50 protein-coding genes and 4 pseudogenes are annotated in these 57089 nt (G+C 58.6%); 34 read left to right on the forward strand and 20 right to left on the reverse strand.

Features of this window, described 5'->3' with window-relative positions; all coding sequences use genetic code 11:
- Positions 1–164: 164 nt before the first annotated feature.
- From ABJ99_RS20955 to gap, 4 genes and pseudogenes are all read right to left on the reverse strand, one after another.
- Positions 165–521: a DUF5064 family protein gene (locus tag ABJ99_RS20955; RefSeq protein ID WP_054087436.1), complete on the reverse strand. Its 357-nt coding sequence runs from the start codon at positions 519–521 to the stop codon at positions 165–167.
- A gap of 102 nt (positions 522–623) precedes the next feature.
- Positions 624–1088, reverse strand: coding sequence for a YbaN family protein (locus tag ABJ99_RS20960; protein WP_007253009.1), 465 nt, complete (start codon positions 1086–1088; stop codon positions 624–626).
- Positions 1085–1192, reverse strand: a pseudogene (locus ABJ99_RS28425) (biliverdin-producing heme oxygenase); the annotation flags it as partial. The pseudogene ABJ99_RS28425 and the gene ABJ99_RS20960, both read right to left, overlap by 4 nt.
- 416 nt (positions 1193–1608) lie before the next feature.
- Positions 1609–2610 (reverse strand): type I glyceraldehyde-3-phosphate dehydrogenase, encoded by a 1002-nt coding sequence (gene gap / locus ABJ99_RS20965; protein WP_054087437.1) that lies wholly within the window; start codon positions 2608–2610, stop codon positions 1609–1611.
- A gap of 219 nt (positions 2611–2829) precedes the next feature.
- On the opposite strand from gap, the gene edd reads away from it, so the two are divergent.
- From edd to ABJ99_RS21015, 10 genes and pseudogenes are all read left to right on the forward strand, one after another.
- Positions 2830–4656, forward strand: coding sequence for a phosphogluconate dehydratase (gene edd / locus ABJ99_RS20970; protein ID WP_054087438.1), 1827 nt, complete (start codon positions 2830–2832; stop codon positions 4654–4656).
- Positions 4653–5618, forward strand: coding sequence for a glucokinase (locus ABJ99_RS20975; RefSeq protein ID WP_054087439.1), 966 nt, complete (start codon positions 4653–4655; stop codon positions 5616–5618). Before edd ends, ABJ99_RS20975 begins: the two co-directional genes overlap by 4 nt.
- A gap of 50 nt (positions 5619–5668) precedes the next feature.
- Entirely contained in the window at positions 5669–6406 is a 738-nt protein-coding gene (locus ABJ99_RS20980) for a response regulator (protein WP_054087440.1), read from the forward strand.
- A gap of 61 nt (positions 6407–6467) precedes the next feature.
- Positions 6468–7874 (forward strand): ATP-binding protein, encoded by a 1407-nt coding sequence (locus ABJ99_RS20985; RefSeq protein WP_054087527.1) that lies wholly within the window; start codon positions 6468–6470, stop codon positions 7872–7874.
- A gap of 170 nt (positions 7875–8044) precedes the next feature.
- The gene (locus tag ABJ99_RS20990) at positions 8045–9331 is read left to right on the forward strand and encodes an ABC transporter substrate-binding protein (RefSeq protein ID WP_054087441.1); all 1287 of its coding nucleotides are present in this window, start codon (positions 8045–8047) and stop codon (positions 9329–9331) included.
- A gap of 104 nt (positions 9332–9435) precedes the next feature.
- Positions 9436–10344 carry a carbohydrate ABC transporter permease gene (locus ABJ99_RS20995; RefSeq protein ID WP_054087442.1) on the forward strand — a complete coding sequence of 303 codons (909 nt, stop codon included), beginning with the start codon at positions 9436–9438 and terminating at the stop codon, positions 10342–10344.
- Complete coding sequence (locus ABJ99_RS21000) at positions 10337–11182, forward strand: carbohydrate ABC transporter permease (RefSeq protein ID WP_054087443.1); 846 nt, start codon at positions 10337–10339, stop codon at positions 11180–11182. Before ABJ99_RS20995 ends, ABJ99_RS21000 begins: the two co-directional genes overlap by 8 nt.
- 2 nt (positions 11183–11184) lie before the next feature.
- Entirely contained in the window at positions 11185–12345 is a 1161-nt protein-coding gene (locus ABJ99_RS21005; protein WP_054087444.1) for an ABC transporter ATP-binding protein, read from the forward strand.
- 125 nt (positions 12346–12470) lie between these two features.
- Complete coding sequence (locus ABJ99_RS21010) at positions 12471–13832, forward strand: carbohydrate porin (RefSeq protein WP_007253023.1); 1362 nt, start codon at positions 12471–12473, stop codon at positions 13830–13832.
- A gap of 110 nt (positions 13833–13942) precedes the next feature.
- Positions 13943–14816, forward strand: a pseudogene (locus ABJ99_RS21015) (D-hexose-6-phosphate mutarotase).
- 342 nt (positions 14817–15158) lie between these two features.
- Here ABJ99_RS21015 and ABJ99_RS21020 read toward each other — a convergent pair.
- Positions 15159–16025, reverse strand: a complete 867-nt coding sequence (locus ABJ99_RS21020) for a MurR/RpiR family transcriptional regulator (RefSeq protein WP_054079498.1) — start codon at positions 16023–16025, stop codon at positions 15159–15161.
- Positions 16026–16244: 219 nt separating this feature from the next.
- On the opposite strand from ABJ99_RS21020, the gene zwf reads away from it, so the two are divergent.
- The 3 genes from zwf to ABJ99_RS21035 are packed head-to-tail and all read left to right on the forward strand — an operon-like array spanning position 16245 to position 19106.
- The gene (zwf, locus tag ABJ99_RS21025) at positions 16245–17714 is read left to right on the forward strand and encodes a glucose-6-phosphate dehydrogenase (protein ID WP_054087445.1); all 1470 of its coding nucleotides are present in this window, start codon (positions 16245–16247) and stop codon (positions 17712–17714) included.
- On the forward strand, positions 17701–18414 hold the full coding sequence (pgl, locus tag ABJ99_RS21030) for a 6-phosphogluconolactonase (RefSeq protein ID WP_054087446.1): 714 nt from the start codon (positions 17701–17703) through the stop codon (positions 18412–18414). The genes zwf and pgl overlap by 14 nt, the downstream gene beginning before the upstream one ends.
- Before the next feature lie 17 nt (positions 18415–18431).
- The gene (locus tag ABJ99_RS21035; RefSeq protein WP_054087447.1) at positions 18432–19106 is read left to right on the forward strand and encodes a bifunctional 4-hydroxy-2-oxoglutarate aldolase/2-dehydro-3-deoxy-phosphogluconate aldolase; all 675 of its coding nucleotides are present in this window, start codon (positions 18432–18434) and stop codon (positions 19104–19106) included.
- Between the two features lie 130 nt (positions 19107–19236).
- Here the strand turns inward: ABJ99_RS21035 and ABJ99_RS21040 are convergent, their stop codons facing one another.
- Positions 19237–19476, reverse strand: a complete 240-nt coding sequence (locus ABJ99_RS21040) for a DUF3820 family protein (protein WP_080378245.1) — start codon at positions 19474–19476, stop codon at positions 19237–19239.
- Between the two features lie 219 nt (positions 19477–19695).
- Here ABJ99_RS21040 and ABJ99_RS21045 point away from each other — a divergent pair, with 219 nt between their 5' ends.
- Positions 19696–20166, forward strand: coding sequence for a PA2169 family four-helix-bundle protein (locus ABJ99_RS21045; protein ID WP_054087448.1), 471 nt, complete (start codon positions 19696–19698; stop codon positions 20164–20166).
- Between the two features lie 64 nt (positions 20167–20230).
- Here the strand turns inward: ABJ99_RS21045 and ABJ99_RS21050 are convergent, their stop codons facing one another.
- The 5 genes and pseudogenes from ABJ99_RS21050 to ABJ99_RS21070 form a co-directional block, all read right to left on the reverse strand.
- A complete protein-coding gene (locus tag ABJ99_RS21050) occupies positions 20231–21766 on the reverse strand; it encodes a sensor domain-containing diguanylate cyclase (RefSeq protein WP_054087449.1) in 1536 nt (511 codons plus the stop codon).
- 200 nt (positions 21767–21966) lie between these two features.
- Positions 21967–22359 (reverse strand): annotated as a pseudogene (locus tag ABJ99_RS21055) (ATP-binding protein); the annotation flags it as partial.
- Positions 22358–23006: pseudogene (locus ABJ99_RS21060) on the reverse strand (response regulator). The pseudogenes ABJ99_RS21060 and ABJ99_RS21055, both read right to left, overlap by 2 nt.
- Before the next feature lie 10 nt (positions 23007–23016).
- The gene (locus tag ABJ99_RS21065) at positions 23017–26124 is read right to left on the reverse strand and encodes a multidrug efflux RND transporter permease subunit (RefSeq protein WP_054087451.1); all 3108 of its coding nucleotides are present in this window, start codon (positions 26122–26124) and stop codon (positions 23017–23019) included.
- Positions 26121–27287, reverse strand: a complete 1167-nt coding sequence (locus ABJ99_RS21070; RefSeq protein WP_054087452.1) for an efflux RND transporter periplasmic adaptor subunit — start codon at positions 27285–27287, stop codon at positions 26121–26123. Before ABJ99_RS21070 ends, ABJ99_RS21065 begins: the two co-directional genes overlap by 4 nt.
- A gap of 369 nt (positions 27288–27656) precedes the next feature.
- Here ABJ99_RS21070 and ABJ99_RS21075 point away from each other — a divergent pair, with 369 nt between their 5' ends.
- The 7 genes from ABJ99_RS21075 to ABJ99_RS21105 all read left to right on the forward strand — a co-directional run bounded on the left by ABJ99_RS21075 (position 27657) and on the right by ABJ99_RS21105 (position 34473).
- Positions 27657–27956, forward strand: coding sequence for a hypothetical protein (locus ABJ99_RS21075; protein WP_080378246.1), 300 nt, complete (start codon positions 27657–27659; stop codon positions 27954–27956).
- Between the two features lie 351 nt (positions 27957–28307).
- Positions 28308–28886: a fimbrial protein gene (locus tag ABJ99_RS21080; RefSeq protein ID WP_054087454.1), complete on the forward strand. Its 579-nt coding sequence runs from the start codon at positions 28308–28310 to the stop codon at positions 28884–28886.
- Positions 28887–28951: 65 nt separating this feature from the next.
- Positions 28952–29701: a fimbrial biogenesis chaperone gene (locus ABJ99_RS21085; protein WP_054087455.1), complete on the forward strand. Its 750-nt coding sequence runs from the start codon at positions 28952–28954 to the stop codon at positions 29699–29701.
- Positions 29702–29826: 125 nt separating this feature from the next.
- On the forward strand, positions 29827–32376 hold the full coding sequence (locus ABJ99_RS21090) for a fimbria/pilus outer membrane usher protein (RefSeq protein WP_054087456.1): 2550 nt from the start codon (positions 29827–29829) through the stop codon (positions 32374–32376).
- On the forward strand, positions 32373–33155 hold the full coding sequence (locus tag ABJ99_RS21095) for a fimbrial biogenesis chaperone (RefSeq protein ID WP_054087457.1): 783 nt from the start codon (positions 32373–32375) through the stop codon (positions 33153–33155). The genes ABJ99_RS21090 and ABJ99_RS21095 overlap by 4 nt, the downstream gene beginning before the upstream one ends.
- A gap of 1 nt (position 33156) precedes the next feature.
- Entirely contained in the window at positions 33157–34155 is a 999-nt protein-coding gene (locus tag ABJ99_RS21100; protein ID WP_054087458.1) for a fimbrial protein, read from the forward strand.
- A gap of 93 nt (positions 34156–34248) precedes the next feature.
- Positions 34249–34473 carry a hypothetical protein gene (locus ABJ99_RS21105; RefSeq protein ID WP_007248407.1) on the forward strand — a complete coding sequence of 75 codons (225 nt, stop codon included), beginning with the start codon at positions 34249–34251 and terminating at the stop codon, positions 34471–34473.
- Positions 34474–34491: 18 nt separating this feature from the next.
- Here ABJ99_RS21105 and ABJ99_RS21110 read toward each other — a convergent pair whose 3' ends face one another.
- The 3 genes from ABJ99_RS21110 to ABJ99_RS21120 all read right to left on the reverse strand — a co-directional run bounded on the left by ABJ99_RS21110 (position 34492) and on the right by ABJ99_RS21120 (position 36848).
- The gene (locus ABJ99_RS21110) at positions 34492–35244 is read right to left on the reverse strand and encodes a YkgJ family cysteine cluster protein (RefSeq protein WP_054087459.1); all 753 of its coding nucleotides are present in this window, start codon (positions 35242–35244) and stop codon (positions 34492–34494) included.
- Positions 35245–35379: 135 nt separating this feature from the next.
- Entirely contained in the window at positions 35380–35841 is a 462-nt protein-coding gene (locus ABJ99_RS21115) for a GNAT family N-acetyltransferase (RefSeq protein ID WP_054087460.1), read from the reverse strand.
- Positions 35842–35951: 110 nt separating this feature from the next.
- A complete protein-coding gene (locus ABJ99_RS21120) occupies positions 35952–36848 on the reverse strand; it encodes a chemotaxis protein (protein ID WP_054087461.1) in 897 nt (298 codons plus the stop codon).
- A gap of 610 nt (positions 36849–37458) precedes the next feature.
- Here ABJ99_RS21120 and ABJ99_RS21125 point away from each other — a divergent pair.
- The 7 genes from ABJ99_RS21125 to ABJ99_RS21155 all read left to right on the forward strand — a co-directional run bounded on the left by ABJ99_RS21125 (position 37459) and on the right by ABJ99_RS21155 (position 44493).
- The gene (locus ABJ99_RS21125; protein ID WP_007248411.1) at positions 37459–37968 is read left to right on the forward strand and encodes a disulfide bond formation protein B; all 510 of its coding nucleotides are present in this window, start codon (positions 37459–37461) and stop codon (positions 37966–37968) included.
- Positions 37969–38432: 464 nt separating this feature from the next.
- Positions 38433–39374 carry a ubiquinol oxidase subunit II gene (gene cyoA / locus ABJ99_RS21130; protein ID WP_054087462.1) on the forward strand — a complete coding sequence of 314 codons (942 nt, stop codon included), beginning with the start codon at positions 38433–38435 and terminating at the stop codon, positions 39372–39374.
- A 3-nt stretch (positions 39375–39377) separates the two neighbouring features.
- Complete coding sequence (gene cyoB, locus ABJ99_RS21135; protein WP_007248413.1) at positions 39378–41390, forward strand: cytochrome o ubiquinol oxidase subunit I; 2013 nt, start codon at positions 39378–39380, stop codon at positions 41388–41390.
- Positions 41391–41392: 2 nt separating this feature from the next.
- Positions 41393–42025: a cytochrome o ubiquinol oxidase subunit III gene (locus ABJ99_RS21140; RefSeq protein WP_024675373.1), complete on the forward strand. Its 633-nt coding sequence runs from the start codon at positions 41393–41395 to the stop codon at positions 42023–42025.
- Positions 42025–42357 carry a cytochrome o ubiquinol oxidase subunit IV gene (cyoD, locus tag ABJ99_RS21145; RefSeq protein WP_003375849.1) on the forward strand — a complete coding sequence of 111 codons (333 nt, stop codon included), beginning with the start codon at positions 42025–42027 and terminating at the stop codon, positions 42355–42357. Before ABJ99_RS21140 ends, cyoD begins: the two co-directional genes overlap by 1 nt.
- Positions 42358–42367: 10 nt before the next feature.
- Positions 42368–43255 (forward strand): heme o synthase, encoded by an 888-nt coding sequence (cyoE, locus tag ABJ99_RS21150; RefSeq protein WP_007248415.1) that lies wholly within the window; start codon positions 42368–42370, stop codon positions 43253–43255.
- 218 nt (positions 43256–43473) lie between these two features.
- A complete protein-coding gene (locus tag ABJ99_RS21155) occupies positions 43474–44493 on the forward strand; it encodes a branched-chain amino acid aminotransferase (RefSeq protein WP_054087463.1) in 1020 nt (339 codons plus the stop codon).
- 58 nt (positions 44494–44551) lie between these two features.
- Here ABJ99_RS21155 and ABJ99_RS21160 read toward each other — a convergent pair whose 3' ends face one another.
- The 3 genes from ABJ99_RS21160 to ABJ99_RS21170 form a co-directional block, all read right to left on the reverse strand.
- Positions 44552–45559, reverse strand: coding sequence for a hypothetical protein (locus tag ABJ99_RS21160; RefSeq protein ID WP_054087464.1), 1008 nt, complete (start codon positions 45557–45559; stop codon positions 44552–44554).
- 156 nt (positions 45560–45715) lie between these two features.
- Positions 45716–47368, reverse strand: a complete 1653-nt coding sequence (locus ABJ99_RS21165) for a methyl-accepting chemotaxis protein (protein WP_080378247.1) — start codon at positions 47366–47368, stop codon at positions 45716–45718.
- Positions 47369–47475: 107 nt separating this feature from the next.
- A complete protein-coding gene (locus ABJ99_RS21170) occupies positions 47476–48279 on the reverse strand; it encodes a transporter substrate-binding domain-containing protein (protein WP_054087465.1) in 804 nt (267 codons plus the stop codon).
- A gap of 142 nt (positions 48280–48421) precedes the next feature.
- Here ABJ99_RS21170 and ABJ99_RS21175 point away from each other — a divergent pair, with 142 nt between their 5' ends.
- The 3 genes from ABJ99_RS21175 to sodC all read left to right on the forward strand — a co-directional run bounded on the left by ABJ99_RS21175 (position 48422) and on the right by sodC (position 50568).
- Positions 48422–48730, forward strand: a complete 309-nt coding sequence (locus ABJ99_RS21175; RefSeq protein WP_080378248.1) for an ArsR/SmtB family transcription factor — start codon at positions 48422–48424, stop codon at positions 48728–48730.
- Between the two features lie 56 nt (positions 48731–48786).
- The gene (locus tag ABJ99_RS21180) at positions 48787–49797 is read left to right on the forward strand and encodes a zinc-dependent alcohol dehydrogenase family protein (RefSeq protein WP_054087466.1); all 1011 of its coding nucleotides are present in this window, start codon (positions 48787–48789) and stop codon (positions 49795–49797) included.
- A gap of 246 nt (positions 49798–50043) precedes the next feature.
- The gene (gene sodC, locus ABJ99_RS21185; protein WP_007248422.1) at positions 50044–50568 is read left to right on the forward strand and encodes a superoxide dismutase family protein; all 525 of its coding nucleotides are present in this window, start codon (positions 50044–50046) and stop codon (positions 50566–50568) included.
- 162 nt (positions 50569–50730) lie between these two features.
- On the opposite strand, the gene ABJ99_RS21190 is transcribed toward sodC, so the two are convergent.
- Positions 50731–51456 carry a carbonic anhydrase gene (locus ABJ99_RS21190; protein ID WP_054087467.1) on the reverse strand — a complete coding sequence of 242 codons (726 nt, stop codon included), beginning with the start codon at positions 51454–51456 and terminating at the stop codon, positions 50731–50733.
- Positions 51457–51644: 188 nt separating this feature from the next.
- Complete coding sequence (locus ABJ99_RS21195; RefSeq protein WP_054087468.1) at positions 51645–51854, reverse strand: hypervirulence associated TUDOR domain-containing protein; 210 nt, start codon at positions 51852–51854, stop codon at positions 51645–51647.
- Between the two features lie 267 nt (positions 51855–52121).
- Between ABJ99_RS21195 and ABJ99_RS21200 the strand changes: the two genes are divergently transcribed.
- The 3 genes from ABJ99_RS21200 (at position 52122) to ABJ99_RS21210 (ending at position 55570) form a co-directional block, all read left to right on the forward strand.
- Positions 52122–53861 carry a dipeptidase gene (locus ABJ99_RS21200; RefSeq protein WP_054087469.1) on the forward strand — a complete coding sequence of 580 codons (1740 nt, stop codon included), beginning with the start codon at positions 52122–52124 and terminating at the stop codon, positions 53859–53861.
- A 107-nt stretch (positions 53862–53968) separates the two neighbouring features.
- Positions 53969–54538 carry a cupin domain-containing protein gene (locus ABJ99_RS21205; protein ID WP_054087470.1) on the forward strand — a complete coding sequence of 190 codons (570 nt, stop codon included), beginning with the start codon at positions 53969–53971 and terminating at the stop codon, positions 54536–54538.
- 81 nt (positions 54539–54619) lie between these two features.
- Positions 54620–55570 (forward strand): SMP-30/gluconolactonase/LRE family protein, encoded by a 951-nt coding sequence (locus tag ABJ99_RS21210; protein ID WP_162491527.1) that lies wholly within the window; start codon positions 54620–54622, stop codon positions 55568–55570.
- A gap of 50 nt (positions 55571–55620) precedes the next feature.
- On the opposite strand, the gene ABJ99_RS21215 is transcribed toward ABJ99_RS21210, so the two are convergent.
- On the reverse strand, positions 55621–56880 hold the full coding sequence (locus ABJ99_RS21215) for a sensor domain-containing diguanylate cyclase (RefSeq protein ID WP_054087472.1): 1260 nt from the start codon (positions 56878–56880) through the stop codon (positions 55621–55623).
- Positions 56881–57089 lie beyond the last annotated feature (209 nt).

Raw genomic sequence — 57089 nt, forward strand, 5'->3', positions numbered from 1 at the left:
TGTGCCAGACATAACCAAGGCAGCTGAATTCAGGGCCGCTTCGCAGCCCTTCGCGGACAAGTCCGCTCCCACGCCCTCCGGGCAGAAGCCCGATTTCCGGACTTATCGAGATGAGCGCTCCAGTGTGGGCAAGACAATCTCGGCTTGAAGCTTACCGCTCAAGCCTATTCCAGATGCTCCGGCTTGACCGGATCGCCCGACTTGACGTTCAGTTTGTCGCGAATGTCGTCGAACATCCGGTCGTAGTCTTTATGTTGCGCAATGGGCAAAGCGGCGGAGTTGTGCAGACCGTGTCTGATGGCGATGCGGCTGGCGTTACGAGCGAAGTTGAAAGCCAGATCGCGTGTCAGCTGGAACTGCTCTTCAAACGGTTTGCCACCGATTTCACCCTGCATGGTGAAATGCATGGAGGTGCCTTCCTTTGGGTCTTCGTTGACGTCGTAGCGCAAGTGAATGTCATAGCTGATATCCGACGGTTGCAGCGCTACGTAGGTGAGGTGCAGATGGCCTGGCTCGTACATGAAATGACTCCATCAGGTGATGAGTGTGCTCAGTCAGACACTAATCGTGTCCGGCCGGTTCAGCGTTATGCGTGTGGCGGCGCTCATGTGCTGCTGTCTCGGTCAATGCTCACGGTCAGCTTTGGCGGGCTCGGGTCTCGACCATATCCAGATATTGCCCAGTGCCATCCCGGTCAGTGCCAGATACAGCCACCAGGCATGACCGATCAGGCTCAGCATGACCACCGCGCACACCAGCATGCTGACGGTTGCGCTGATTTTGGCCTTACGGGCGACCAGTCGGCCATTACGCCAGTTGTACAGGATCGGCCCGAATACCCGATGGTTTTCCAGCCAGGCGTTCAGCCGCGGCGAACTGCGTGTCGCTGCCCAGGCCGCCAGCAGAATGAATTCGGTGGTCGGCAGGCCAGGAACGAAGATCGCAACGATGCCTATGCCAAGCGCGGTGTAGGCGAGGATGCCGTATAAAAGGCGTGAAAGTCGGGAGCCGGGTGGTTTGTACGTCATGGTCTCTACAGGCAGGTTCGGAAAGCCCGGCCAGCTTAACAGCACCGGGCGCTTTTTCATGCCTGAGCTACTTCGGCTACAGGTGCATCGATGTAGGCATGCTGCAGCAGTACATTGAATCGCTCGAAAGCTGCAATCGCTCCTTGATCAAGTTGCGCTTCCTGCCACGGTCAGGTGATCCGCTTGCAGGCGTAACGGCAGATTGCTGAAGCTGAACAGCCCCAGCAGCAGAACGGCGGCGGTTTCCAGTGCGGGCGGACACGCTGCCACACTGAAGGCTAACGCGGCTGCGCAAGGGTTTCAGTCGCAAGTTGAACGGGTTGAGCGTGCTCAGGCTGGCGAGCAGGCGCTTGGCGTGCGCAACAGCACGGTACGTTGGGCCAGAAAGACGTCATTGAAGCGAGACTGCGACACAAGGAGAGCCCGACCAAAGATTCAAGCAAATGATAATGCTTCTCATCTTCTGGTCGGGTCAAGCGTGGATCGGTAAATATTTGTTCCGGCAGTGTCTCGTTCCTGCGTTCCGGTAAGAGCTGCCTGCGGTGACACCAGCCATCACGTCCAGCTGCTCATGAAACGGTTACTGCGCGTTATGCAGCGCCAGGCAGTTGTCGAGCATGCGGTTGGAAAACGCCCACTCGTTGTCGTACCAGGACAGAACCTTGAGCAATTTGCCGCTGACTTTGGTGTGATTGGCGTCGAAGATCGACGACAGCGGGTTGTGATTGAAGTCGTGGGAGACCAGCGGCAGGGTGTTGTAACCCAGGACCTTCGAGTGCTGGCTGGCTTCTTTCATCAGCGCATTGACTTCTTCAGCCGTGGTTTCACGTTTCAGGGTTACGGTCAGGTCGACCAGCGAAACGTTGATCACCGGGACGCGAACGGCCATGCCGGTCAGTTTGCCTGCCAGTTCCGGCAGTACCAGGCCCACCGCTTCGGCAGCGCCGGTCTTGCTCGGGATCATCGACTGGGTGGCCGAACGTGCGCGGTACGGGTCTGTGTGATAGACGTCGATCAGGTTCTGGTCGTTGGTGTAGGCATGGATGGTGGTCATCAGGCCGCTTTCGATACCCAGTTCACGGTGCAGCACTTGCGCGACCGGTGCCAGGCAGTTGGTGGTGCATGATGCGCTGGAGATAATCTGGTGCGACTGGCGCAGCGTGTCGTGGTTGACACCATAGACGATGGTGGCATCGGCACCGCTGGCCGGGGCGGAGATAATCACCTTGCGCGCACCGGCAGTCAGGTGCGCCGCAGCCTTGTCGCGGCTGGTGAACAGGCCGGTGCATTCGAACACCACGTCGATGTTCTGCGCTTTCCACGGCAGTTCGGCCGGGTTGCGGATGGCGCTGACCGAAATACGGTCACCGTTGACGGTCAGACTTTCCTTGTCACACTCGACCGTGCCGCTGAACGGGCCGTGTACGGTGTCGAAACGCAGCAGGTGTGCGTTCATTTCGCTGTCGCCCAGATCGTTGATGGCGACGACCTGCAGGTCCTGACGGTAGCCTTGGGTATACAGTGCGCGTAGGACGTTGCGGCCGATTCGGCCAAAACCGTTGATTGCGATACGAAGAGTCATACAGCCGTCCTTCTAAATTTGTTGTTGGAATTACAAGATTATTCTCATAGAAATAGAAAACAAGCCTTTTTAGTGGCAATATTTTGTTTTATCTACAACTACAAGCCTGAAAGGCCCTCCCGGTTGATCGAGATCAGGGTTCTGCTCCCTGACCGCCACTGCTCGAAAACCGGAACCGTCTTTACGGGTGACCTTAGACGTTAGCCTGGAGTTCATCACATGCATCCCCGCATTCTTGAGGTAACCGAGCGGCTCATCGCTCGCAGCCGTGACACCCGTCAGCGTTATCTTGAATTGATTCGCGGTGCAGCGAGCGAAGGCCCGATGCGCGGCAAACTGCAATGTGCCAACTTTGCTCACGGGGTCGCTGCCTGCGGCCCGGAAGACAAGCAAAACCTGCGTCTGATGAATGCCGCCAACGTGGCGATCGTCTCTTCCTACAACGAAATGCTCTCGGCGCATCAGCCCTACGAACACTTTCCTGCGCAGATTAAACAGGCGTTACGTGACATTGGATCGGTCGGTCAGTTTGCCGGTGGCGTGCCCGCCATGTGCGATGGCGTGACCCAGGGCGAGCCGGGCATGGAACTGGCCATCGCCAGCCGCGAAGTGATCGCCATGTCTACCGCCGTGGCGTTGTCGCACAACATGTTCGATGCCGCGCTAATGCTGGGTATCTGCGACAAGATCGTCCCCGGCCTGATGATGGGCTCGCTGCGTTTTGGCCATCTGCCGACCGTTTTCGTGCCGGGCGGGCCGATGGTGTCGGGGATTTCCAACAAGCAAAAAGCCGACGTGCGGCAGCGTTACGCGGAAGGCAAGGCCACTCGCGAAGAGCTGCTGGACTCGGAAATGAAGTCCTACCACGGCCCCGGCACCTGCACCTTTTACGGCACGGCCAACACCAATCAGTTGCTGATGGAAGTCATGGGCATGCACCTTCCCGGTGCTTCGTTCGTCAATCCTTACACGCCATTGCGCGATGCGCTGACTGTCGAGGCGGCGCAGCAGGTCACCCGTCTGACCAAACAGAGCGGCAACTTCATGCCGATCGGCGAAATTGTCGACGAGCGCTCGCTGGTCAACTCCATTGTCGCGCTGCACGCGACGGGCGGCTCGACCAATCACACGCTGCACATGCCCGCCATCGCCCAGGCTGCCGGTATCCAGTTGACCTGGCAGGACATGGCCGATCTGTCGGAAGTGGTGCCGACCCTCAGCCACGTGTATCCGAACGGCAAGGCGGACATCAACCATTTCCAGGCCGCCGGCGGCATGTCGTTCCTGATTCGCGAGTTGCTCGCTGCAGGCCTGCTGCACGAAAACGTCAACACCGTGGCCGGTTACGGCCTAAGCCGCTACACCAAAGAACCCTTTCTGGAAGACGGCAAGCTGGTCTGGCGCGAAGGTCCGCTGGAAAGCCTGGATGAAAATATCCTGCGCCCGGTATCGCGTCCGTTTTCGCCGGAAGGTGGCCTGCGGGTCATGGAGGGCAATCTGGGCCGCGGCGTGATGAAGGTTTCTGCTGTTGCTCCCGAGCACCAGATCGTCGAGGCTCCGGCCAAGGTATTCGAGGATCAGCAGGACCTGGCTGATGCGTTCAAGGCCGGCGAGCTGGAGTGTGATTTCGTTGCCGTGATGCGTTTCCAGGGGCCACGCTCCAACGGCATGCCCGAGCTGCACAAGATGACGCCGTTTCTGGGCGTTCTGCAGGACCGGGGTTTCAAGGTTGCGCTGGTGACCGATGGACGGATGTCGGGCGCTTCGGGCAAGATCCCGGCAGCGATTCACGTCTGCCCTGAAGCGTTCGATGGTGGCCCGTTGGCACTGGTGCGCGATGGCGATGTGATCCGCGTCGATGGCGTAAAAGGCACGTTACAAGTGCTGGTCGAGGCGTCAGAATTGGCCGTCCGCGAACCGGCCGGCAATCAGCTCGACAACAGCGTTGGCTGCGGTCGCGAGCTGTTTGGATTCATGCGCATGGCCTTCAGCTCCGCAGAGCAAGGCGCCAGCGCCTTTACCTCTAGTCTGGAGAAGCTCAAGTGAAGTTGGCCCTGGTCGGTGACATAGGCGGTACCAATGCACGTTTTGCCATATGGGAAGACGACACGCTGCATTCTGTCCGGGTATTCCCGACCATTGACTACGCCGGCCCGGAAAAAGCCATCGAAGTCTATCTTCAGGACCTTGAGCTGCAGCGCGGTGATATCGGCTACGTCTGCCTGGCGGTCGCCGGGCCGGTCGACGGTGATCTGTTTCAGTTCACCAACAGTCATTGGCAACTCAGTCGCGAAGCGTTCTGCGCCGATCTCAAGGTCGATCACCTGCTGCTGATCAACGATTTCACCGCCATGGCGCTGGGCATGACCCGCCTCAAGGACGACGAGTACCTGACCGTCTGCCATGGTCAGGGCAAGCCGGATCGGCCGCGTGTCGTGGTTGGGCCGGGCACCGGTCTGGGCGTCGGTACGCTGATCAAGCTGGAGGGCGGTCGCTGGATGGCGTTGCCGGGCGAGGGCGGGCATGCCGACCTGCCGATTGGCAGCCCGCGCGAAGCGTTGCTGTGGGCGCGGCTGATGGCTGAACGCGAGCACGTCAGTGCCGAAGTGGTGCTCAGTGGTGCTGGCCTGTTGCTGCTGTATCAGGTCAGTTGCGCGCTGGACAACGTCGAGGCGGTGCTCAAGTCACCTGCCGCGATCACTGCCGCAGCGCTGGCGGGCGATCCGGTAGCGGCAGCGGTACTGGAACAGTTCTGTGTGTTTCTGGGCCGCGTGGTGGGCAATAACGTGCTTGTTCAGGGCGGCCTGGGCGGCGTTTACATCGTCGGGGGCGTGGTCCCGAGGTTCGTCGACTTCTTCATCAACAGCGGCTTCAAGCGCGCCATGGCTGAAAAAGGCGTGATGAGCGACTATTTCAAAGGCCTGCCGGTCTGGCTGGTCACCGCCGAATATCCCGGCCTGATGGGTTCAGGTGTAGCCTTGCAACAGGCTTTCGGTTCGCAGATCTGAGCAACATCCCATAACAACAAAGCTTTGCAGCCAAACAAGGACGCTCCATTTTGAGTTCAGTCAGTAAATCGATCCTGCTGGTGGATGACGATCAGGAGATTCGCGAGTTGCTGGACACCTACCTGAGCCGCGCCGGTTTTCAGGTACGCACCGTTGGCGATGGCGCCGGTTTTCGTCAGGCATTCAACGAGGCGTCGAGCGATTTGCTGATTCTCGATGTCATGCTGCCCGACGAAGACGGTTTCAGTCTGTGCAAATGGGTGCGCCAGCATCCGCGCCAGCCGCATGTGCCCATCATCATGCTGACCGCCAGCTCCGACGAGGCCGACCGCGTCATCGGCCTGGAACTGGGGGCTGACGATTACCTCGGCAAGCCCTTCAGCCCGCGCGAGCTGCAGGCCAGAATCAAGGCGCTGTTGCGCCGTGCCCAGTTCGGCCAGGAACGTGCGGGCGGCGATGTGATCGTGTTCGATGAATGGCGTCTGGACATGGTCAGCCATCGACTGTTTCACAACGATGGCGAAGAAGTGATTCTGTCCGGCGCCGACTTTGCGCTGCTCAAGCTGTTTCTCGACAACCCGCAGCAGATCCTCGACCGCGACACCATCGGCAACGCCACCCGTGGGCGCGAGCTGATGCCGCTGGAGCGCATCGTCGACATGGCGGTCAGCCGCCTGCGCCAGCGTTTGCGCGATACCGGCAAGTCGCCTCGTCTGATTCGCACCATACGCGGCAGCGGTTACTTGCTGGCGGCGAACGTCAACACGCAAGCAGGCGGCAATTATTAAGCCGCTTGCCACAGGCCGGAAAAAAGCCGGCCTGCCACTGCCGCGCTCATTGTTGGGCCGCATGCTGCTGCTCACCTTGCTGGCGGTGCTGATGGCTCAGGCGCTGTCCAGCGTGATCTGGCTGTCGCAACTGCGTGCCACACAGATGGAAGGGCTGGTCACCAGTGCGCGCAGCCTGGCGTATTCGATGGCTGCCAGTGTCAGCTACTTTCGCTCATTGCCGCTGGCTTACCGGCCGATGGTGCTGGATCAGTTGCGCAGCATGGGCGGCACACGCTTCGTGGTCTCGCTAAACGATCACCCGCTGGACATGCCGATCATGCAGCCCACGCCGCGCAAACAGGCGGTGCTTGACGTCGTCGGCGAAGTGTTGCGCCAGCGGATGGGCAACGATCCGGCCATCACCGTATGGTTTGCCCGCCCGGAAGAATTGCGGATTTTCAATAGCGGCCTGAAGCTCGACGAGCTGCCGCGCTCCTGGGCGCATTACGCGCTGACGCTCGAACCGGTGAACCCGCCGGTGCTGGTGACACAGATCGAAATGGCGCCGGGCGAATGGTTTTACATTGCCTCGTTGTTGCCCGAGCCTTACACCTCGCTCGAAGAGCAGGAGCTGCCTCTCCAGCAGGTCTCGTTCATCGTCCTGACCAGTCTTTTTCTGTTGCTGTTCATCGGCTTGCTGGTGCACTGGCAAAGCCGTCCGCTAAAACGGCTGTCGCGCGCTGCGAGGGACATGTCGCTAGGCGCGGACGTGGTGCCGGTGGATGAAGGCGGCGGCAGCGAAGTGGTCGAGGTCAGCCGCGCGTTCAATGCCATGCGCACCCGGATCAGCCGCTACCTGACCGAAAGGGGCCAACTGTTCAGCGCGATTTCTCACGATTTGCGCACGCCCATCACCCGTTTGCGGCTGCGGGTCGAACTGCTGGAAGACGAGCAGCTGCAACGCAAGTTCAGCCGCGATCTGGATGAACTGGAGATGTTGGTCAAAGGCGCGTTGCAATGCGTCAAGGACACCGACATTCACGAAAATATCGAGCCGGTCGACCTCAATGCGTTGCTGGACTGTCTGGTCGAACCCTGGCTGCTGGCTGATGGCAGCGGGCGGGTTACGCAACAGGGCGAGGCGCTGGCTGCGTACCCCGGCAAGCCGCTGGCGCTCAAGCGCTGTATTGGCAACCTGATCGACAACGCCCTTAAATACGGGCATCGAGCGCATTTGAAGGTCGAAGACGATGCGCAGGCGTTTGTCTTGCACGTGGACGACGAGGGCCCCGGCGTTCCCGAACAGCGTCTCGAACACGTCTTCGAGCCGCATTTTCGTCTGGCGGGCAATCAGCAGCAGGGTTACGGCCTGGGTCTGGGGATCGCCCGCAACATCGCCCACAGTCACGGCGGTGAAGTCAGTTTGCAGAACCTGCGCGGTGGCGGGCTGCGGGTGACGTTGTACCTACCGCGGACGGTTGAATGAGTGATCGCGTAGTGGCCTTTAGACCTTTGTGGCCGGGACTTTGCCAAATGTCACCATCCTGTGACATTTTCGCATCCCTTCGTTACTGTTGCGGCGTCCGGCTTGGTTAGACTCCCACGAAGCGCAAGCATCAGACTTGCTCAGGCATAACAACAAGAAAGGTCAATTCGATGAATTCCATGTCACGTCTCGCCGTTGTCATCTCTCTCGCTTCGTTGTTCCCTCTGAGCGCCACCGCCGCTGAATCCAAAGGCACTGTTGAAGTGGTGCACTGGTGGACATCGGGTGGCGAAAAAGCTGCGGTCGATGTCTTGAAAGCACAAGTTGAAAAAGACGGCTTTGTCTGGAAAGACGGCGCGGTCGCCGGTGGCGGCGGTGCCACGGCCATGACCGTGCTCAAAAGCCGCGCCGTAGCTGGCAACCCGCCAGGCGTTGCGCAGATCAAAGGCCCGGATATACAGGAATGGGCGTCTACCGGCCTGCTCGATACCGACGCGTTGAAAGACGTTGCCAAGGCCGAGAAGTGGGACTCCCTGCTGGACAAGAAAGTCTCCGATACCGTTAAGTACGACGGTGATTACGTGGCTGTACCGGTGAACATTCACCGCGTCAACTGGCTGTGGATCAACCCCGAAGTGTTCAAAAAAGCGGGCATCGAAAAAGCACCGGCCACCCTCGAAGAATTCTACGCAGCGGGCGACAAGCTGAAGAAAGCCGGCTTCATTCCGCTGGCACACGGCGGTCAGCCTTGGCAGGACAGCACCGTGTTTGAAGCCGTCGTGCTCTCGGTCATGGGCGCTGATGGCTACAAGAAGGCGCTGGTCGATCTCGACAAAGACGCGCTGACCGGCGAAGGCATGGTCAAATCGCTGACTGAACTGAAGAAAGTCGCCACCTATATGGATGCCGATGGCAAGGGCCAGGACTGGAACCTGGAAGCGGCCAAGGTCATCAACGGCAAGGCCGGCATGCAGATCATGGGTGACTGGGCCAAGAGCGAGTGGACCGCCGCCAAGAAAGTCGCGGGCAAGGATTACCAGTGCGTAGCCTTCCCGGGCACCGACAAGTCCTTCACCTACAACATCGATTCGCTGGCGGTGTTCAAGCAGAAAGACAAAGGCACGACTGCCGCTCAGCAGGATCTGGCCAAAGTTGCGATGGGTGAGGACTTCCAGAAAGTCTTCAGCATCAACAAAGGTTCGATCCCTGTTCGCCAGGACATGCTTGCGGACATGAACAAGTACGGTTTTGACTCCTGCGCACAAACCGCTGCCAAGGACTTCCTGGCCGACTCGAAAACAGGCGGTCTGCAGCCAAGCATGGCGCACAACATGGCGACTACGCTGGCAGTTCAGGGCGCCTTCTTCGATGTGATCACCAACTACATCAATGACCCGAAAGCCGACCCGGCAGCAACGGCCAAGAAACTGGCCACCGCGGTCAAGTCGGCCCAGTAATTCGTCATTAATTGCCTGTAACCGCCGTCCGTGGTGTTGAAATCCTTCATTGATTTCACCCACGGCTGCGGCCTGGATTCGATATACCGGATGGGATACTCCCGATGAACTCTGTCGCTGCGCACAGCAAAGCCTCGCCAATGGATGCGCTGCAACGCTGGCTACCAAAACTGGTGCTGGCACCCAGCATGTTCATCGTGTTGGTCGGTTTCTATGGCTACATCCTCTGGACCTTCGCACTGTCGTTCACTAACTCGACGTTTTTGCCGTCCTACAAGTGGGTCGGTCTGGCGCAATATGCGCGCCTGATGGACAACGACCGCTGGTGGGTGGCGAGCAAGAACCTGGCGGTGTTTGGCGGCATGTTCATTGCCATCAGCCTGGTTATCGGGGTTTTGCTGGCGGTTCTGCTGGACCAGCGCATCCGCCGCGAAGGCATGATCCGCACTATTTATCTGTACCCGATGGCGCTGTCGATGATCGTCACCGGTACGGCCTGGAAGTGGCTGCTCAACCCCGGCCTGGGCCTGGACAAGATGCTGCGCGACTGGGGCTGGGAAGGTTTCCGCCTCGACTGGCTGATTGATCCGGATCGCGTTGTGTACTGCCTGGTCATCGCTGCGGTCTGGCAGTCTTCCGGCTTTGTCATGGCACTGTTCCTGGCGGGTCTGCGCGGCGTCGATCAGTCGATCATTCGTGCGGCACAAATGGACGGTGCGAGTTTGCCGATGATCTACTGGCGCGTCGTATTGCCAAGTCTGCGTCCGGTGTTTTTCAGCGCAGTCATGATCCTCGCGCACATTGCCATCAAGAGCTTCGATCTCGTGGCGGCCATGACAGCGGGCGGCCCCGGTTACTCGTCGGACCTGCCTGCCATGTTCATGTATTCCTTTACCTTCAGTCGCGGCCAGATGGGCATGGGCTCGGCCAGTGCAATTCTGATGCTCGGCGCAATCCTGGCGATTCTGGTGCCGTATCTGTATTCCGAGCTGAGGACCAAACGCCATGACTAGTCATGTTGGAAAACCGGGCATCAGCTTCAGTCGTGTGGTTATTTACGCCGTGCTGTTGCTGGCCTGTCTGATCTATCTGGTGCCGTTGGTGGTGATGTTGTTCACCAGCTTCAAGACGCCTGAGGACATCGGCACCGGCAACTTGTTGAGTTTGCCGAGCGTCGTCACCGCCATCGGCTGGATCAAGGCCTGGGATATCGTTGATGGCTATTTCTGGAACTCGATCAAGATCACGGTTCCGGCGGTGCTGATTTCCACCGCGATCGGCGCACTTAACGGTTATGTGCTGTCAATGTGGCGCTTCAAGGGCTCGCAGTTGTTTTTTGGTCTTCTGCTGTTCGGCTGCTTCCTGCCGTTTCAGACGGTTCTGCTGCCTGCTTCCTTCACGCTGGGCAAGATGGGGCTGGCCAATACGACCGTCGGGCTGGTGTTCGTTCATGTGGTCTACGGGCTCGCGTTCACCACGCTATTCTTCCGTAACTACTACGTCAGCATTCCCGATGCACTGGTCAAGGCTGCGCGCCTGGACGGTGCCGGGTTTTTCACGATCTTCGGCCGCATCATTCTGCCGATGTCCACGCCCATCGTGATGGTCTGCCTGATCTGGCAGTTCACCCAGATCTGGAACGATTTCCTGTTCGGCGTGGTGTTCTCCAGTGGCGAGTCTCAGCCGATCACTGTGGCGCTGAACAACCTGGTCAACACCAGCACAGGCGCCAAGGAATACAACGTTGACATGGCGGCGGCGATGATCGCCGGTCTGCCGACACTGCTGGTCTACGTACTGGCTGGCAAGTATTTCCTGCGTGGGCTCACAGCCGGCGCGGTCAAGGGGTAATCATGGCGACTCTCGAATTACGCAACGTCAACAAGACCTACGGCAGTAATCTGCCGGACACGCTCAAGAACATCGAGCTGTCGATCAAGGATGGCGAGTTTCTGATTCTGGTCGGCCCGTCGGGCTGTGGTAAGTCCACGTTGATGAACTGCATCGCCGGGCTGGAGAACATCAGCGGCGGGGCGATTCTGATCGATGGCGAAGACGTCAGCGGCACCAGCCCGAAAGACCGCGATATCGCGATGGTGTTTCAGTCCTACGCGCTGTACCCGACCATGACGGTTCGCGAAAACATTGCGTTCGGCTTGAAAATTCGCAAGATGCCGCAGGCCGCCATCGACGAAGAAGTCGCCCGCGTTGCCAAGCTGCTGCAGATCGAGCACCTGCTCAATCGCAAGCCGGGGCAGATGTCCGGCGGTCAGCAGCAACGGGTTGCCATGGGCCGTGCGCTGGCACGTCGGCCGAAGATTTATCTGTTCGACGAGCCGCTGTCCAACCTCGACGCCAAGCTGCGGGTCGAGATGCGTACTGAAATGAAACTCATGCATCAGCGCCTGAAGACCACCACGGTCTACGTGACCCACGATCAGATCGAGGCGATGACCCTGGGCGATAAAGTGGCCGTCATGAAGGACGGCATCGTTCAGCAGTTCGGTACGCCCAAGCAGATCTACAACGATCCGGCCAACCTGTTTGTGGCCAGCTTCATCGGTTCGCCGCCGATGAACTTCATCCCGCTACGCCTGCAGCGTAAAGATGGCCAGTTGCTCGCGCTGCTCGACAGCGGTCAGGCGCGCTGTAAACTGCCGGTGGGCGTTTCCGATGCAGGGCTCGAAGATCGAGAAATCATTCTTGGCATTCGCCCGGAACAGATTATGCTGGCGTCCGACGAACAGAGCGGCCTGCCTACTATTCGCGCCGAAGTGCAGGTGACTGAGCCGACCGGTCCGGACACGCTGGTGTTTGTAACGCTGAACCAGAGCAAGGTCTGCTGTCGTCTGGCCCCGGATGTCGCACCGCAGGTGGGTGAGGGCCTGACCCTGCAATTCGACCCTTCCAAGGTGCTGATTTTCGATGCGCAGAGCGGCGAACGTCTTGGCGTCCTGGCGAAGCAGGCTTCGGCTGAGCGGGTAAACAACGTGTCTCAGTTGAACCGCAAGTGATAGATTGCGCAACGGGTGCACTGGCCGGCCTTCGACTGCCACCGGAGCAGCCTGTCGTAAACACAAGCAGTAAATGAAGCAAGACGTCTACCAAAGCTAATAACAATAAAACGAGGATTGATGGGATGAAGAAGATCACCAAAGGTAAAACGCTTTCCCGGCTTCAGTTGGTAAGCACGTTGTCGGTGTTGGGTGCCATGGGGCTGGCCAGCAGCGTTCATGCAGCCGAACCGTTTGCTGCCGATTCACCCTGGATGACCGGCGACTGGAACGGCAAGCGTACCGAGTTGCTCGACAAGGGCTATGACTTCTCGCTGGAATACGTTTCCGAGATGGCCAGCAACCTGAAAGGCGGTTACAACGACGACACCACCGGCCGCTACAGCGATCAGTTCGCGCTAGGCATGAAGGTCGATCTGCAGAAGGTTCTTGGCTGGCAGGACGCGGAGTTCAAGCTGGCGATTACCGAGCGTAGCGGACGCAATATCTCCAATGACCGGATCGGCGATCCTCGTGCCGGTACGCTCAGTTCCTCGCAGGAAGTCTGGGGTCGTGGCCAGACCTGGCGTCTGACTCAGATGTGGGTCAAGCAGAAATATTTTGACGGCGCACTGGACGTCAAAGCCGGTCGCTTTGGTCCGGGCGAAGACTTCAACAGCTTCCCGTGCGACTTCCAGAACCTGTCTTTCTGCGGCTCGCAGGTCGGTAACTACGTGAACACCTGGTACAACTGGCCAATCAGCCAGTGGGCCTTGCGCGTGAAATACAACATCACGCCTGAAGTGTACGCACAGGTGGGTGTATACGAGCAGAACCCGTCCAACCTGGAGACCGGCAACGGCTTCAAACTCAGCGGCAGTGGCACCAAAGGGATGATCCTGCCGGTCGAACTGGTCTGGACACCGTCCTTCAACTCGTTGCCCGGTGAGTACCGTGTCGGTTACTACAAGAGCACGCCTAACGCCGACGACGTCTATGAAGACGTGAATGGTCAGGCGCAGGCGATTACCGGCGCAGCGTTCAAGTCGCACAGCAGCAAGCATGGCTGGTGGGTCGTTGCCCAGCAGCAACTGACCGCTCATGACGGCGATGCATCGCGCGGCCTGAGTATCTTTGCCAACGCCACCGTGCATGACAAGGCGACCAACTTCGTCGACAACTACCAGCAGATCGGTTTCACGTACAAAGGTCCGTTCAACTCGCGTCCGAAAGATGACATCGGTATCGGTTTTGCCCGTATCCACGTCAACGACGATGTGCAGGATCGCGTGCGTCTGGCCAACCAGATCAGCGGTATCAACGATTACGACAACCCTGGCTTCCTGCCGGTCCAGAGCACTGAATACAACTCTGAAATCTACTACGGCTTCCACGTGACCAACTGGCTGACCGTGCGTCCCAACCTGCAATACGTCAAGCACCCTGGCGGCGTAGATCAGGTGGATGACGCGATTGTGGCGGGCATCAAGATTCAATCGAAGTTCTGAGTATTTATTGACGCGTAACGCGATCAAGGGTCGTGTGTGCTTTGCGGGCAGCCTGGCTGCCCGTTTTTTTTATGGCTTGAATTCTTTTTATTTCAGGGACGCGATTGGCGATGACCATTCACGACGCGCAACCGCCTGAACATCCATTGCAACGCTTCTTCCGCTCCCGACGTACCCGACCGGTTTTCGAGTGGGAGCGCCATCAGTTGCGTGACATATTGGTGATCGATCATCCGCAGTGCCAGGCGGTGTTCAGCCGACAAGGCGCGCAATTGCTGCACTTCCAGCCACAGGGCCAGAAACCCTGGCTATGGTGCGCAGCACAGTGGCCGCAAGTGGGCGCGATCCGCGGTGGTGTGCCGGTCTGCTGGCCCTGGTACGGCCGTCATCCCGGTGAGAGCGGCTGGCCCGCGCATGGGTGGGGGCGATTGCTGGACTGGAAACTGATTGACAGCAGCGAGAGTGAGGAGGGCGTCAGCCTGCACTGGCGCCTGCGGCTATGGGACTGGCAGGTCAACCTGCACGCCGAGCTGGGGCAGGGCATGGAGCCGCTTGAGCACCTGCCATGAAGACCGCGAGCCTTGTCATTTCAGTCATGCGCTGCTGGCGTACTGGCTGATCAGTGACATCGCGGACGTTGCGCTGGATGGTCTAGACGGCGTTCAGGGCTATGACGAACTCAGTCGCCAAGCCTGTCGGCAACACGGCGAACTGCGCGTGGCAGGCGGCTGTCAGCGAGTCTTCGAACATGCCGGTGCCTTGCAACTTCAGGACCCGGCCTGGCAGCGCAGACTGAACATCGATACCGGCGACAGCGCCAACACCGTGGTCTGGCATCCCGGCAGCCGACCCCTGCTGGGCGTAGGCGGCAGCGAAGCCACCGGCTTCGTCAGAGTGGAAGCCGCCTCAGGCTCCGGCGACGCCTTCAGCCTGCGACCGGGCGAGCAGGTGCAACTCAAATTGCAGGCCAGCCTGGCGGGGTAGCGCCGGTTACATATTGCCCATGTGGGAGCTCGCTCGCGAAGGCGGGCTCACATCAGCATAAATCTTCGGCGGTCCCAAGGGCCTCTTCGTGAGCAAGCTCACTCCCGCATGGATACCGAATTACATGGCTTTCGTGGGCGAGTTTGCTCGCGCAGGCGGCCCCCGGATCAGTGTCAGGGCGAAGGAACCCGACGAAGTCGGGCCGGAAACGGAGCCAGGATTTTGGTTACTTTGATCCTTCAAAGTCACTCGCCGAGGGGCGAAAAGGTGACTTGAGTCGAGCCTGAATCTCACTGAGTCGCATGCCGTTCTGGATACTCCGCGTCCGATCTTGAGCCTGTTTCAGCCCTGATCTTCGATAGGATAGCGGCTGTCGTTCAAGCTCTCCTTGATCTTGCGCAGGTGCGGCTGGAAGTCTACGCCACGGCGCAGGGTCATGCCGGTCGCAAGCACATCAAGGACGGTGAGCTGGATGATCCGCGAGGTCATAGGCATATAAATGTCAGTGTCTTCCGGCAGCGGAATATTCAGGCTCACGGTGCTGGCCTGAGCCAGCGGCGAACCTGCGGCGGTCAGGCCCAGCACCGAAGCGCCGTTGGCCCGTGCGATGCGTGCTACTTCTACCAGCTCGCGGGTACGGCCGGTGTAGGAAATGATCACAAACAGCTCACCCGTGTGCGCCACCGAGGCAATCATCCGCTGCATCAGCACATCGGCATGCGCCGTGACCGCCAGATTGAAACGAAAGAATTTGTGCTGCGCATCGAGCGCCACCGGCGCGGAGGCGCCCAGCCCGAAAAAATGGATCTGCCGCGCCTGAATCAGCATGTCCACCGACTTGCTGATCAGCGCCGGGTCCAGTTGCTGGCAGGCGCTGTCCAGCGAAGCAATGGCGCTGCCGAAAATCTTCTGGGTATACGCTTCGGGATTGTCGTCGGCTTCCACTGCACGGCTGACATAGGCTGCGCCGCTGGCCAGGCTCTGCGCCAGTTGCAGCTTGAGTTCCGGGTAACCACTGACGTTGAACGAGCGGCAGAAACGGTTGACCGTCGGTTCGCTGACCTTGGCAGCCTGGGCGAGCGCTGCAATGCTCAAGCGGGTCGCCATCTGCGGATTGAGCAGAATCACTTCGGCCACCTTGCGTTCGGCCTTGTTCAACTCATCGAGTCGGCCCTGGATTTGCTCCAGGAGGTTTCTTACGCGGTCCATTCAAAGTCCTTGTCGGGGCTGATTTACCAACGGTTTCTGACTCGGGCTTTTATTAGCCCTTTAGCCTGTAGCAAAGGTGGCCTATCGTACTGAGGGCCTGTGTTGATCACCACTGGAATATGCTTTTAGGCAGAATGTTGTGGTTATTACTACATATGGCCTTGAGTAACGCCTTTAAAAAAGGTATTTGTAGCCCAACTTGATAAAAGAACCAACATTATGCCCTTGATTACGGTTGAACCGTGCACATTTGCCCTGTTTGGTGCCCTGGGGGACCTGGCGGTACGCAAGCTGTTCCCGGCTCTTTATCAGCTCGATCGCGCTGGACTGCTGCATGAAGACACTCGAATTCTTGCCCTGGCGCGTGAACCAGGCGACGAACATTCGCATCTGGCGTACATCGAAAAATCCATGCGTCGCTTCATTCCCGAAGCGGAGCTCGAGGCCGACAATGCCGCGCGTTTCCTGGCGCGTCTCAGCTATCTGCACGTCGATTTCCTCAAGGCCGAGGACTATGTCGCGCTGGCCGAGCGCGTTGGCGATGCGCAAACCCTGATCGCCTATTTCGCGACACCTGCCTCGGTCTACGGTGCGATTTGCGAAAACCTCGCGTCGGTGAACCTGGCCGAGCGCACACGCGCCGTCCTGGAAAAGCCCATCGGTCACGACCTGGCCTCGTCGCGCCGGGTCAACGACGCCGTTGCGCAGTTCTTCCCGGAAAACCGCGTCTACCGCATCGACCACTATCTGGGCAAGGACACGGTGCAAAACCTCATTGCCCTGCGTTTCGCCAACAGCCTGTTTGAGACCCAGTGGAACCAGAACCACATTTCCCACGTGGAAATCACCGTCGCCGAGAAAGTCGGCATCGAGGGCCGTTGGGGCTACTTCGATCAGGCCGGTCAGCTGCGCGACATGATTCAGAACCACCTGCTGCAGTTGCTTTGCCTGATCGCCATGGACCCACCCAGCGACCTGTCGGCCGACAGTATTCGTGACGAGAAGGTCAAGGTGCTCAAGGCCCTGGCGCCGTTCACGCCGGAGCGGCTGGCGACGCAAGTGGTGCGTGGTCAGTACACCTCCGGTTACAGCGAAGGCAAGGCGGTGCCCGGCTATCTGGAAGAAGAGAACTCCAACACCCAGAGCGACACCGAAACCTTCGTTGCCTTGCGTGCCGACATCCGCAACTGGCGCTGGTCAGGTACACCGTTCTATCTGCGTACCGGCAAGCGCATGCCGCAAAAGCTGTCGCAGATCGTGATCCACTTCAAAGAGCCGCCGCACTACATCTTTGCCCCGGAGCAGCGCTTGCAGATCAGCAACCGTCTGATCATCCGACTGCAGCCTGACGAAGGCATTTCCTTGCAGGTGATGACCAAGGATCAGGGCCTGGACAAAGGCATGCAGTTGCGCAGCGGTCCCTTGCAGCTGAATTTTTCCGACACCTACCGCAGCGCTCGTGTCCCCGACGCTTATGAGCGGTTGTTGCTGGAAGTCATGCGCGGCAATCAGAACCTGTTTGTCCGCAAAGATGAAATCGAGTACGCCTGGCAATGGTGCGATCAGTTGATCGCCGGCTGGAAGAAGGCGGGCGACGCGCCCAAGCCTTATCCGGCTGGAACCTGGGGGCCGATGAGCTCCATTGCTTTGATTACTCGCGACGGGAGATCCTGGTATGGCGATATGTGATCTGGAACTGCCAGCAGGGCTGGTGGCACGTGACTTCGACACTCCGCAACAACTGGCCGATGCACTGGCCACCCATGTGGCAGAGCGTCTGAAACAGGCAATCAGTGAAAACGCTCTGGCCACGCTGGTGGTGTCCGGTGGGCGCAGCCCGGTGGCGTTTTTCCAGAGCCTGGCCGCACAGCCGCTGGACTGGTCGAAAGTGGTCGTCAGCCTCGCTGATGAACGTTTCGTGCCCACCGAACATGCCGATAGCAACGCCGGCCTGCTGCAGCGTCATCTGTTGCAAGGCCCGGCAGCGAAAGCCAAGTTTTTCGGTCTTTATAACGTGGCGGTCAGTGTCGAAGATGCTGCGCGGGTTGCCGATCAGGCGCTGGCCGAACTGCCGCCCATTGATGTGTTGATCCTGGGCATGGGCGACGATGGGCATACCGCGTCGCTGTTTCCCGACAGCCCCAACCTGAGCGAGGCGCTGGACCTCAATGGCGAGCGTCGCTGCCTGCCCATGCTCGCACCGAGCGTGCCGCATCAACGCCTGACCATGACCCGTCGCCTGTTGGCATCGGCGCGTTGGCCGATTCTGTCGGTGTCCGGTCAGGCCAAACTGGACACTTTGCGCGCTGCGCTGGCGGGCGATGACGTCGCCGAAATGCCGGTGCGTGCCTTCCTCAACCCGTCTCTCGAGATTTACTGGTGCCCATAAGCAAAGGAACCGTCGCCATGACACAGAACGAAAATAACCAGCCGCTCAACAGCATGGCGAACAAGATTGCCCAGATCGACGAACTCTGCGCCAAGGCGAAGATTCTGCCCGTCATCACCATCGCCCGCGAACAGGACGTGCTGCCGCTGGCTGACGCGCTGGCCGCCGGGGGCATGACCGCACTGGAAATCACCCTGCGTTCGGCGTTCGGGCTGAGTGCGATCCGCATGTTGCGCGAGCAGCGCCCGGAACTGTGCACCGGCGCCGGGACCATTCTGGACCGCAAGATGCTGGCCGACGCAGAGGCGGCCGGCTCGCAGTTCATCGTTACTCCCGGCAGCACGCAGGAACTGCTGCAGGCGGCGCTCGACAGCCCGCTGCCTTTGTTACCGGGCATCAGCAGTGCGTCGGAAATCATGATCGGTTATGCCATGGGCTATCGCCGTTTCAAGCTGTTTCCAGCAGAGATCAGCGGTGGCGTGGCGGCCATCAAGGCACTGGGCGCTCCGTTCAACGAAGTGCGCTTCTGCCCAACGGGCGGCGTCAACGAGCAGAATCTCAAGAGCTACATGGCGTTGCCCAATGTCATGTGTGTCGGCGGAACCTGGATGATCGATAACGCCTGGGTCAAGAATGGCGACTGGGGCCGTATTCAGGAAGCCACAGCGCAGGCGCTGGCAATGTTTGACTGATTGGTAGCATTTCAGAGTCAGCGCTCAGCAGGCTGACTCTGGCAAGGCAGTTGTTGTTGGTTGTATGGCTTTTGCGGTGCTCCCTGGTCCGGAGTACCGTTTTTTTCATCCCGGACCGTATCTCCTTTGCTTATGCCCTGTCTTTGAACGACTGACGCGGACGCGTGCGCAGCGGGTCCAGCAGCGCGCTGAGGCCGTTGTGATCGATTTCCTGCATCAGCGCCAGCAGGCCGCCCAATTCTCCTTTGGGAAAGCCTTCCCGGGCGAACCAGTTCAGATAATGCCCCGGCAGATCGGCGATCAGCCGCCCTTTGTATTTGCCGAACGGCATTTCCTGCATTACCAGTAACCTGAGTTTCTCCGGGTTCACCTGCGAGCCCTCCCATCAATAGATAACGACCTGCACGATACGTGCATTCTGCATGCAGGCCAAATGACAGTTCATGCAGAAGTCACGATCAGTCAAATGTGAAAATTCCGTAAGTAATTGATTTTAAAATATTATATTCGCATCTAAAACTGGCACGGTGCCTGCAGTTACCTATTCATCGAACACTTTCGTATCAACCTGCCATTAGGAAATTATCAAATGACTGATATCAATAAAGAAGCAATCTCCGTCCTGAATGACCTGATCGAAACCAGCAAAGATGGCGAGAAAGGCTTTCAGGCAAGCGCTGAATACCTGAAAAACCCGGCGATCAAAGCATACTTCTTGGCACGATCCGCTGAAATCGCAACTGCAGTGAAAGAGCTGCAGGCAGAAGTGCGTGCTTTAGGTGGTGACCCGGAAACGTCCTCCAGTGTGTCCGGCACTCTGCACCGTGCATGGGTAGATCTGAAATCCAAGGTGACCGGCAAAGATGACAAAACAATTCTGGAAGAAGTAGAGCGCGGTGAAGACGTTGCCAAGAAAGCCTATAAAGAGGCGCTTGAAAAAGCACATGAGCATAATTTCCCGGCTAACGTTACCTCGTTGATCACAAAGCAGCAGGCTGGCGTTCTGGCCACCCACGACAAAGTCAAAGCACTGCGTGACGCAGCCCGCGCCGCATCGTAATTCGATGCCCTTGCGGTAGAAAAAACGCCAGCCCGTCTGGCGTTTTTTTATGTCGGTCGACAGGCTATAAAGCCTGATTTAGCGGTTCTGAATCCGAAGCAGCAGCCCGCTGTTCAACGCGATTGCGGCCATTGTTCTTGGCCTGATAAAGCGCCTTGTCGGCAATGCCGAAGAACGTCTCCAGCTTGTCTCCCTGACGCACACTCTCTGAAGCCACACCGATGCTGACCGTTAACGGATGTTCGGCGTCCTTGAACAGCGGCAGTGACTCGACCGAGCGGCGGATATTCTCTGCGATCATCATGGCGCCGTTCAGGTCGGTTTCCGGCAAGACCACCACAAACTCCTCGCCGCCATAGCGCGCCAGCCGGTCACCTGGCCGACGGATAGTGTGGGAAATGGTTTGTGCAATCAGCCTCAGCGCTTCATCGCCGCCCTGATGCCCGTGACGCTCGTTGAACGCCTTGAAATGGTCAACGTCGATCATCAGCAGTGAAAGCCGCTCGCCAGAGCGCTGGGCCCGTGCCCATTCGGCTTCCATCGCCTTGTCGAGCTGGCGGCGGTTATCGAGTCCGGTCAAGCCATCGGTGGCAGCCAGGCTGGCCAGCGCGTGTTCGGCACGGCGCCGACGACGCAACTCTCGACTCAGCAGCCAGGTCAGCCACAGAATGCCGAGGCACAGCACGCTGGTGGCCGTCGCGACCAGCCAGGCGTTGCGTGTCCAGACGGCATAAACTTCCTCTTCGGACTGACCGATCACCACCACAAGTGGAAGATTGCCAACGCGTGAGAACGTATACAAGCGTTGCGTGTTGAGTTGCGTTGAAAGGGCGCTGAAACTGCCATCGACTTCCTTGAGAATGCGTTGAAAATTGGCCGTGTGACTGTAATCCTTGCCGATCAGATCCTGGCCGTCCAGTTCGGGGTGGCGGACGATCAGAATGCCGTCGGTATTGATCAGATTGATGCTGCTTCCAGGACCCAGATTCTGGCTCATGAACAGGTTCTTGAAATACACCAGGCGCATGGCGGCACTGGCAATGCCCAGAAACTCACCCTTGGGGCCTGACAGGCGTCGGCTGAAACTGATGCACCAGTCCTTGTATCCCCAACGGGTTTTATACGGTGTGCTGACATGCAGATCCAGAGAAGGATCAACCGCATGTATCCGGAAATAGGAACGGTCGGAAAAGTTATCGTCCCGTGGCGTTACTGACAGCGAGTCAGCCAGCAGTTCGCCCTTGTTGTCGAGTAATACCAGATCGCCTTTGTAAGCGGCAGCCGTCGAGCGATCGAAGAGGACAAGTTGTCGCAGTTCCGGAGAAAGACTCTTCAGGTCGCTACGTTGCCACGCGCTGATCATGCCTTGCAGTGACGAGTCGTAGAGTTCTGCGCTATGCATCACGTCGGCATCTATCAGGCGAACAATGTTGGCCGCCGACCGCGCCGCTGTCTGAGCCGCGTCGTCGCGCTCGCGGAGCAACAGCGACGCGACGATGGCCAGAATGGCGGACACCGACAACAGGCTGCCCAGGATCAACATGAGCTCGGGACGGGACCATTGGAGCTGCGCTGGCCGAGAGGACGCGAACAACGTCATGGAGTGTGCTACCTGCAAAAATGAGGCTGAAAGTGCTGGGGTTCAGTTGTCTTTTTTTTATCGATTTATAGCAGGGTATATAGCACGCCTCTTATAACCTGACATGACTGAAGTGTGAATAAACCGCGTTTATTGAACAAACGGCAAACGAGCGGGTGGCAACAGTAAAGTGTCCCGAGAAAAAACGGACGGCTCTGAGATCAACGAGGCAGTTGAATACCAAATGTAGTGTTCCCCTGAGCACTTTTTACAAACACCGTGCCACCGTGCATCAGGGCAATGGCTTTGACAATCGCCAGACCCAACCCATGATGGGCGCCACTGTTGCGGCGCGAGTAGGCCAGTTCGACGCGCTCCAGCGTCGAGTTGAAAGACGCGACAAACTGTTCCAGCTCGGGCGGCAGCGGCGATAGTTGCAAGCGTCCGGACAGCCGTGGCGGCGCGAGTTTCCGGACTTCCTGCGACAGCCTTGCCAGCGGGCGCAGACCAATGCGTGCTACCCAATAGCCGAGCGCTGATGCCAGCAGAATGCCGACGGCAGCGAGGCCGATCAGTGCCACCAATAACGAATGCTGGGTGTGCCAGAACGTCTCAGCCCATGCCGCGAATGGTGTGCAGCAGTTTGTGTTCATACGGCCCGTCAAGCTTGGCGCGCAGGCGCTTGATGGCCACTTCGACGACATCCGCGTCGCTGTCGAAATTGATGTCCCAGACCATTTCGGCAATCGACGTTTTGGACAGGATGTCACCCTGACGCCTGGCCAGTACGCTGAGCAGGGAAAACGCCTTGGCGGTCAGGTCCAGGCGTGCGCCGCCGCGGGTGGCCTTGCGGCTCATCAGGTCAATCCACAGGTCGGCAATGGTGATCGGCACCGGCTCGTGGCCGCCGCTGCGCCGGGTCAGCGCTTGCAGGCGGGCCACCAGTTCCAGAAAGGAGAAAGGTTTGCCTGGGGGCTGTACCCGTTTCATCGCGGCCGCGAATACGGTCGTCGACCTGTTCCCGAGCCGTCAGCATGATCACCGGGGTCTGCTTGCGCGCCCGCAATGCACGCAGCACACCGAAACCGTCCAGGCCCGGCAGCATCACGTCGAGAATGATCACCGCGTACTCGTTTTCCAGCGCCAGGTGCAGACCTTCGATACCGTCGCGGGCCACGTCCACGGTATAGCCCTGTTCGTTCAGGCCACGGCGCAGGTAGTCGGCGGTTTTTTCTTCGTCTTCGATAATCAGCACGCGTATCAGGCGATTCTCACTCTAAACCAGCCAGCGCTGACTTGGCGGGCGCTGGCTGGCGGCGATGAAACAGCCGCTCCAGTTGCAAGTAGATGATCGGGGTGGTGAACAGCGTCAGCATCTGGCTCACCAGCAGACCGCCGACCACGGCGATACCCAACGGTTGGCGCAGCTCGGAACCGACCCCGAAACCGAGCATCAGCGGCAGCGCGCCGAGCAGGGCGGCGATGGTGGTCATCATGATCGGGCGAAAACGCGTCGTGCAGGCCTCGTAAATCGCCTCCTTTGGCGTAAGGCCTTGCTCGCGCTGTGCTTGCAAGGCGAAGTCGACCAGCAGAATGCCGTTCTTCTTGACGATACCGATCAGCAGCACCACGCCGATCAGGGCCATGATCGAGAAGTCCTGGCCCATCATCCACAGCAGCAACAGCGCCCCGATGCCCGCCGAGGGCAGGGTGGAGATGATCGTCAGCGGGTGCACGAAGCTTTCGTACAGAACACCCAGAATGATGTAAACCGCCACCAGCGCCGCGAGGATCAGCCACGGCTGGTTGGCCAGCGAACTCTGGAACGCCTGCGCCGCGCCCTGAAAGCTGCCGATGATTGCGGCCGGCATGCCGATCTCGTTCTTGGCCTGATCGAGCATGCCAACCGCATCGCCGAGCGCGACCCCTGACGCGAGGTTGAACGACAGGTTCGCGGCCGGAAACATGCCGTCGTGGCTGATCGACAGTGGGCCCATGCGCGGCGCACTGACCTTGGCCAGCGCCGACAATGGCACCATTTCACTGGTCAGCGGTGAGCGCAGGTAAAAGTACGCCAGGCTCTCTGCCTTGCCGCGCTGCCGGGCATCCAGTTCGAGGATCACCTTGTACTGGTTGACCTCGGTCTGGTATTCGCTGATCTGCCGCTGACCAAATGCGTCGTACAGCGCCTGATCGACGTCAGCAGTGGTCAGGCCAAAGCGGGCGGCCGCACTGCGGTCGATGTCGATGTGCGTGACGCTGCCGCCCAGTTGCAAATCGTTGGACAGGTCACGGAAAGCCGGGTTGCCACGCAGTTTTTCGGTCAGTCGTTGCGTCCAGGTGTTGAGCAACGCCCCGTCATTGCTTTTCAGCACGTACTGATACTGGGCGCGGCTGGGGCCAGAGCTGAGGTTGATGTCCTGGCCGGCACGCAGGTACAGCACGATGCCGGGCACTTTCGCCAGTTTGGGGCGCAGCCGGTCAATGAATTCGCTGACTGACACATCGCGCTCGGCACGCGGCTTGAGCGAGATCCAGAAGCGGCCGTTGGCGATGGTCTGGTTGCTGCCGGATACGCCCACCGAATGCGAGAACGCCAGCACTGCCGGGTCCGCGCCGACGATTTTCGCCAGTTGCAGGTGCTTTTCGACCATGTCCGGGTAGGAAATATCGGCAGCGGCCTCGGTGGTGCCTTGCGCGAACGAGGTGTCTTGAACCGGGAAGAAGCCCTTGGGAATGAGGATGTAACCTATCACCGCAAGCACCAGCGTCAGGCCGAAGATGCCGAGCATCAGGCGTTGATGGGCCAGAGCCTTGCGCAAACCGCGTTCGTAAGACGCCAGCAGGCGATCACTGAACCCCGGTTTCTGGTGCTGATGGTGCTTGGGAGCACGCATGAACAACGCTGCCAGCGTCGGTGCCAGCGTGAGTGAAACCACCACCGAAATCAGAATGGTCGCCGTCGCGGTGAGCGCGAATTCCTTGAACAGGCGGCCGACCACGCCACCCATGAACAGCAAGGGAATGAACGCCGCCACCAGCGAGAAACTGATCGACACCACGGTGAAGCCGATCTCTCTGGAGCCCTTGATCGCCGCTTCGCGCATGCCTTCACCGGCTTCGAGATGGCGATGTATGTTCTCGACCACGACGATGGCGTCATCGACCACGAAACCGACCGCGACCACGATGGCCACCAGCGTCAGGTTGTTCAGGCTGAAACCGAACAGGTACATCATCGCAAAGCTGGCGATCAGCGAAACGCCAAGCACTGCGCTGACGATCAGCGTGGCCGACAGTTGACGCAGAAACAGCGCCATCACCGCGACCACCAGCAACACAGCGATCAGCAGGGTCATTTCCACTTCGTGCAGCGACGCCCGAATGGTCCGCGTGCGGTCGTTGAGCACCGAAACGTCGACCGCCGCCGGGAGCATTTCCTGTAAGCGCGGCAGTCCACGCTGAATGCGGTCCACCGTTTCGACGATGTTGGCCCCAGGCTGACGGAAGATCGCGATATTGACGCCTTGCTGGTCGCCGGACCACGCTTTGACGTAGGCGTTTTCCGAACCGGCGACGACTCGCGCCACATCCTTGAGCTGAACCGGGGCACCGTCCTTGTAGGAAACGATCAGTTGCGCATAGTCCTGCGGCTTGAACAGCTGGTCGTTGGACGACAGGGTGGAAATGCTGTCTTTGCCATATAAAGCGCCTTTGGCCAGGTTCAGGCTGGTCTGCTGCACCGCCACACGGATGTCTGCGAGGGTCAGGCCCAGTGCGGCCAGTTTTTCCGGCGCGGCCTGCACGCGAATCGCCGGACGTTGCTGGCCGGTGATGTACACCTGACCCACGCCTTCGATCTGGCTGAGCTGGCGTGCCAGAATGGTTTCGGTGACATCGCTAAGCTCGGTGCCAGGCATCAGGCTGGAGCTGACACTCAGAATCAGCACCGGGCTGTCCGCCGGGTTGACCTTGCGCCAGGTCGGCAGGTTGGGCATGTCCGCCGGCAGCCGTCCGGAGGCGGTATTGATGGCGGCCTGGACTTCCTGAGCGGCGGTGTCGATGCTTTTGTCGAGGGTGAACTGCAAGGTCAGGTTGGTGGAGCCCAGCGCACTGCTGGAGGTCATCTGAGTCATGCCGGGTATCGCGCTGAATTGCACTTCCAGCGGCGTCGCCACCGACGACGCCATGGTTTCCGGGCTGGCACCGGGAAGCTGCGCGGTGACCTGAATGGTCGGGAACTCCGCTTCCGGCAGCGGGGCAATCGGCAGGAGCGGAAAGGCGATGACGCCCAGCAGCACCATCGCGAAAGTCAGCAGCAGCGTGGCGACCGGGTGATTGATGCACCACGCGGAAACCGAGCCCCGGCTGCTGCTCATTGCGCGCGCTCCGCATCTGCTGCCGTGACATCCGCAGTCGGCGCACTGACCACTTCGATGGTCGCGCCCGGCCGCAGCCGCGACTGTCCGTCGCTGACCAGCACATCGCCCGCTTGAGGTCCGCTGATCAGCGCTTGCTCGCTGTCCTGATAAAGCACCTTGACCGGCACCACCTGCACTTTGTTGTCGGCCATCACCCGGTAGACGAAGTGCTGATCAACGCCGCGCTGTATCACCTGCGGCGGTACCTTGAGCGCGTTGCGTTCGATGCCGGTCTGGATTTTCACCGTCACCAGTTGCCCTGGCCAGAGCTGCTCGCCGGGATTCTTGAAGTGCGCTTTGGCGCGGATCGTACCGGTGGTCGCCGCCACCTGGTTGTCGATCAACGACAACGTGCCTTCGCCCAGCAGCAAGCCGTTGGCCGCACCGTCGCCCTGATAAGCCTTGACCGCCGCCGCAGTGTGCTCGGCGACCAGGCCCTGCAAGGTCGGCAGCATTTGCTGCGGCAGGGAGAACTCCACGGCGATCGGATCGATCTGCGTCACCGAAAACAGCCCTTGGGCATCGCTGACGCGCAGGAAATTGCCTTCATCGACGTTGCGGATACCGACTCGTCCGGTCACCGGTGAGCGAATCTGCGTGTAGGAAAGCTGCACCAGAGCCGAGTTGATACTGGCCTCGTTGCCTTGCGCCGTGGCCCCCAGCTGCTTGACCAGTGCCTGTTGCTGATCGAAGGTCTGCCGCGAAATGCCGTTGTCTTCGGTGAGCTGGCGGTAGCGCTTGAGGTCCAGTTGCGCGACGTCGAGCTGCGCCTTGCTCTGCGCAAGCTGAGCCTTGGCCTGTTCGAGCGACGCGCGGATCGAGCGGTCATCGAGCGTCGCCAGCAGCTCTCCGGCCTTGACCTGTTGCCCCTCTCTGACCAGCACGCGGGTCAGCACGCCATCCACCTGCGGGCGAATGACAACGCTTTGCAGCGACAGTACAGAACCGATTCCGGTCACGAACCGCGGCACATCCTCGACGCTGACGGTGATCACTTTGACTGGCACCGCCGTTGAGGCATGTCCGGGCATCGTAGCGGGACGCGTCAGGGTCCAGACGGCAAACGCAGCGCAGGCTGCCAGCAGAACAACGGCGGTGACGGTCAGGGTCTGTTTGCGCATGTGAGGGGAACGCCGGGTTCGTGTTGGGTTTATGTGTTACCGCTTCTTTATAGCCTGCAAACCCGGTCAGCAGAATGACTTTCAGTTGTCAGTTTTGTCAGAAAGCCTCGGCGGGCTATGACGCTCGGTCAAGAAAAGTCAGTATCGGGCGATATTAGATTGAAGGGCAACTTTGTACAGATGTTTATCGAGTCCTAGGGTAAATCCTACATCTCCCTTCATCGGCCTCTGACAGCGCGCTCTGTCTACACGCCGGTTCAATCATTGAATTCATGAGTGGAGAGTGCCATGAGATACGGATCATCCAGCGGGAAACGACTGTTGAACCTTCTGTTCCTTCAGAAAGGATTGAGGGTTGCAGCAGTGTTAATGCCTTTGTTGACTGTTCCGCAAGTTGCCCTGGCCAGAGAGGGCGGGTTTACTCTGCACGGCAGCATCGTCAATAGCAGTTGCACCGTCATCGGCCTCAATGGTCTTGCCGCAGATACTGGCTTTCGCGTGCTTGAAGTGGCTCCGGGGATCGCGATGCAGGTGAGTACCGAACATAACGTCTGTGGCAATCAGGCTGTTCCATTCGCCACGAGTTACCAACAGTTGCCCGTGACAACGCGAATGGACCACGAACCGAACCAGGCCAGTGCGGCGTTGGTGACCCTGAGTTATCAGTAATACTGCTTCTGTATGGTTTTCTCTCGGAAACTGTCGTGTTTTTATAGCGCGACAGTCGATTGTCCTGCACTGTTCCCGGACACGCCATCGGTGTAGCCCGTACCACGTATTTGATAAGTGATGTCGAAGCCGGACATTTGACTGATCTTTGCGCTGGGTTATCACGTGACAGGCCTTCCTGTCGTCGCCTGCCTGCTGATCATGGTTATTCCTACAGACCCATCCTGCGCGTTATGTCGTGTTATCGGCGGTTGCAAAGTTACTGGCCTGACAGCGCTCGAACAGCGAGGGTTCTATAGTGCTGGTCGTCCGATAGTGGGCACACACGAAATAACAGGGAAGGTAGTTGGCATGAAAAAGATGGCTCTTACATTGGCAGTTCTGGGCGCAATGGGTATGGTCAGTACGGCCACGGCCGCAAACAACGGTAAACTGGTTTTTAACGGTACGTTGACCAATATCTCTTGCGATGTAGGTCCGGGCTCGGGCGTCAGCGCAGGCACCAGTCCGGGCGACATCAATGTCGATCTGGGGAACGTCTCCTTCTCCGACATCGGTATTTCCAGCGAAAGCCGTTTTGAAACGGCAACGCCGATCCAATTGCTGGTCAACTGCAGCGCAGGCGCGGAGCAATACAATACGGTCAAAATGCGCCTTGTCGCCCGTAACGGCAGTGGCCTGGACAATAACGATGCCAAGCTTCTGCGCACCACCGGTGCTGCCGACGGCGTAGGCATCGGTTTGCTGAATGCCTCGAACGCGCTGATGGATCTCAGCGCGGGCGAGACGATCGATACGGCACTCGTCAAAGAGGGCACCGCTGGTGCGACGGCGGAAATCAACTTTGGTGCGGTGTACGTGCTTAACGGCACGCCCGCCAATCCGGGCAACGCCGACGGCTTCCTGCCATTCGTGATGGATTACGAGTAACAGAGCCGGACAGGGCGGGCTTATGGCTCGCCCTGTCATTTATCGAATTCAAGGCGATTGCCAGTATGTTTCCTGACTTTTTTCGCTACGCAGCGTTAATTGCCGTGCTGTCCTGCGCGGCCAGTGCTCAAGCAGGCATTGTGTTGAACACCACTCGGGTCATTTATCAGGGCGGTGAAAAGGAAGCCAGCCTGGGTGTCCACAACAGTGGTGCCCGGGAAATTCTTTTGCAATCCTGGCTTGAACCACCGGCTGCCGCTGCCAGTCATGATGAAGCCGCAAAGAACCTGCCGTTTATTGTCACGCCCTCACTGGCCCGGATGGCCGGGGGCGGCAGGCAGTTGCTGCGCATTATTCATTCCGGCACCGGCATGCCCGATGACCGTGAATCGGTACTCTGGCTCAATGTTCAGGAGATACCACAGACCGCCGCAGAAAACACCTTGCAAATCGCAATACGGCAGCGCATCAAAGTGTTTTTCCGGCCGGACGGTTTAACGGGAGATCCCCTTCAAGCGCCTGAAAAGTTGCAGTGGCAATTACAGGGTCACGATAGTTTACAGGTGAATAATCCCGGACCTTATCACGTGTCCATGCTCAGGATTTCGATACGCCAGCATAACGTGGAACTGGCCAGTGTCGACAGCCAGATGCTCGCGCCGAAGCAAAGTCTGCGTGTTCCGTTAGTCAACAAGGCCAGTACCGCGCCACTGACCCTGAGCTTTGTCAGTATCAACGATTACGGCGGACAAGTGCGTTATCAGGCAACACTGACCGATAAACAAGCCGGTTATGCCAGCAAGACAGTGCCTTGATTAACTGAACATTCGGTGTTCATGTTCAATATTAAACATTCGGGCTCGACCACGTGTCGTCCCGCTGGACCTGCGTGTGTGTAAAGGACTGTGCTGCGCGAGTCGAAGTAGAGTGAAGTCAGCTAATGGAATGGCATAAAAAATACAGCCGGGGTTTCGTTGCGCAGCTCGTGTTCCCCTGCCAACGACGCTATTCGCCGTGCATCGGTTTTGCGCTGACGTTGACCTGTTCGCTCAGCGCATTGGCCGCTCAGTCTGGTGTTGCCGACGGCAGCGTACCGGTCAGATTCAATACGGCGTTCATTCAAGGCAGTGATCAGCCGCCCGATCTTCAGGAGTTCATGCGCAGCAACAGTGTGTTGCCTGGCACTTACCGGGTGGATATCTACGTCAATCGCACTCTGAGCGGCAGGCGCGATGTCACGTTTTCAAAAAACCCGCTGTCGGGTCTGATCGAACCCTGTCTGTCGCTGGATATGCTGAAAGGCTTCGGCCTGGACATCACGCGGTTGCCTGCGCAGGCCGAACCTGATGAGGCATGTTTCGATCTGCCCGCGCAGGTCGAGTTTGCCCGAGTCGATTATCAGCCCGCCGCACTGCGACTCAGTATCAGCATTCCGCAGGCGGTCATGGCGCGTGGGAACCGGGGTTATGTTGCTCCCGAGTTGTGGGACCAGGGTGAAACGGCGGGCTTTATCAATTACAACTTCAATGGCAGCAAGCGGCGCAACAAGGGGCTGGAAACCGACCAGTATTACCTCGGCCTGCGTAATGGCCTGAATATCGGGGCCTGGCGCCTGCGCAACGAATCCTCACTGGTTCAAGGCAATGACCAGCCTTGGCGTTATCGCAGCAACCGCACGTTCGCGCAGCGCGACATCACGCTGCTCAAGAGTCAGCTGACGATTGGTGAGACCTTCACCGATGCGCAGGTGTTCGACAGCGTCCGTTTTCAAGGCGCTGCGCTGGTATCTGACGATGGCATGCTGTCTGACAGCGAGCGTACGTATGCGCCGGTGATTCGCGGGATCGCCGAAACCAACGCCACGGTGGAGGTTCGTCAGAACGGCTTTCTGCTGTACAGCGGCAGCGTGTCGCCCGGGCCTTTTGAAATCACGGATATCTACCCCAGCGGCTCCAATGGTGACCTGTCCGTGACGGTCATCGAAGCGGACGGACGCGTGCGCTCATTCACTCAGGCCTACGCGTCGCTGCCGATCATGGTGCCCTCCGGATCATTTCGTTACAGCCTGGCGGCAGGGCAGGTCGACAACAACAACGACGACCTTCAGGCCGCGCCGGGTTTCGGCAGTGTGGCGCTGATCTATGGGCTCTCCGAACGAGTGACGGCTTTCGGCGGCCTGCAACTCGCCGAGGGCTATCAGGCCGCGAACGCAGGCGCCGGGGTCAACACCGGGGTGGGCGCGGTGTCGGTGGATATCACTCGCTCTGTCAGCCGTCCTGATCAGCAGGCATCGCGCAGCGGGCAGAGCCTGCGCGTGCGTTACGCCAACACGCTGGACGTAACCAGTACCACGTTGGCGCTGGCCGGTTATCGGTATTCGTCCGAGGACTATCGAACCCTTGACCAGCACGTCAGTGAAACCCGTCCGCAAACTCTTTCGCGCAGCACCGGCCGCGCTCGCGACAGGCTTGAACTCAGTGTCACGCAGATAGTGCCGGTCCACGCGGCCTCGCTGAGCCTGACCGCTTCCGAGCAGCGTTACTGGAACATGCCGGGCAAGACCCGGCAGCTTTACCTGGCGTGGAATGCGGCCTGGCACACGTTGAATTACAGCCTGTCCATCGAGCGCAACGAGGATTTCGGGCGCAGCGGCGAAGCGAGTACCGATAACCGGCTTGCCTTGAGCGTGACCTTGCCGCTGGGCGCAAGTGCGGCCTCTTCGCGGCTGTCGTTCAATGCGGTACGCGACAGCGCGGGTCAATACAACGCTCAGATCGGGCTCAACGGCCAGGTGTTGGGCGAGCGCAACACCTTTTATTCCATGCAGGCGGGGCACGACAGCAGTTCGGGAAGCTTCGGGGCAGGCAAGATCAACACCACCACCGGGTTCGGTCGCTTCGAGGCCGGTTTCAGTCAGGGTCAGGATTACGACGCCTTCAGCCTGGCTGCGTCGGGCTCGCTGGTGGCGCATGCCGGAGGCGTGAATCTGGGGCAGACGCTGGGTGAAACCTTCGCTCTGGTTCAGGTCCCGGAGGTCAAAGGTGCCCGGTTAAGGTCCTTCAGCAATGTCGAGACCACTGGCAACGGCTATGCGGTTCTGCCCTACGTGCAGGCCTATCGCATCAATTGGGTCAGCCTGGATACCCGGCAACTGGGTGCCGATGTCGATCTCGGCAGCGCCATCACGCAAGTTGTGCCGCGCCGTGGCGCTGTGCCGGTGGTCCGTTTCAAAGCCTCGGTGGGCAGGCGCGTGCAGTTCGAACTGGTGCTGGGCGACGGCAGCCGATTGCCGCTGGGGGCCAGCGTCGAAGATGAACAGGGCAGGGCACTGGCGGTGGTTGATCCGACTAGCCAGGCGCTGGTGCTCAGCGAGCGCGACCGCGGTCGTTTGCGCGTGCGCTGGGCTGGCAAGCAATGTGTGGCTGCTTACTCGCTGCCGCCCAGAGACCCGGCCCGAGCTTACGAGCGTGTGCGGGTGATATGCCAATGAGCGCCGTGACTGGCTGGCGCCTGACGCTGTTGTCGTTGGCTTTGACTGTCAGTGTGAGCGTTGAGGGAGCCGTTGCGCTGACCGGCACACGATTGATCTTTGATGGCCAGTATCGCGAGGTCAGCATCGAGGTGCGTAATGCGGGCAAAGCCGAAACGCTGGTTCAGACCTGGCTCAGTGAAGCGCGCGATGGCGACGATACGCCGCCTGATCAACGCAGATCGCTACCGTTTGCAGTGACACCACCCTTGTCCCGTCTTGCGGTAAATGGCCGCCAGGCGCTGCGGATTTTGTATCACGGTTCGGGCATGCCGCAGGACCATGAATCAATGATGCACCTTTATGTGCTGGAAGTGCCTCGCCGTGAAGAGGGGCATCGTCAATTGAATATCGCGGTGCGCCAACGGATCAATGTGTTCTATCGGCCGCAAGGGCTGGCTGGCGACCCGGCTGAAACGGCCAGCCAGTTGCAGTGGCGGGTGGTCCATGCCGCGTCGAAAGCTGGGGTACTGAAAATCAACAACCCCACGCCTTATTACGCCTCGCTGGAGGCGGTGCATCTGGATGGCATACCGCTCGAACGCTACGTGCTATTGGCACCGGGCGGCGAAGTGGAGCTGACATTGCCTGGTCGGATTTCATCGTTTATGCAACATCGACTTCTGTACAACGCGCTGACCGATTACGGCGGACGGCGCGCTTATTGCGCGCGTATAAACGGACAGGGGGGCGTTATGGCCCGCCTGTTGGAGAACACCTCTTTTCAGGAAGAATGCTGATATGAACCCCCCTTCGGCCAGTCGCTGGCTGCGATCTGTCTTGTTACCGCTGATGCTGTCCCCGACCTCAGGCTTTGCGCTGGTCTGCACCGTTCAGAACTCGGGGGCAACCGAGATCCACGATAGCCTGAACAGCACCGTCGCGATCCCCGCGTCATTGGCTGACGGGGAAGTGGTGTGGCGTTCCGAACCGCTGAACATTCAGGTGGAATGCGCCAGGGATAGCCTGCAGCCGGGCGAAGAAGAGGTGTTCCTCTATCTGAACCCGGACAACCAAGTGATCGGCCAAGGCATTCGTGCCGGATTGACGCTCGATGCCAGCGATCATCTGCAGAGCAGTGGGCGAGTCGGCACCGGGCATTTCCTGCCGGTCTGTCGCGAGGAGGAAGCCAGCCTCGACACGTGCCCGAAGGTACGCTTCAACCTCGGATTTTCCGTGCTCATCCAGAAGTCCGGCGCGACGCCGCCTTCTGGCGTGGCAAGCCAGCTGACGGATTATCGGTTCTTTCAGTTGGGAGGTTCGACAGGGCCAGACCGGTTGCCGGGGCGCAGCTTGAGTTACGTCATCAATAACCTGAGCGGGCTGCGTTTCGTCGCCTGCGATGCGGCGCTGGAAGTGCTTCCTGAAACCGTGGATTTCGGCGAGGTGGGCATGCAGCCGGTGGTCGTCGGCGAAACGTTTGCGACGCAGCCATTTTCGCTGTCGACCAGTCGCAGCTGTGATTCGCCGTTCAGCATCGATGCCCGGTTTCGGCCGGTGACCGGCAGTGTGTCTGGCGAGCTGCTGGTTCCTTCGGATAACGACTCGGTGGGCATTCGCATTATCAGTGCGGTCAACCGCACTGCGTTGCCGTACAACCAATCGTTCCATCTGGCCGAGCTGCTGGGGGAAACCCTCGTGGCGCGCGCTGACTTCAATGCCGAGCTGGTCTGGAACAAGGCGCGGCCGAAGTCGGGGCCGTTCGAAGCCGAGATCATGATCGATCTGTTCTACAAATGACGGTGACAGGAGGCCTGAGCAGTTGCCCGGTGATTGAGGTATGCTGCGCGACCGCGGGCGCTCGCCCGGCCATTTCGACTTTCTGGTGACACCATGACCACGCCTGAACAATCTCCTGTTCAAGACGCCGCAACCGACGCTGCAGCCGATTCCGACAAGCAGGGTGCTGTTGCGCCGTTCAGCTTTCCGTTCAAGCCTGCGGAGTTCGCCCAGGCCAGGAAGGATCAGGCCTGGTATCAGAAAGCCAACAAGCACGGCCATCACAAGACGCCCGGCGTCGCACCGGCGGGCACCCGCAGGTCGATGGGCAAGCGCTGACAGCACGCTTTTGTTCGTTCAGGCGGCCTGCAGCGGAATGAACAGATAGGACTCCGGCTGGCGGTCGGTCACTTCGGCACCTTCGTCTTGCAAGGTGCTCAACGCCAGTTGCCCGGCGACATGAAATGCCCAGCCGGCGTTTTCGAACGACACGTCAGCCTCGCCGGTCACCTGCTCGATGGCCGCCGCGAACGCGTTCATGTCCGGCAGATAAGCCACAAAGCCGTTGCCCTTGAGCGCCGTGGTGCGAATGCCCAGTTTCTGACAAATCAGCTGTTTGGCCACGATCTCGTCGCGGTCGGCCTGGCGTGACTGCTCTATGAGGGCCTTCAGCTGGGTATCGACCAGCCGGTCGCTGACAATCAGGTCCGGACCCTGTTGCCATGATTCCGGCGGGCAGCCTTTGTTTTCCGGGCGTAGCGGGATGTGCGGATTGATCTCCATCGGATAGATGCGGCAGACCAGCGGCCGACGCTCGTAGATGCGGCAGAGGTTCTGCTCGCCAAGATTCCGGCAGCGTCCGACGTTGTAGGCCGCGAAGGTGATCGCCACATAAGCCGTGGTACTGCCGCTGCTCACTTCGGTCGAGCGCCGGGTGGCGTGGGTCAGTTGTTCAGCAGGCACACCGAAGCCATTAGTCAGAAACGCTTCGGTCAGAACGATCACATTGCCGCCGTCTGCTGCCCATTGCCCGGCTTCGACCAGGGTGAGAGGAACGTGGTGATCGGTACAGCAACCGCCGCAACCTACGCAGGAAAACTGGATATTCATTGTTTCGATGACCCGATCAGAAATGCGCGACGGACGACAATATTTGGTCGTTTGCCCGGCTTGTAAGGGATACGAAGCAAGTACTGCGCCACCGCCGGGGCGCGAAAGATCGCTATGCCGACTGCGGCGACCGCTTCAGGATGCAGGAATAGCGATGCGTTTCACGTAGGACATGCCTGATTTTTCGTAAAGGCGTCGCGCCACCAGGTTGTTTTCCATGACGTATAAATCGGCGGCTGCTTCGTGGCGGCGGGTCAGGTGGGCGAACAGATGATGCAGCAGGGCGAAGCCGACTCCAAGGTTGCGGGCATCGGGATGCACCACCAGGTCTTTGATGAATGCGCTGGTCCAGCCAGTGATCACACCGATGACTGCGCCGTTGCGCATGGCCAGGAAGCACAGCGACAGGTCGTATTCGGCATCGCGTTCGAACGCGGCCAGCCAAGTCTGATAATCCGGGACGTTGCCTGCGCCACCCAGATAACCTGACGTCAGCAAGCGGTGAGTTTCAGCCGCCCGGTCAAGGGTGAGGGGGGTAACCACGACATCAGTCGGCCAGCGCGTCTGCGGCAGCGAGTCGCCAAGATTGCGGCGCATCAGCCAGTAATGTTCGGCCGATGCATCGGTGGGTTTCGGCCGGGACGCGGGTACGGACGCTCGCGGCAGCGTCCGTACGGTCAAGACTTCTGTCGTTGAAGTGTCGTTCGTTAAAGCCCTTTGGCGACGACGGTGCGTGCGGCCTCGATCAGGCATTTGGTCAGCTCGGGTGACGAGAACTTGGTCAGCACGGCGTCGGCCCCGGCAATCTGGGACTTCTCACTGTTCATCGCGCTGTCGAGCGAAGTATGCAGCAGGATGTACAAGTCCTGGAAGTCAGGCGTGTCGCGAAGCGTCCGGGTCAGCGCGTAGCCGTCCATCTCGGACATCTCGATGTCTGAAACCACCACGTTGATCTGCCTCGCCGTGCCCTGCAAATCCAGCAGTACATCGATGGCTTCCTTGGCGCTGCGAGCGGTGTGGCATTCGATGCCCAGGTTACGCAGGGTGATGATCGACTGCTGAAGCGCGACCTGACTGTCGTCGACTACCAGAATGCGAGCCTTGCTCAGCACCTCCGCGTCTTCCTTGGCCAGCTCTGTCGACTGCACGGTAAGTCTCGCCGGGGCAATGCCGTGAATCACTTTCTCGATATCCAGCACCTGCACCAGTACGCCATCGACCTGGGTCACCCCGGTGATGAACGACTTGCTGCTGGAGCCGTAGGGTGGTGGACGAATGTCTGTGGTCAGGCAGTGCACAATCTTGCTGACCGCCTGAACGTGCAGGCCCTGTTTGGAGCGACTGACGTCGGTGACGATCAGGCAGCCGCCATCGGGGTCGGCCAGTGGACGCTCGCCAATGGCGCGGCTGAGGTCGATGACCGACAGCGAGGAACCGCGCAGTGTGGCGATCCCCTTCACGTGCGGGTGCGACTCCGGCAAATGGGTGAGGGGAGGGCAGGGAATGATCTCGCTGACCTTCAACAGGTTGATCGCCATCAGCTTGCCGCTGCGCAACGTGAAGAGGAGCAGCGAGAGAGAATCTGCTCGGACGTTCTTGGACATATTAACCTTCTGACTTTAGGTGTTTCGTCGCCTGTAGGCGGCAAACAGCTTTCGATGACAGGGTATCGACCTGCGGCGGACAGGCTTGAGGATTTTTAACGCGACGTTGTGCGCGTTGCATTCTCGGATGCGGGGCGGCGGCAGACGTTCGATGCATCCCCGGTCACTCACATGAATTGCCACAACCTGTCAGAGTGGTGGCACTGTGATTTCCTTACGGTCAAATGGTTCTGCGTGCGACAAAAGGGGTGCGGCTAATCGTCGCAGGCGGCGCAGGTGTTACGGATATGTTTGAGGCCGGATATTGACCCATGTGCAGGCTGGGTCAAAATGCCGCAGCTATATATAAAGGAAGCGCTGCGTCAAATTGACGCAGCCTTCTATATATAGAAGGATCCTGATATGGCATTTTTGCGAGATAGTCTTGTGGAGCGCAGGACCATCTGGCGGCAAAATCTGCCCGTATGGCTGCCGGGCGCTTGAGTTGCCAAGGCGGGCAGATGATCATGCCGCACGCTTGAGCGACGCAGGCCAGATGCCGCGGCCTGAGCCCTGTGAGCCCGCCCTGTAACGCCGGCGAATCACCCGACCATTTCGATAAGGCCTGTAAATGAGTGACAACACGTTGTACCTAAGACGCGAAAAGCGCTTTCTGGTTCTGCTGGGGATCATCTGTCTGTCCCTGATCGGCGGCGCCTTGTACATGCAGATCGTGCTGGGCGAGGCCCCTTGTCCGCTGTGCATCCTGCAGCGATATGCCTTGCTGTTCATCGCCATCTTCGCGTTCCTTGGCGCTGCAATGCCGGGACGTCGCAGCATCACGGCATTCGAGGCGCTGGTTACCCTGAGCGCATTGGGTGGTATCGTGGCTGCCGGGCGTCATGTCTGGATCCTGGCCAATCCGTCCGCCAGTTGCGGGATCGATACCTTGCAACCCATTGTCGACGGTCTGCCATTGGCTACACTGTTTCCTATGGGCTTTCAGGTCAGCGGATTCTGCACAACGCCATATCCGCCAGTTCTTGGATTGTCACTCGCCCAATGGGCATTGGTGGCATTCGTCCTGACGGCAGTACTGGTTCCGGCGTGCATCATTCGCAACCGCCGCAAACCTTACTAAAAACAGGGGCTTTTGAAAGAAATGCCTCGTGATTACGAGGCTTTTTTTCGACTGGATCACGTCTTTCGAGGGTGATTGTTGCAGTCTCGGATATTAACTGTTACAAAATTAGGCATAGTCATTAAAAATTTACATATCTACAATCCCCAGCACTTGTCGTCCAGCCTGGCTGAACGATCAGAATTTTGAGGCTAGGAGCGTCCCCTGTGCACTCTGAACAGGCAGCGCAACGCTTGCCTCCGAGGGCGTATAATGGCCGCGCTGAAAACGTCTGTCCTGAACTATGGGCAGTTCCAGCAACTCAAAAAACAAGAATCCATCGCTAAACCCGGATTTGTCGATATGCCGAAATGCGTACTGGCAGGCCCTTGTTCAATTCAAAAAAATTAGCCGGCACTGGCAGGGCGAAGTGTTGGCGGTCGAAACCCAACTGCACCGCGCAAGCTGCTTTTAGAGGTCGTGAAATGAGTAAAAAAAGGTACCCCAGGTTTTTTGGCTTCTTGGCCCTTTTCTGTATGCTTTTGCTCAGTGGATGCGATGGCGTACCTCTGCTCGATCCGAAAGGGCAGGTGGGTATCGAGCAGCGTAACCTGATCATCATTGCTACATTGCTGATGCTGATTGTGGTGATCCCGGTCATTCTGATGACCCTGATCTTCGCCTGGAAATATCGCGCTTCGAACAAGGCTGCCAAGTACACTCCGGACTGGTCGCACTCCACCAAGATCGAGATCGCAGTCTGGGGCGTACCCATGCTGCTGCTGGTCTTTCTGGGCTATATCACCTACGTCTCGACTCACGAGCTGGACCCTTACCGTCCGCTGGAATCCGACGTCAAGCCGGTCACCATTCAGGCGATCTCGGTCGATTGGAAGTGGGTATTCATCTACCCGGACTACGGCATTGCCACGGTCAACAAGATCGTCTTCCCGGCCAAGACCCCGATCAATTTCCAGGTCACGTCGGACAGTGTGATGAACTCGTTCTTCATCCCGGGTCTGGGTGGTCAGATCTACGCGATGGCAGGCATGCACACCAAGTTGCACCTGATTGCCAACGAGAATCACGAATTCAACGGTATTTCGGCCAACTACAGCGGCGCTGGCTTTACCGGTATGAAGTTCAAGGCTATCGCTACCAGCCAGGCAGATTTCGACGCCTGGGTCAGCGAAGTGAAGAACTCGCCTAAAAAGCTTGGCAAAGACGAGTACGCCGAACTGATCAAGCCGAGCGAACGTAACCCTGTCGAACTCTTTTCCTCGGTCACTCCGAACCTGTTCCAGATCGTCATCGACAAGTATGAGGGTATGAATCCAGGCAAGAAGCACGTCGCTGGTGAGAAGGAAGTGGCCGGTAACGCCGATGCGGAAAAAGGCAAAAATTCAGCTGCTGGGGCAGAGGAGTAAACGATGTTTGGCAAATTAAGTCTGGAAGCGGTACCGTTCCACGAGCCGATAGTCATGGTGACACTTGCCATGATCGCGCTCGGCGGTATTGCGGTTGTCGGGTTGATCACCTATTTCCGCAAGTGGACGTACTTGTGGTCTGAGTGGCTGACCTCCGTCGACCACAAGAAAATCGGTGTGATGTACATCATCGTTGCCATGGTCATGCTGCTGCGCGGCTTTGCTGACGCCATCATGATGCGTACCCAACTGGCGATGGCCCAGAACGGTTCCGAAGGTTTCCTTCCGCCTGAGCACTATGACCAGATCTTCACCGCGCACGGTGTGATCATGATCATCTTCATGGCGATGCCGTTCTTCACGGGTCTGATGAACATCGTTCTGCCTCTGCAGATCGGCGCTCGCGACGTAGCGTTCCCGTTCCTGAACTCGCTGAGCTTCTGGCTGCTGGTTGCAGGCATGCTGCTGATCAACCTGTCTCTGGGTGTCGGCGAGTTCGCCAAAACCGGCTGGGTCGCGTATCCGCCTCTTTCCGGGCTGCAATACAGTCCTGGCGTGGGGGTCGACTACTACATCTGGGCGCTACAGCTATCCGGGTTAGGTACGACGCTGACGGGGGTCAACTTCCTCGTGACCGTACTGAAGATGCGTACCCCTGGCATGAAACTGATGGACATGCCGATCTTCACCTGGACCTGCACCTGGGCAAACATCCTGATCGTGGCTTCGTTCCCGATCCTGACCGCTACCCTGGCGCTGCTGACCCTTGACCGCTACATGGACTTCCACATTTTCACGAACGAAATGGGCGGTAACCCCATGATGTACGTGAACCTGTTCTGGGCGTGGGGTCACCCTGAGGTGTACATCCTGATCCTGCCGGCCTTCGGTGTGTTCTCGGAAGTCATCTCGACGTTCTCGGGCAAGCGCCTGTTTGGCCACAAGTCGATGATCTTCGCTTCCGGCGCGATCTGTATCCTGGGCTTCATGGTCTGGCTGCACCACTTCTTCACCATGGGTGCAGGTGCCAACGTCAACGCCTTCTTCGGTCTGGCGACGATGCTCATTGCGATCCCGACGGGTGTGAAGCTGTTCAACTGGCTGTTCACCATGTATCAGGGCCGTCTGCGCTTCACCGCGCCAGTGCTCTGGACTCTCGGCTTCATGGTCACCTTCTCGATCGGCGGCATGACCGGCGTTCTGTTGGCGATCCCGGGTGCCGACTTTGTACTGCACAACAGCCTGTTCGTAATCGCTCACTTCCACAACGTCATCATCGGCGGTGCGGTATTCGGTTACATCGCCGGCTTCGCGTTCTGGTTCCCTAAAGCGTTCGGTTTCACCCTGAACGAGAAGTGGGGCAAGGCAGCGTTCTGGTTCTGGATCGTCGGTTTCTTCGTCGCATTCATGCCGCTCTACGCGCTGGGCTTCCTGGGCATGACCCGTCGCCTGAACGCAACCGACATGCCAGAGTGGAACATCTACCTGGACGTCGCGTTGTTCGGTGCCGTGCTGATTGCCATGGGTATCGCTTCGCAGCTGATCCAGTTGTTCGTCAGTATTCGTGACCGCGACAGCAACCGCGATCTGACCGGTGACCCATGGAATGGCCATACTCTGGAATGGTCCACTTCTTCGCCACCGCCGTTCTACAACTTTGCCGAGCTGCCAAAGGCTGACGACGTAGACCCGTTCACCGACGCAAAACGTGCTGGTACCGCTTATCAGGTTCCTGCTCGCTATACGTCGATCCACATGCCTAACAACACGCCTACCGGCTTGTACATGGGCCTGCTGTTGACGGTGTTCGGCTTCGCATTCATCTGGCACATCTGGTGGCTGGTTGGCGCAAGCCTGGTTGCAACCATTGCGGTCTTCGTCGCTCACGCTGTGCGTGATGATCAGGGCTACATGGTGCCGGCTGAAGAAGTAGCGCGTATTGAAGGTGAGCATCACAAGGTCCTGGCGGCCAACGGTGCATACACTCCTGTCAAGTCCTCGCTGGAACAGGTTTAAACATGTCGAATATTGCTATCAACTCCGGAGCCCACGATCACGGTCACGACCATGATCACGGGCATGACGATCACCACGACAGCGGTGGCATGACGGTTTACGGCTTCTGGCTGTACCTGATGACCGACTGCGTGCTGTTCGCCTCGTTCTTCGCGGTATACGCCGTGATGGTCAACAGTGTCGCGGGCGGCCCGTCGGGCCAGGACATTTTCCTGCTGCCGTTCGTGGCTGTGGAAACCGCGTTCCTGTTGGTCAGTAGTATCACTTATGGCTTTGCCATGCTGGCGCTGTACAAGGGCAAGAAAAGCCAGGTACTGGGCTGGCTGGCACTGACCTTCCTGTGCGGTGCTGCCTTTATCGGCATGGAAATCTATGAGTTCCATCACCTGATCGAAGAGGGCTTCGGCCCTAGCCGTAGCGGCTTCCTGTCGGCGTTCTTTGCACTGGTCGGCCTGCACGGCGTCCACGTGACAAGCGGCCTGATCTGGATGGCGATCATGATGTTCCAGGTCCAGAAAAAGGGCCTGACCAACACCAACAAGACGCGCCTGAGCTGCCTGAGCCTGTTCTGGCACTTCCTGGACGTTGTCTGGATCGGCGTGTTCACCGTTGTCTATCTGATGGGAGCTTTGTAATGTCAAATTCGCATCACTCCGCTGAAGACAATAGTCACGGCTCCGTAAAGTCTTACATCATCGGCTTCGTACTGTCGGTCATTCTGACCGCCATTCCGTTTGCCCTGGTGATGTCGCCTATGCTGCCGAAAGATATGACGATTGCGATCGTTCTGGTCTTCGCGATCATCCAGATCCTGGTGCACTTGCATTACTTCCTGCACCTGGACTTCACGAGCGTGCAGCGCAACAACGTGATGGCCTTCGCCTTTACCACGATGGTTATCGTTCTGCTGGTCGGCCTGTCGCTGTGGATCATTTTCAGCGTCCACCGCGAAATGATGGCGCATTGAGGAATACCAGATGTCACTGAAGCACTTTATCCAAATCACCAAGCCGGGGATCATTTTCGGTAACGTGCTTTCGGTGGCAGGTGGCTTTTTTCTGGCTTCCAAGGGGAATATCGACTTCGGCGTGTTTCTGGCCGCAATCATCGGTACTTCCCTGGTCGTTGCGTCGGGTTGTGTGTTCAATAACTGCATCGATCGCGATATCGATCAGCGAATGGAAAGGACCCGTAACCGGGTTCTGGTGCAGGGCCTGGTCTCGTTGAGGCTGGCCCTGTTCTACGCAACCATTCTGGGTGTTGCAGGCGTTGCCTTGCTGTACACCGAGGCCAATCCACTGGCTGCATTGTTTGCAGTGATCGGGTTCGTTATCTACGTCGGCTTCTACAGCCTGTACCTGAAACGCAGATCCGTTCACGGCACGCTGGTCGGTAGTCTGTCGGGGGCCATGCCTCCGGTCATTGGCTACTGCGCAGTGAGCAACAGTTTCGATTTTGCGGCCCTGACGCTGCTGGTGATGTTCAGCCTGTGGCAGATGCCCCATTCGTATGCCATCGCGATTTTCCGTTTCAACGACTACAGTGCGGCCAAGATCCCGGTTCTGCCGGTCAAACGCGGCATTCTGGTCACCAAACGCCACATCCTGCTCTACATCCTGGCCTTCCTCGTGGCGACCCTGATGTTGACGGTAGGCGGTTACGCGGGCCTGAATTATCTCGCTGTCGCGGCGGGCATGGGCATGTACTGGCTGTACATGGCCTGGAAAGGCTACAAGGCCGTCGACGATACGGTCTGGGCTCGCAAGCTGTTCGTGTTCTCCATCTTCACCATCACCGCATTGAGCGTGATGATGTCGGTGGACTTTCAGGTGACCAAAGAGCTGCTGGTAACCTACGCGTTCTGACCGCACCTGAGTTGAAACACCCAAACCCCGTTCCGCAAGGAACGGGGTTTTTTTATTATCGCGCTGCCAACCGGGCATAACAGAAGTCTGCCGGTGGGCCTGCTTCAGAAACGCCATGTCAGTTTGCAATTATTTCAAGCCTCAGGCTCCGAATGATCTGGCAGAATAAGGCATTGGCCTGACTCGTCCAGGCAGTCGCTAAAATGATAGAGGGCGTTATGAGTCAAGAAAGCATCAACTGGGACACTCTGGGTTTCGACTACATCAAGACCGACAAGCGCTACCGCTCTCACTGGCGCGACGGTGCCTGGGATCAGGGAGCGCTGACCGAAGACAACACGCTGCACATCAGCGAGGGGTCAACCGCGTTGCATTACGGTCAACAGTGCTTCGAGGGCCTGAAAGCCTATCGCTGCAAAGATGGCTCGATCAACCTGTTCCGTCCTGATCAGAACGCTCTGCGCATGCAGCGCAGCTGTTCTCGCCTGTTGATGCCGCATGTGCCCACTGATGTGTTCATTGATGCCTGCAAGCAGGTCGTCAAGGCCAACGAACGCTTCATCCCGCCGTATGGCTCCGGCGGCGCGCTGTATCTGCGTCCGTTCGTGATCGGTGTCGGCGACAATATCGGCGTGCGGACCGCGCCCGAGTTTATCTTCTCGATCTTCTGCATTCCGGTCGGTGCCTATTTCAAAGGCGGCCTGAAGCCGAACAACTTCGTGATTTCCGGTTATGACCGTGCTGCGCCAAACGGCACGGGCGCTGCCAAAGTCGGTGGCAACTACGCTGCCAGCCTGATGCCGGGGTCAGAGGCCAAGAAACACAGCTTCGCGGATTGCATCTACCTTGATCCGCAAACCCATTCGAAGATTGAGGAAGTGGGGTCAGCCAACTTCTTCGCCATCACTAATGACGATGTGTTCCTGACGCCCAAGTCGCCCTCCGTGCTGCCGGGCATCACACGCCTGTCGTTGATCGAGCTGGCAAAATCCCGTCTGGGCCTGAGGGTCGAAGAGGGCGATGTGTTCATCGACCAGCTCGACACGTTCAAGGAAGCGGGTGCTTGCGGCACTGCGGCCGTGATTACCCCTATTGGCGGGATTTCCTACAAGGACAACCTGCATGTGTTCTATAGCCAGACCGAAGTCGGCCCGGTGACTCAGCGCCTGTACAAGGAACTGACAGGTGTCCAGGCGGGTGACATTGAGCCGCCAGCCGGGTGGATCGTCAAGGTCTGACCGGCTGAGCACCTGACGAGAAGTATCGCTCGTGCCAGTGCTCGCACTGGCACGCCGCTCAGGACGCAGGCGCCGACGCTTCCTGAACCGGCTCTTTCGCTGGCCCCAGCACAATTGCCAGATGCCGCAAGTCGTCGACTTCCAGGCTGTAGCTCTTGCCCGACGGGCTTTGAGTGAGGGTGCCCAGTGCATAAACAGTGAAAAACTTTACCGCGTCTGCGTGGCTCAACAGTTCGCTGATGTAACGGCTGGAACGATAAGCCTGCATGTGCGCAGGTGACACGTAGAGCGTCACCAGCTTGCCTTCCAGGCGGTCGAAGAACTTGAATTTGAATCCAGGCCCGTAACGCTGCTCGACCAGTCCTCCGCCATACAGGACGCGGCCGTTTTCACCCGGTTTGGCGTATTTCATGTGGCGAAAATACGAGCGCAGGGAAACTTCGCCCTGGCCGGGAACCTTGAGTTTCAGCAGTTTGAAATCTTCCAGTGACAGTTCGGCTTTGGCCTGGCGATAGCTGTCCACCAGCCGCTCGAGATTGTTGGTACGCGTCTCGCTGTAACGGGGTGACTTCGGTGCAGCAGGTTCTGTAGGCGGATCGGCGACGGGCGGACTTTGCTCGGTCGCGCCAGCCTTCTCCAGGCCGGACGCATCTTTGGCAGGCTGCTTGCTTGCTGGCTGCTTAAGGGTCGGGTCGAAAACGTCGATGTAGTCATCCAGCTTGCGTTTGGCCTTGCGCAAGCGCGTCTGGACGTCGGTATCCTCAATCGGGTCCTCAACCTCGTCCTCTGCGTCAGCATCCACCCACTCACAGCCCGGATGGTGATCGTAGTGCGGATTGGCACGAAAATGCGCGGCGACGAAGGTCGGGTTGTCCTGTGGCTTCACGTCATAGCGTACCCCGGTCACCTTGGCCCCCAGCGCCCGGCAGGCTTTGTTCGAGCAGAGAAATTCGAATCGCGCGCGGGGTGGCTCCTGGGAGAAGTATTCGCGTCGGGCAGCAGCGATCGATAGCTCCTGCTGCAATTCAACGCAAAATGCGCGGGTGATGGGCTTGCTGGGCTTCATGCGAATCGTCCGTGTTCATCCAGGACAACACGCTATTTCAGGCGCAAAGCGCTTGCAACAAATATGTGGAATGCGCTGAAAAATGGCGGGCAGGGCGGGACCCATTCATTACCCGGCTGTACCCCTTGCGCTGTTACACAAGGGGTAAGAATGGCATCAGGACAGGCGGAAACGTCCCACGATGTTGTTCAGGTCCAGCGCCAGCGTCGACAGCTCACGGCTTGCGCTGGCGGTCTGTTGTGCGCCCGATGAAGACTGTGCCGAGAGGTCGCGGATGTTCATGAGGTTGCGGTCCACTTCGCGAGCGACGTGGGCCTGCTGCTGGGCAGCGCTGGCGATTACCAGATTCAGATCGTTGATCTCGCTCACCGCAGCGCTGATGACGGTCAGCGATTCATTGGCGCCTTCGGCAATGCCAAGCGTTTCGCTGGCCAGCTCGGTATTGCCGCGCATGGAGCCTACGGCGCGTTCAGTGCCGTTCTGGATGTTGGTCACCAGACGTTCAATTTCGCTGGTCGATTGCTGAGTGCGATGAGCCAGCGCACGAACTTCATCCGCCACGACCGCAAACCCGCGCCCGGCCTCGCCCGCGCGAGCAGCTTCGATCGCGGCGTTAAGCGCCAGCAGATTGGTCTGCTCGGCAAGGCCCCGGATGACATCCAGCACCTTGCCGATGTCGCGCGACTGGCCGGCCAGTTCGCCGATCAGGGTCGCGGTTTTCTGCACATCTGTGCTCATGATGTTGATTGAAGTCACGGTCTTTTTGACCAGCCCCAGACCGTCTTGCGCGGCGCTGGTCGCATTGCTCGACGAGCGCGCTGTGTGCTCGGCATTGCGCGCCACTTCTTCCACTGCGCTGGTCATTTCATTGACCGCAGTGGCGGCCTGATCGATCTCGTTGTTCTGACGCTGGATACCCTGCACACCGTCTTCAGTGATGGCAGTCATCTCTTCGGCAGCGGCGGCCAGCTGGGTCGCAGAGTTTGAAATCTGTTGCAGGGTGTCGCGCAGCTGGGTCTGCATCGCGAACACGGCAGCCGCGACGCTGGAGGTGTCATTGGCGCTGATAGTGATCGGGCTGCTCAAGTCTCCGCGGGCGATAGTGCGGGTGAGCGTTGCGACGTTGCCAGGCTCACCACCAATCGCCGAAAGGATGCTGCGTATGGTCATGAGGGTCACGATCACGCCCAGTATTGTGATCGCCAGGGTAGCACCGATGGACAGGTTGGTGGCTTTGGTGGCGCTGGATTCCTGATCGGCGAAACGCTCGCCTGCGTGCTGCTTGCCTTGCTCGCGCAGCGTTTGCAGGGTCTTGAACACCTGCTCGGCGAAGGGTTTGACCTCGGTCCGGTTGATAGTGGTCGCAGCGGCGATATCACCCGTCTGGATCACATTGGTCTGGTGCCGCATGCCGTCACGCAACTTTAGGTAGTCGCGCTGCAACTGTTGGGTCAGGTTCACATCAAGGGTTTCTGCGGTGTTCTTGCTCAGTTGAACGGTCAACTCGTCGAGTTTGGCGAAAGCAGCCTCGTTTTCGTTCTTCCAGCCCGCCGTCTGTTCCGGGTTACCGATGGCGATCATGCGCAAAATATTGATGTCCACCCGAGTGAGCGCACCGTCGATATTGTTAACCGCCTCAGTGGCCAGAAAATCCTTGCTGTAGAGCGCATCGACATTTTCAGTGGATGTCTTGAGCGTGTGGATCATGAACACCGATAGCGCGATAAACGCAGCAATGATGGCGAATGTAGACGCCATCAATCGCTGTTTTACGGTCAGGCTGTCAGCAGGCGTTTGAGTCTGGGTCATCGGGATTTCCCTATGAAAGCTATCAAGGGCCTCGTCATTTGCACCGAGGAACAAGTAACTATCGGCGTCGAAAATCCTGACTTGAGGTGATGGCTAAATAATATCCGTCAGGGCGTGACGGGTACCGCCAGCCATTCGCTCAGCGCCTGTTGATACTCGCCGGTGGCTTTGCTCAGGTGCAACCACTGGTCGACATAGGCTTTCCAGGCGACATCGTCACGCGGCAACAGATAGGCTTTTTCACCATATTGCATGTAGCGGGTCGGATTCACGGCGCACAGACCCGGCATGCGCTTCTGTTGATAAAGCGCTTCGGAGGCGTCGGTGATCATCACGTCAGCTTTCTTGTCCAGCAACTCCTGAAAGATGGTTTTGTTGTCGTGAAAGGCCAGCGACGCCTTCGGCAGATGGGCGCGAGCGAACGCCTCGTTAGTGCCGCCGGCAGGCTCGATCAGGCGCACGGAAGGCTGATTGAGTTGTTCGACGGTCTGGTATAACGCCTGATCCTCGCAACGTACCAGCGGGATTTTGCCGTCGATATCCAGCGTGTTGCTGAAGAAGGCTTTCTTCTGCCGCTCCAGGCTGACCGAAATACCGCCCATGGCGATGTCGCATTTTCCGGCGACCATGTCCGGCATCAGGCTCTTCCAGGTTGTTGGCACCCACTGCACGGTGACGCCCAGGCTTTTTGCCAGTGAACGGGCGAGGGTGATGTCGATGCCCTCGTATTCGCCGTCTTCGCGTAACAGGGTGTAAGGCTTGTAATCGCCCGTGGTGCAGACCGTCAACTGGCCCGTCTGAATAATCTTGTCCAGGTGCGAGTCTGATTCCTGAGCCTGAGCCTGAGCCTGAGCCATAGCTGCTATGCCCGACAACAGGATGGTCAGTGCGCTGTATTTCAGATTGATCATGGGGCGTGTGCTCGCGACTGTGCGTTTGATTGTATAAATGTGACAGAGTGCTTTATTTGGCATGCCGATGTGAAGCAGCAATCAAATGCTGTGCTCTCTGTTTTTTTCAAATCAAGGGTTGAACATTTCGTAAAAAAGCGTAATGTTATGCCCCATGATTCTTGAGCAAATCAAAGCGGTCGGCAATGACACTCGCATGTTGATCATGGAGTGGCTGAAAGACCCGCAAGCCCATTTTCCTCCCCAGGACCACGGTGATCCGGCGATAGGCGTGTGCGTGTCGCACATTCAGGCCAAGGCCAACCTGTCGGCGTCCACGGCGTCTGCGCATCTGGCTATCCTGCAACGTGCCGGGCTGGTTCAGGCCACGCGGATTGGCAAATGGACTTACTTCCGCCGCGACGAACTGGCCATCGACCGGTTTGCCGATCGGCTCAAGAAAGAACTTTAAGTTTTGTTTATACATTTCGTCATTTTGCTTAATGTTGAATTGATAGGAGATTGACCATGAGTAACACCACTATCTACGTGCAGGCCGGCGGCGGCTACGATCAGGTCAGCGTTGGCGACAGCGAAGTGCTGGCACCCAAAGCCGGTGAAATCACCGTGCGTCTGCACGCCAACTCGCTCAACTATCATGACTTCGCCGTCGTCACCGGCATGTGGGCGCCGACTGAAAAGCGTATTCCCATGGCCGATGGTGCGGGTGTGGTCACAGCGGTAGGCGAGGGCGTCAGCGAGTTCAAGGTTGGCGATTCGGTCGTCAGCACGTTCTTCCCGGAGTGGATCAGCGGCGAGCCGCTGGTTGAAGGGTTTGTCACAGTGCCGGGCGACGGCGTCGACGGCTACGCTCGCGAGCAGGTCACAGCCCGTGCCACCTCATTCACTCGCGCGCCGTTGGGCTACAGCCATGCTGAAGCGTCCACGCTGACCACTGCCGGGCTCACCGCCTGGCGTGCGCTGATGGTCGATGATTCGCTGAAAGCCGGTGATACCGTACTGGTGCAAGGCACTGGCGGCGTGTCGATCTTCGCCTTGCAGTTCGCCAAAATGGTTGGTGCAACGGTGATCGCGACGTCTTCCAGCGATGAAAAACTGGAGCGTTTGCAGGCCATGGGCGCCGACCACCTGATCAACTACCGCAAGGACAGCAACTGGGGCGAGACGGCCCGCAAGCTGACCGGTGGGCGCGGTGTAGACCACATTATCGACGTCGGCGGGCCATCGACTCTGCAGCACTCGATGAACGCTGCGCGAGTGGGCGGCCACATTTCGGTCATCGGCATTCTGAGCGGTGTTGCCGGTCAGCTGGAATTCGTTCCGGCGTTGGTCAAACAACTGCGCATGCAGGGCGTGCTGGTCGGCAGCCGCAGCCAGCAACAGGACATGATCCGCGCCATCGATGCCAATGGCATGCGTCCGGTCATGGACCGTTCGTTCCCGCTGACCGAGATCGTCGAAGCGTTCAAGTATCAGGAGACCAACCAGCATTTCGGCAAGATCTGCCTGGACATCTGATCCTCCGCTCTGCGCAGACTTTGATGCGCAGGCCCTTACCGCCGGGAGGTCGAGAGGCACGTCGACCTCCCGGCGGTGACGTTTTGCATCAATTCCTCCGGCGACCCATTCGCATTTTTTTGCATCAAACTCCGCCTGCCTGTGGTCATATCTTCTGTGACATCACGGACGTTGCGCGGCATGTTCAGGCACGCTGCTCAAGGCGACGTCCAATCTGATTACCAGACCAGGGACGCATTGAAACCTATGAAAACTCATCTATGGCTGGGCCTGCTTGGCGCTTTTTCCCTCAGTGCTCAAGCGGCATCGCTGGACGTTCCGATCAACATGGTCAGTGCCGACGGCGCGCCCAAACCCATCGGCAGCGTGACGGTCAGCGAAACCGACTACGGTTTGCTGTTCACCCCGAAACTTACCGGTCTGCCTGCGGGCATCCACGGTTTTCACGTGCATGAAAACGCTAGCTGCGAGGCGGGCACCAAAGACGGCGCCAAGGTAGCAGCGCTGGCAGCAGGCGGGCACTTTGACCCGGCCAAGACCGGCAAGCACCTAGGCCCTTATGCTGACGGTCATCTCGGTGACCTGCCTGCGCTGTACGTGACAGCCGACGGCAAAGCGGATTACCCGGTACTGGCGCCGCGCTTGAAGAAATTGTCTGAAATCAAAGGTCACGCGTTGATGGTCCACGCAGGCGGCGACAACCATGCCGATATGCCCAAACCATTGGGCGGTGGCGGAGATCGGGCTGCTTGTGGTGTGATCGAGGGGTGATTGTGTGCCTTGTGCCTGTGCCTGATGGGGCGCAGGCACGCCATGAACAGTTCTCTGCTCAAGGCCAGGCTGAACCGCAAACAGTGCAGCGCGAAAGGTCTGTCATGCGCAACGTTCAGCGCAGTCCGTGCGCTGAATGATGTGCGTTAAAACCCGCGTGGCTCAGACGTCGAAGAAATCGACCTTGCCATTTTCCAGGCTGTAGTAAGCGCCAACTACCTTGACCTTGCCATCCTTGATCGGATTCATCAGGGTCGGCTCGGACGCCGTGCGCAAGCGTGCAACGGTGCGCTGAACGTTGGCCTTGACCGAGTCTTCCAGCAGGCTTGCACCTTTTCTGGCCTTGGCAGTCAACACCGCAGGCAGGATAGGTTCGATCATCTGGCCTATCGCGCCCGGATAAACCGTGCTGTCTTCGACCACCGATACGGCAGCGGCCACTGCGCCGCACTTCTCGTGACCCATCACCACCACCAGCGGCACACCCAACTGGCTGACACCGTATTCAATCGAGCCCAGTGCTGCGGTATCCACAGTGTTGCCCGCGTTGCGCACGATGAACAGTTCACCCAGGCCACGGCCAAACAACAGTTCCGGCGGTACGCGTGAGTCCGAGCAGGAGATCAGAATGCAGAACGGCGTCTGACCTTTGGCAATCTCCAGACGCCGGTCACGGTCACTCTCGACCTTGATGACCTTGATGACCTTGTCCGTCATGAACGCGTCGTTACCATCACGCAGCGCTTTTAGCGCCTGGTCGGCGGTCATGACGGTGCGCGGAGAGGTCGGCGCAGCCTGGGCCATGGACGGGAATTCCATCAGCGCTGCGGCCACGGGAAGACAACACGCACACTGAAGAACTTTGCGGCGGGACAGGGACGAATTCATAAGAAGCCTCGGGCTTGTTAACTGTCAAAGAGCGATTGGTGGATCCCGCCCAGGTTGCGCGGGACGCGGGACCTGTCCACTTCATACAGCCACTGGAATTTCATTTCCAATTGTATTTATTTCGATACGTGTCGCTGATGCCGAAACGACCAGCCCGCTCGACGTGCCTGACCACGCACACTGCACCGTCAGGCAGGTTTGAGCGTGTCTTCGTGATGCAAAGCCGAGTGGCCGGTCTTGTCGCTTTTCACCTCAAACTGCGGCGCATCTTTCGAGGCTGGCCGGTGCTTACCCATGAATTCCACATCCTTGACGTGCACTTTAGTGATCCTGCCCTGTATTTCACCCGCTTCTGAATTCCAGCGCACAGCGTCGCCAACCTTGAATGAAGTGCTCATGGGCTTTCCTCTCACGGTAATTTTTCTGGCGTTTTGCCAGTCACTAGTGGGAGTCGGCGGCGGCGGGGGAATTCCGTTGGTGTGGATAGATGACTGCGCTACTTCTCGGCGCAACAGGGTCAGTTGAATGCGTAAACAAGAGGAAACACACCGCCCGCCATATTTCAACCTGGGGTTCCCGCATCATTGTGTCGTGGTGTAACGTTGAAAGCTTTCTGATCGAGCGATCAGGATTTTCAGAACTTTCGCCACGGAATGCCCACGACAATGAACTTTGCCCTTAAAAAACTGGCTGCTGCGACGCTGATGCTGGCCAGTCTTTCAACGTTTGCCAGCGCTGCACACGCCAACATCACCGAGCAACAGAGCGCGGCCATTCTGAAGACGTCCAGTGATGCATCGCTGACTGATTTCAGGCAGTTTCTGTCAGGCCTGAGTAAAAGCGATGTCGCCAGGAGCGCCAATCTGGAACCGGCCATCAGTGCCTTTCTCGCTAACGGTAAACTGTCCGAAACGCAGCAGAACGATGTCTATCGTTTGCTCGGTATTTACACGCGTTTGAAATACGGCAGTGCGGCCACCGAAACCCTGCGCGAGCTGGTGGCGATTCCCACCGTTCGGGTCGACGGCGTTGCGCAGCATGAAAACCCGGCATTCATCAAGATAGCCGACACGATCAAGCGCCTTGCCGAAAGCTTCAACCTGAAGTTTCGCAACGTCGATAACCGTGTCTACGAAATCTCGCTCGATGGCGCCGGTGATGAGGTCGTAGGCATTCATGTTCATGCTGATGTAGTGCCGGTCACGCCGGAAAACTGGGTGCTGCCGGACGGTACGAAGCTGGACCCGTTCAACGTCACGCTGATCGGTGATCGCATGTACGGGCGCGGTACCGAGGATGACAAGAATGGCATCGTGGTGTCGTTGTATGCCATGAAAGTGATCAAGGAAGAGAAGCTGCCGCTGGCCAGAAACTTCAAGTTGTTGATCGACACGACTGAAGAAACAACTGGCGATGCCATCCCTTATTACTTCGAACGCAATCCGACGCCTAATTACAACCTGGCGCTGGATGGCAGCTATCCGGTGGTCATTGCCGAAAAAGGCTACGGCACGGTCATGGCCGGGTTTACCCGCAGAACGGCGCAAGGCGAGGGCGCGGAAGTGACCTCGGTGACCGGCGGCATGGCCACTAACCAGATTCCGTCGAAGTCGGTCGCCACATGGGTGACGGACAAGCCCGCGGAGCTTGCAGCCAGCCTGCAACAGGCGGGCGCTGATTACATCAAGCGCAACGGCGGCAACTTCGAGGTGGCCGCGAAGGTCGAGGGCAAAGACGTCAAGCTGACGATTACCGGTGTATCCGCGCACTCCTCCGACCCCGAGTCCGGCGTTAATCCGGTTGCACGGATGCTGGATTTCATCAACAGCCTGGAAGGCAACGTTGCGCTCAAGCACAACCACATCACGGACGCTGCGCGATATGCGGCTGACAATTGGGGGCTGGATTATCTGGGAAACAAGCTGGGCATCGGTTTCTCCGATGAGTTCATGGGCCCGCTGACCGCTTCTCTGACCTATGTTGCGATGGATGAAAAGGTTTTCAAACTGGCCGTCAACCTGCGTGTGCCCAAGGGCAAGTCTGCGGACGTGCTCAAGGCAGAAATCGCCGACAAGCTTGCCGCCTGGAGCAAGAAAACCGATATCAAGCCTGCGTTCGATTATTCGATTGCCAAGCCGATGTATCGCAACCCGGAGGGTGAATGGGTCAAGACACTGCTGGCCGTCGCCAGCGAGAATCTGGGGATGGAACATAAGTTCGGTACGTCTGCCGGTGCGACATCGGTCCATGATTTGCCAAACGGTGTGCAATTCGGCCTGGCCAGGCCCGACGTCAAGTACACCGGCCACACGGACAGCGAGTTCAAGACCACCGGGCAATTCCTGCTGGACCTGCAAATAGTGACCGAAATGATGAGCCGTCTCGGTCAGTTGCCGAAGCTGTAATGCGATGCCAGGGCCTTGTCTCGCGGCGGGCCCTTTTCTCTGAAACATTCGAACCACGAAGAAACCGACGCTTTACTACTCGGTTTCGTATGCATAAGGATTTACCTGTGAAAACGCTCTTCACCCTCGCGCTGGCCAGTCTTGTCGCCTGCACGGCAAGCAGCGCCATTGCCGCAGTCACCGCCGTGCCAGGCAATTCATCGGACAGCACCACCAGCAATGGCAAGCTTCAGCCGCCTGTCAAATACGCCACCGTATGGGCGGACGAAAAGGGCGCGACTCATGTCGATCATTGCCGGATCGAGGGGCTTGAATTCAAAAGCTATGCGCCGCCGGCCGAGCCGCAATGGATTGGTGTATCGCCCGATGAGGTCGAGAGCATTGCCTACGCCGTTCTGCCGCCAGGTTACGTCGGCAGTTGGCATCACGCCCCCGGCCCGCAGTGGGTCATCACCCTGCAGGGTCAATGGTCGGTGGAAACGACCGATGGCACGGTGCTGGTTCAGGGGCCGGGCGAGATGCAGTTCAACGCCGACAGCACCGCCAAAGCGCGTCCTGATGACGATCGGGTCGGGCATCTGAGCCGCACCGTGGGTGATCAGCCCAACGTGCAGTTGATCGTGAAACTCAAGCCTGAAGCTGCTGCCAAACGTACTCGTGGCGCTTGCGCGTATTGATATCAGGACATCTGTATGAATCGAGTCTTTGGTCGACCAGGCAAAAAAACGTTCGCCCTGCTGCTGAGTAGCGTCTTTCTCATGGCCAACGCAGCGCTGGCGTCAGACCCGGCGTCGCCGATATCGGTGGTGGATAACCATGCCCGGTTTGCCAGGCTGATCGCACCCGGTGCGAAAGCGCAGGTACTGACCGCCGATGCACAGTGGGCGGAAGGCCCGCTCTGTCTCGCTGAAGGACGACTGATCTGGAGCGATGTAAAGGCCAACAAGGTCATGAGCTGGAAAGAGGGTGAGGGTGTTACCCCCTGGCTCGACCCTGCCCATTATCAGAATGGACGTGCACGGGATGCCGAAGGGCGCGTCATTGCCGCTTCCCATGGCGAACGGGCGATTGTGCGTCAGGAGGCAGACGGTCAGTGGCGCACGCTGGTCGACACGTATCAGGGCAAGCGCCTGAACAGTCCGAACGATGTTGTCGTCGATGACAGCGGCAACATCTGGTTCAGTGATCCGACCTTCGGCGTGCTGAACAAGGCGGAAAGTTACGGAGGCAAGCCAGAGCAGGGCGGTGAGTATCTTTATCGCTATGACCCGAAGCGTGACGAACTGACCAGGCTCGAGACGCCCGGGCTTCATTCTCCGAATGGCCTGGCCTTTTCGCCCGATCAGCGTCTGTTATACGTCGCCGATTCGCAACTGGCCCATGATTTCAAGAACCCCAAGCTGGCGCATCGCATCATGGTCTATCAGGTGAATAATGGCGTGTTGAGCAACGGGCGGACGTTTGTCGAGGTTTCGCCGGGCATCGCAGACGGCGTTAAGGTCGATGAGCAGGGTAATGTCTGGAGCAGCAGCAAAGAGGGCATTCAGGTGTTTTCTGCCAAGGGCGAGCTGTTGGGCAAACTGCTGATTGCTGCGAAAGACACCGGCAACCTCGCCTTCTGTTCGACAGGTTCGCAGTCGTGGGTGTACATCACGGCGGCGACCAAGGTGCTGAGGATACCCGCACTGGTCAAAGGCGCCCGGCCCTGATTACGGCATGCGGGAGGTTGGCGAGGCGCTACGTCACGTCAGCCCGGTGATCAGCTAGCGCGTTCCACCCGGTTGCGCCCCAGGCGCTTGGCTTGATAAAGCGCCTTGTCCGCGCGCTGAATGAGGCTGGCTGCGGTTTCCCCTGACTCAAGTTCCGCGACGCCCAGTGAGATGGTGATGCAGCCGGTTTCGGTCAGTTCCAGACTGGCAACGCCCTTGCGCAAACGTTCGGCCAGTTCGGCAGCCTGATTCAACGAGCTGTCGGCCACCAGCACCAGAAACTCTTCGCCTCCCCAGCGGGCTGCAACATCGAACATTCGGACCTGGTGTTTGAGGATGTCGGCGACGCTTTTCAACACGCTGTCGCCGGCGGGGTGTCCGTAACGGTCATTGACCTGCTTGAAATGGTCGATGTCGCAAATGATCAGGCTGAAGGGGCGTCCCGACACCCGTGTCGTGTTGATCAGGCGCTCCAGCGTATGTTCGGCCGCTCGGCGATTGTCCAGGCCGGTCAGCGGGTCGCTGTGGGCAAACTCCAGCAGTTGCTGTTCGCGTCCCATGCGGGTGGTGACGTCCGGGCTGATGCTCACGTAATGAGTGATTTTCCCTTCCAGATCACGGAGCGGGGAGATGCTGTGTTCTGCGTAGAAAAGAGAGCCATCCTTGCGCTTGTTGATGAACGTGGTGCGAAACGGCTCGCCGCTCGCCAGCGTCTCGTTGAACTGCGCGTAAAAGGCCTCATCGTGTTTGCCCGAGCGCAGCATCCCCGGGTTCTGGCCGACAATCTCGGTCGCGCTGTACCCGGTAATGTTCTGGAAGGCTTCGTTGACAAACACAGTGACGGAATTACGGTCGGTGATGATGATCGGATCGAGCGCCGCGTTCAGCGCCTGGGCCAGCAGGTACTGTTCGCGTTCGGCTCGAATGCGCGGGCTGATGTTCTGCTGGACGGAAACGAAATTGCACACGACGCCCGCTTCATCGCGTACCGGAGAAATCTTCCACTCGACGACATACGGACTTCCGTCTGCGCGGTAATTGATCGTCGATCCTTCGAAAAAAAGACGTTCGCTCAGGCAGCGGCGCATCCGCTCGATGATCTGCGGGTCGGTCTCCGGCCCCTGCAGAATCCGTGGCGATACGCCGATCAGATCCTCTGCGGCATAACCGGTCATCGCGCAAAACGCCGGATTGACATAGACAATGAACGGCCCGCCCCCGGTCATTTCGGCATCGGTGATCAATACGGCATTGAATGACTGCTCGACAACTGCTTCAAGCAAGGCCAGACGCTGACTGGATGAGGTCATCTGATTTCCCGTCGAGTGATCCTGTGATTGACCGCGGCTCTGATCAGACACTGTATGACGCATTGCCTTGAGAATAGCCGGGGCTGCCGTTTGGACCGCGTGCCCTGAACACTCGTTGCCTTCGCACTATACCCACATAGCCTGTGCGGTGCATCTGCACCGAACGGGCCGTGATTGCGGCCTGAACGGGCGTTTCAGTCTGAAAATCC

Origin of the sequence: Pseudomonas syringae pv. cilantro, assembly GCF_001293775.1 — a bacterium.
Classification (GTDB): Bacteria; Pseudomonadota; Gammaproteobacteria; order Pseudomonadales; family Pseudomonadaceae; genus Aquipseudomonas; species Aquipseudomonas syringae_P.

Excerpts from the sequence above, each read along its gene's own strand:
- ABJ99_RS21180 (WP_054087466.1), top strand. The coding sequence starts at position 48,787 with ATGAGTAACACCACTATCTACGTGCAGGCCGGCGGCGGCTACGATCAG.
- ABJ99_RS21035 (WP_054087447.1), top strand. The coding sequence starts at position 18,432 with ATGACACAGAACGAAAATAACCAGCCGCTCAACAGCATGGCGAACAAG.
- ABJ99_RS20985 (WP_054087527.1), top strand. The coding sequence starts at position 6,468 with ATGCTGCTGCTCACCTTGCTGGCGGTGCTGATGGCTCAGGCGCTGTCC.
- ABJ99_RS21110 (WP_054087459.1), bottom strand. The coding sequence starts at position 35,244 with ATGAATATCCAGTTTTCCTGCGTAGGTTGCGGCGGTTGCTGTACCGAT.
- ABJ99_RS20995 (WP_054087442.1), top strand. The coding sequence starts at position 9,436 with ATGAACTCTGTCGCTGCGCACAGCAAAGCCTCGCCAATGGATGCGCTG.
- ABJ99_RS21095 (WP_054087457.1), top strand. The coding sequence starts at position 32,373 with ATGAGCGCCGTGACTGGCTGGCGCCTGACGCTGTTGTCGTTGGCTTTG.
- cyoB (WP_007248413.1), top strand. The coding sequence starts at position 39,378 with ATGTTTGGCAAATTAAGTCTGGAAGCGGTACCGTTCCACGAGCCGATA.
- ABJ99_RS21155 (WP_054087463.1), top strand. The coding sequence starts at position 43,474 with ATGAGTCAAGAAAGCATCAACTGGGACACTCTGGGTTTCGACTACATC.
- ABJ99_RS21170 (WP_054087465.1), bottom strand. The coding sequence starts at position 48,279 with ATGATCAATCTGAAATACAGCGCACTGACCATCCTGTTGTCGGGCATA.
- ABJ99_RS20960 (WP_007253009.1), bottom strand. The coding sequence starts at position 1,088 with ATGAAAAAGCGCCCGGTGCTGTTAAGCTGGCCGGGCTTTCCGAACCTG.
- ABJ99_RS21115 (WP_054087460.1), bottom strand. The coding sequence starts at position 35,841 with ATGCGCCGCAATCTTGGCGACTCGCTGCCGCAGACGCGCTGGCCGACT.
- edd (WP_054087438.1), top strand. The coding sequence starts at position 2,830 with ATGCATCCCCGCATTCTTGAGGTAACCGAGCGGCTCATCGCTCGCAGC.
- ABJ99_RS21080 (WP_054087454.1), top strand. The coding sequence starts at position 28,308 with ATGAAAAAGATGGCTCTTACATTGGCAGTTCTGGGCGCAATGGGTATG.
- ABJ99_RS21120 (WP_054087461.1), bottom strand. The coding sequence starts at position 36,848 with ATGTCCAAGAACGTCCGAGCAGATTCTCTCTCGCTGCTCCTCTTCACG.
- ABJ99_RS21075 (WP_080378246.1), top strand. The coding sequence starts at position 27,657 with ATGCCTTTGTTGACTGTTCCGCAAGTTGCCCTGGCCAGAGAGGGCGGG.
- ABJ99_RS21210 (WP_162491527.1), top strand. The coding sequence starts at position 54,620 with ATGGCCAACGCAGCGCTGGCGTCAGACCCGGCGTCGCCGATATCGGTG.
- ABJ99_RS20990 (WP_054087441.1), top strand. The coding sequence starts at position 8,045 with ATGAATTCCATGTCACGTCTCGCCGTTGTCATCTCTCTCGCTTCGTTG.
- sodC (WP_007248422.1), top strand. The coding sequence starts at position 50,044 with ATGAAAACTCATCTATGGCTGGGCCTGCTTGGCGCTTTTTCCCTCAGT.
- ABJ99_RS21175 (WP_080378248.1), top strand. The coding sequence starts at position 48,422 with ATGTTATGCCCCATGATTCTTGAGCAAATCAAAGCGGTCGGCAATGAC.
- ABJ99_RS21140 (WP_024675373.1), top strand. The coding sequence starts at position 41,393 with ATGTCGAATATTGCTATCAACTCCGGAGCCCACGATCACGGTCACGAC.
- pgl (WP_054087446.1), top strand. The coding sequence starts at position 17,701 with ATGGCGATATGTGATCTGGAACTGCCAGCAGGGCTGGTGGCACGTGAC.
- ABJ99_RS21190 (WP_054087467.1), bottom strand. The coding sequence starts at position 51,456 with ATGAATTCGTCCCTGTCCCGCCGCAAAGTTCTTCAGTGTGCGTGTTGT.
- ABJ99_RS20955 (WP_054087436.1), bottom strand. The coding sequence starts at position 521 with ATGTACGAGCCAGGCCATCTGCACCTCACCTACGTAGCGCTGCAACCG.
- ABJ99_RS21215 (WP_054087472.1), bottom strand. The coding sequence starts at position 56,880 with ATGACCTCATCCAGTCAGCGTCTGGCCTTGCTTGAAGCAGTTGTCGAG.
- ABJ99_RS21165 (WP_080378247.1), bottom strand. The coding sequence starts at position 47,368 with ATGACCCAGACTCAAACGCCTGCTGACAGCCTGACCGTAAAACAGCGA.
- ABJ99_RS21020 (WP_054079498.1), bottom strand. The coding sequence starts at position 16,025 with ATGGACCGCGTAAGAAACCTCCTGGAGCAAATCCAGGGCCGACTCGAT.
- cyoD (WP_003375849.1), top strand. The coding sequence starts at position 42,025 with ATGTCAAATTCGCATCACTCCGCTGAAGACAATAGTCACGGCTCCGTA.
- ABJ99_RS21200 (WP_054087469.1), top strand. The coding sequence starts at position 52,122 with ATGAACTTTGCCCTTAAAAAACTGGCTGCTGCGACGCTGATGCTGGCC.
- ABJ99_RS21045 (WP_054087448.1), top strand. The coding sequence starts at position 19,696 with ATGACTGATATCAATAAAGAAGCAATCTCCGTCCTGAATGACCTGATC.
- ABJ99_RS21065 (WP_054087451.1), bottom strand. The coding sequence starts at position 26,124 with ATGAGCAGCAGCCGGGGCTCGGTTTCCGCGTGGTGCATCAATCACCCG.
- ABJ99_RS21125 (WP_007248411.1), top strand. The coding sequence starts at position 37,459 with ATGAGTGACAACACGTTGTACCTAAGACGCGAAAAGCGCTTTCTGGTT.
- ABJ99_RS21195 (WP_054087468.1), bottom strand. The coding sequence starts at position 51,854 with ATGAGCACTTCATTCAAGGTTGGCGACGCTGTGCGCTGGAATTCAGAA.
- ABJ99_RS21010 (WP_007253023.1), top strand. The coding sequence starts at position 12,471 with ATGAAGAAGATCACCAAAGGTAAAACGCTTTCCCGGCTTCAGTTGGTA.
- zwf (WP_054087445.1), top strand. The coding sequence starts at position 16,245 with ATGCCCTTGATTACGGTTGAACCGTGCACATTTGCCCTGTTTGGTGCC.
- gap (WP_054087437.1), bottom strand. The coding sequence starts at position 2,610 with ATGACTCTTCGTATCGCAATCAACGGTTTTGGCCGAATCGGCCGCAAC.
- ABJ99_RS21000 (WP_054087443.1), top strand. The coding sequence starts at position 10,337 with ATGACTAGTCATGTTGGAAAACCGGGCATCAGCTTCAGTCGTGTGGTT.
- ABJ99_RS21160 (WP_054087464.1), bottom strand. The coding sequence starts at position 45,559 with ATGAAGCCCAGCAAGCCCATCACCCGCGCATTTTGCGTTGAATTGCAG.
- ABJ99_RS21085 (WP_054087455.1), top strand. The coding sequence starts at position 28,952 with ATGTTTCCTGACTTTTTTCGCTACGCAGCGTTAATTGCCGTGCTGTCC.
- ABJ99_RS21100 (WP_054087458.1), top strand. The coding sequence starts at position 33,157 with ATGAACCCCCCTTCGGCCAGTCGCTGGCTGCGATCTGTCTTGTTACCG.
- cyoE (WP_007248415.1), top strand. The coding sequence starts at position 42,368 with ATGTCACTGAAGCACTTTATCCAAATCACCAAGCCGGGGATCATTTTC.
- ABJ99_RS21070 (WP_054087452.1), bottom strand. The coding sequence starts at position 27,287 with ATGCGCAAACAGACCCTGACCGTCACCGCCGTTGTTCTGCTGGCAGCC.
- ABJ99_RS21005 (WP_054087444.1), top strand. The coding sequence starts at position 11,185 with ATGGCGACTCTCGAATTACGCAACGTCAACAAGACCTACGGCAGTAAT.
- cyoA (WP_054087462.1), top strand. The coding sequence starts at position 38,433 with ATGAGTAAAAAAAGGTACCCCAGGTTTTTTGGCTTCTTGGCCCTTTTC.
- ABJ99_RS21105 (WP_007248407.1), top strand. The coding sequence starts at position 34,249 with ATGACCACGCCTGAACAATCTCCTGTTCAAGACGCCGCAACCGACGCT.
- ABJ99_RS21050 (WP_054087449.1), bottom strand. The coding sequence starts at position 21,766 with ATGACGTTGTTCGCGTCCTCTCGGCCAGCGCAGCTCCAATGGTCCCGT.
- ABJ99_RS21090 (WP_054087456.1), top strand. The coding sequence starts at position 29,827 with ATGGAATGGCATAAAAAATACAGCCGGGGTTTCGTTGCGCAGCTCGTG.